General features: G+C 44.6%; 39 protein-coding genes. 21 read left to right on the top strand and 18 right to left on the bottom strand.

What is annotated here, in order from left to right; genetic code table 11:
* The first annotated feature begins 222 nt into the window (after positions 1–222).
* Together GVO62_RS08215 and GVO62_RS08210 are read left to right on the top strand one after the other, a co-directional pair.
* A complete protein-coding gene (locus GVO62_RS08215) occupies positions 223–1,230 on the top strand; it encodes an isocitrate dehydrogenase (RefSeq protein WP_105932297.1) in 1,008 nt (335 codons plus the stop codon).
* A 337-nt stretch (positions 1,231–1,567) separates the two neighbouring features.
* Positions 1,568–1,882 (top strand): ComEA family DNA-binding protein, encoded by a 315-nt coding sequence (locus GVO62_RS08210; protein WP_159118536.1) that lies wholly within the window; start codon positions 1,568–1,570, stop codon positions 1,880–1,882.
* A gap of 128 nt (positions 1,883–2,010) precedes the next feature.
* Here the strand turns inward: GVO62_RS08210 and galU are convergent, their stop codons facing one another.
* The 4 genes from galU to wecA form a co-directional block, all read right to left on the bottom strand.
* Positions 2,011–2,904, bottom strand: a complete 894-nt coding sequence (gene galU, locus GVO62_RS08205; RefSeq protein ID WP_105932299.1) for a UTP--glucose-1-phosphate uridylyltransferase GalU — start codon at positions 2,902–2,904, stop codon at positions 2,011–2,013.
* Positions 2,905–3,245: 341 nt separating this feature from the next.
* Complete coding sequence (locus tag GVO62_RS08200; protein WP_159118535.1) at positions 3,246–4,106, bottom strand: glycosyltransferase family 2 protein; 861 nt, start codon at positions 4,104–4,106, stop codon at positions 3,246–3,248.
* Positions 4,103–4,990 (bottom strand): glycosyltransferase, encoded by an 888-nt coding sequence (locus GVO62_RS08195; protein WP_159118534.1) that lies wholly within the window; start codon positions 4,988–4,990, stop codon positions 4,103–4,105. The genes GVO62_RS08200 and GVO62_RS08195 overlap by 4 nt, the downstream gene beginning before the upstream one ends.
* Before the next feature lie 110 nt (positions 4,991–5,100).
* Complete coding sequence (gene wecA / locus GVO62_RS08190; protein WP_105932302.1) at positions 5,101–6,162, bottom strand: UDP-N-acetylglucosamine--undecaprenyl-phosphate N-acetylglucosaminephosphotransferase; 1,062 nt, start codon at positions 6,160–6,162, stop codon at positions 5,101–5,103.
* 484 nt (positions 6,163–6,646) lie between these two features.
* Between wecA and GVO62_RS08185 the strand changes: the two genes are divergently transcribed.
* The 8 genes from GVO62_RS08185 to galE all read left to right on the top strand — a co-directional run bounded on the left by GVO62_RS08185 (position 6,647) and on the right by galE (position 14,637).
* Positions 6,647–7,045: a hypothetical protein gene (locus GVO62_RS08185; RefSeq protein ID WP_159118533.1), complete on the top strand. Its 399-nt coding sequence runs from the start codon at positions 6,647–6,649 to the stop codon at positions 7,043–7,045.
* A 58-nt stretch (positions 7,046–7,103) separates the two neighbouring features.
* Complete coding sequence (locus GVO62_RS08180) at positions 7,104–8,879, top strand: polysaccharide biosynthesis/export family protein (protein ID WP_373996011.1); 1,776 nt, start codon at positions 7,104–7,106, stop codon at positions 8,877–8,879.
* A 1-nt stretch (position 8,880) separates the two neighbouring features.
* The gene (locus tag GVO62_RS08175; RefSeq protein WP_105932305.1) at positions 8,881–9,660 is read left to right on the top strand and encodes an ABC transporter permease; all 780 of its coding nucleotides are present in this window, start codon (positions 8,881–8,883) and stop codon (positions 9,658–9,660) included.
* On the top strand, positions 9,657–10,331 hold the full coding sequence (locus tag GVO62_RS08170) for an ABC transporter ATP-binding protein (protein ID WP_105932306.1): 675 nt from the start codon (positions 9,657–9,659) through the stop codon (positions 10,329–10,331). Before GVO62_RS08175 ends, GVO62_RS08170 begins: the two co-directional genes overlap by 4 nt.
* Positions 10,332–10,343: 12 nt before the next feature.
* Positions 10,344–11,462: a capsule biosynthesis protein gene (locus GVO62_RS08165; protein ID WP_159118531.1), complete on the top strand. Its 1,119-nt coding sequence runs from the start codon at positions 10,344–10,346 to the stop codon at positions 11,460–11,462.
* Between the two features lie 217 nt (positions 11,463–11,679).
* The gene (locus tag GVO62_RS08160) at positions 11,680–13,200 is read left to right on the top strand and encodes a peptide MFS transporter (RefSeq protein ID WP_120960556.1); all 1,521 of its coding nucleotides are present in this window, start codon (positions 11,680–11,682) and stop codon (positions 13,198–13,200) included.
* Between the two features lie 115 nt (positions 13,201–13,315).
* On the top strand, positions 13,316–13,618 hold the full coding sequence (locus GVO62_RS08155; protein WP_159118530.1) for a DUF6170 family protein: 303 nt from the start codon (positions 13,316–13,318) through the stop codon (positions 13,616–13,618).
* The gene (galE, locus tag GVO62_RS08150) at positions 13,615–14,637 is read left to right on the top strand and encodes a UDP-glucose 4-epimerase GalE (protein WP_159118529.1); all 1,023 of its coding nucleotides are present in this window, start codon (positions 13,615–13,617) and stop codon (positions 14,635–14,637) included. The genes GVO62_RS08155 and galE overlap by 4 nt, the downstream gene beginning before the upstream one ends.
* A 187-nt stretch (positions 14,638–14,824) precedes the next feature.
* Here the strand turns inward: galE and GVO62_RS08145 are convergent, their stop codons facing one another.
* From GVO62_RS08145 to ccmA, 10 genes are all read right to left on the bottom strand, one after another.
* Positions 14,825–15,781, bottom strand: coding sequence for an MlaA family lipoprotein (locus GVO62_RS08145; protein ID WP_159118528.1), 957 nt, complete (start codon positions 15,779–15,781; stop codon positions 14,825–14,827).
* A gap of 2 nt (positions 15,782–15,783) precedes the next feature.
* Positions 15,784–17,067, bottom strand: coding sequence for a c-type cytochrome biogenesis protein CcmI (ccmI, locus tag GVO62_RS08140; RefSeq protein ID WP_159118527.1), 1,284 nt, complete (start codon positions 17,065–17,067; stop codon positions 15,784–15,786).
* The gene (locus GVO62_RS08135) at positions 17,064–17,486 is read right to left on the bottom strand and encodes a cytochrome c-type biogenesis protein (RefSeq protein WP_236547106.1); all 423 of its coding nucleotides are present in this window, start codon (positions 17,484–17,486) and stop codon (positions 17,064–17,066) included. The genes ccmI and GVO62_RS08135 overlap by 4 nt, the downstream gene beginning before the upstream one ends.
* A 131-nt stretch (positions 17,487–17,617) precedes the next feature.
* Positions 17,618–18,274, bottom strand: a complete 657-nt coding sequence (locus GVO62_RS08130; protein WP_159118526.1) for a redoxin family protein — start codon at positions 18,272–18,274, stop codon at positions 17,618–17,620.
* The gene (locus GVO62_RS08125; RefSeq protein ID WP_159118525.1) at positions 18,274–20,331 is read right to left on the bottom strand and encodes a heme lyase CcmF/NrfE family subunit; all 2,058 of its coding nucleotides are present in this window, start codon (positions 20,329–20,331) and stop codon (positions 18,274–18,276) included. The genes GVO62_RS08130 and GVO62_RS08125 overlap by 1 nt, the downstream gene beginning before the upstream one ends.
* 2 nt (positions 20,332–20,333) lie before the next feature.
* Complete coding sequence (ccmE, locus tag GVO62_RS08120) at positions 20,334–20,828, bottom strand: cytochrome c maturation protein CcmE (protein ID WP_159118524.1); 495 nt, start codon at positions 20,826–20,828, stop codon at positions 20,334–20,336.
* A 74-nt stretch (positions 20,829–20,902) separates the two neighbouring features.
* The gene (gene ccmD / locus GVO62_RS08115; protein WP_159118523.1) at positions 20,903–21,112 is read right to left on the bottom strand and encodes a heme exporter protein CcmD; all 210 of its coding nucleotides are present in this window, start codon (positions 21,110–21,112) and stop codon (positions 20,903–20,905) included.
* Position 21,113: 1 nt separating this feature from the next.
* Positions 21,114–21,905 (bottom strand): heme ABC transporter permease, encoded by a 792-nt coding sequence (locus GVO62_RS08110; protein WP_120960568.1) that lies wholly within the window; start codon positions 21,903–21,905, stop codon positions 21,114–21,116.
* Positions 21,905–22,570, bottom strand: a complete 666-nt coding sequence (ccmB, locus tag GVO62_RS08105) for a heme exporter protein CcmB (protein ID WP_105932318.1) — start codon at positions 22,568–22,570, stop codon at positions 21,905–21,907. The genes GVO62_RS08110 and ccmB overlap by 1 nt, the downstream gene beginning before the upstream one ends.
* Positions 22,570–23,193 carry a cytochrome c biogenesis heme-transporting ATPase CcmA gene (gene ccmA, locus GVO62_RS08100; protein WP_159118522.1) on the bottom strand — a complete coding sequence of 208 codons (624 nt, stop codon included), beginning with the start codon at positions 23,191–23,193 and terminating at the stop codon, positions 22,570–22,572. Before ccmA ends, ccmB begins: the two co-directional genes overlap by 1 nt.
* Positions 23,194–23,413: 220 nt before the next feature.
* On the opposite strand from ccmA, the gene GVO62_RS08095 reads away from it, so the two are divergent.
* A complete protein-coding gene (locus GVO62_RS08095; RefSeq protein WP_236547105.1) occupies positions 23,414–26,068 on the top strand; it encodes a flagellar hook-length control protein FliK in 2,655 nt (884 codons plus the stop codon).
* An 11-nt stretch (positions 26,069–26,079) separates the two neighbouring features.
* A complete protein-coding gene (locus GVO62_RS08090; protein WP_159118521.1) occupies positions 26,080–26,397 on the top strand; it encodes an EscU/YscU/HrcU family type III secretion system export apparatus switch protein in 318 nt (105 codons plus the stop codon).
* A gap of 151 nt (positions 26,398–26,548) precedes the next feature.
* Here the strand turns inward: GVO62_RS08090 and GVO62_RS08085 are convergent, their stop codons facing one another.
* The 4 genes from GVO62_RS08085 to GVO62_RS08070 form a co-directional block, all read right to left on the bottom strand.
* Positions 26,549–27,745 (bottom strand): ABC transporter permease, encoded by a 1,197-nt coding sequence (locus GVO62_RS08085; protein WP_159118520.1) that lies wholly within the window; start codon positions 27,743–27,745, stop codon positions 26,549–26,551.
* Positions 27,729–28,550 carry an ABC transporter ATP-binding protein gene (locus GVO62_RS08080; RefSeq protein WP_105932322.1) on the bottom strand — a complete coding sequence of 274 codons (822 nt, stop codon included), beginning with the start codon at positions 28,548–28,550 and terminating at the stop codon, positions 27,729–27,731. The genes GVO62_RS08085 and GVO62_RS08080 overlap by 17 nt, the downstream gene beginning before the upstream one ends.
* Positions 28,551–28,806: 256 nt before the next feature.
* Positions 28,807–29,853 carry a recombinase RecA gene (gene recA, locus GVO62_RS08075; protein WP_159118519.1) on the bottom strand — a complete coding sequence of 349 codons (1,047 nt, stop codon included), beginning with the start codon at positions 29,851–29,853 and terminating at the stop codon, positions 28,807–28,809.
* 117 nt (positions 29,854–29,970) lie between these two features.
* Positions 29,971–30,510: a CinA family protein gene (locus tag GVO62_RS08070; protein WP_159118518.1), complete on the bottom strand. Its 540-nt coding sequence runs from the start codon at positions 30,508–30,510 to the stop codon at positions 29,971–29,973.
* Between the two features lie 143 nt (positions 30,511–30,653).
* Between GVO62_RS08070 and mutS the strand changes: the two genes are divergently transcribed.
* The 9 genes from mutS (at position 30,654) to GVO62_RS08025 (ending at position 43,846) form a co-directional block, all read left to right on the top strand.
* Positions 30,654–33,257, top strand: a complete 2,604-nt coding sequence (gene mutS / locus GVO62_RS08065) for a DNA mismatch repair protein MutS (RefSeq protein WP_159118538.1) — start codon at positions 30,654–30,656, stop codon at positions 33,255–33,257.
* 136 nt (positions 33,258–33,393) lie between these two features.
* A complete protein-coding gene (locus GVO62_RS08060) occupies positions 33,394–35,025 on the top strand; it encodes a CTP synthase (protein ID WP_159118517.1) in 1,632 nt (543 codons plus the stop codon).
* 59 nt (positions 35,026–35,084) lie between these two features.
* Positions 35,085–36,377 carry a phosphopyruvate hydratase gene (gene eno, locus GVO62_RS08055; protein WP_159118516.1) on the top strand — a complete coding sequence of 431 codons (1,293 nt, stop codon included), beginning with the start codon at positions 35,085–35,087 and terminating at the stop codon, positions 36,375–36,377.
* Positions 36,378–36,522: 145 nt separating this feature from the next.
* On the top strand, positions 36,523–37,257 hold the full coding sequence (locus GVO62_RS08050) for a hypothetical protein (protein ID WP_159118537.1): 735 nt from the start codon (positions 36,523–36,525) through the stop codon (positions 37,255–37,257).
* 449 nt (positions 37,258–37,706) lie between these two features.
* Positions 37,707–39,266, top strand: coding sequence for a 2-isopropylmalate synthase (gene leuA, locus GVO62_RS08045; protein WP_159118515.1), 1,560 nt, complete (start codon positions 37,707–37,709; stop codon positions 39,264–39,266).
* Positions 39,267–40,364, top strand: coding sequence for a 3-isopropylmalate dehydrogenase (gene leuB / locus GVO62_RS08040; RefSeq protein ID WP_159118514.1), 1,098 nt, complete (start codon positions 39,267–39,269; stop codon positions 40,362–40,364).
* Positions 40,365–40,373: 9 nt separating this feature from the next.
* A complete protein-coding gene (gene leuC, locus GVO62_RS08035) occupies positions 40,374–41,774 on the top strand; it encodes a 3-isopropylmalate dehydratase large subunit (RefSeq protein WP_159118513.1) in 1,401 nt (466 codons plus the stop codon).
* A 3-nt stretch (positions 41,775–41,777) separates the two neighbouring features.
* Positions 41,778–42,383, top strand: coding sequence for a 3-isopropylmalate dehydratase small subunit (gene leuD, locus GVO62_RS08030; RefSeq protein WP_159118512.1), 606 nt, complete (start codon positions 41,778–41,780; stop codon positions 42,381–42,383).
* Positions 42,384–42,649: 266 nt separating this feature from the next.
* Positions 42,650–43,846, top strand: a complete 1,197-nt coding sequence (locus tag GVO62_RS08025; RefSeq protein WP_159118511.1) for an HD-GYP domain-containing protein — start codon at positions 42,650–42,652, stop codon at positions 43,844–43,846.
* The last annotated feature ends 131 nt before the right edge of the window (positions 43,847–43,977 follow it).

Genomic DNA, 43,977 nt, shown 5'->3' with positions numbered 1-43,977 from the left:
ATCTATGCGAATTGGTATAACGGGAATAAATTTATCTTTACGAATGGCTATAACTTGCGCCGGCTATCGTATAAAATACGGCAACTTTTGCAGTGCTTTACCGTTTTTCCCTACAATTTCCATTATAATAAACAAAGCAGGCAGGATTTGGCCTTTAAAGCGCCAGAAAAACCCAATAAACCTAACGATTTTGACAACAGAATTACCAGAGGATCCCTCCACATGACTCAGCAACGTATTACAGTCATTCGCGGTGACGGCATTGGCCCGGACATTATCGATGCAACCACAAAAATTCTAGATAAGGTTGGCTGTGACTTTGCCTACGACTATGCCGACGCAGGTTTAGTTGCACTGGAAGAACATGGCGAGCTTCTACCTCAAGAAACATTAGATTTAATCGCAAAAAATAAGGTTGCACTTAAAGGCCCACTAACGACGCCAGTGGGTGAAGGTTTCACTTCGATTAACGTAAGCCTACGCAAGCAGTTCAAACTTTATGCAAACTTGCGCCCAGTTATTTCTTTCAAAGGCACCAAAGCACGTTACGAAGATATCGATATCATCACTGTTCGTGAAAACACGCAAGGTATGTATTCAGGTCTTGGTCAGGTTGTGTCAGAAGACGGCAACGAAGCTGAAGCAATGAGTAAGATCACCCGTGACGGCGCTGAAAAGATCGTAACCTTCGCTTATGAACTAGCTCGTCGTGAAGGTCGCAAGAAGGTAACGGCAGTACATAAAGCTAACATCCTTAAGTCAACGTCAGGTCTTTTCCTTAAAGTCGCACGTGAAGTTGGTGAGCGCTACCCAGACATCGAATCGGCTGAAATGATTGTTGATAACTGCTGTATGCAGCTTGTTATGAACCCGCATCAGTTCGACGTTATTGTGACTACCAATCTATTCGGAGACATCTTATCAGACCTGTGCGCGGGTCTTGTGGGTGGTCTTGGTATGGCACCTGGCGCAAATATCGGTGAAGATTGTGCAATTTTTGAGGCGGTTCACGGCTCTGCACCAGATATCGCTGGTAAGAACCTAGCCAACCCAACATCAGTTATTCTAGCTGCAGCGCAAATGCTTGAGTATCTAAACATGGGTGACAAAGCTGAAAAAATCCGCACAGCATTGAAAGACGTTATTGAGTCTGGAGACCGCACTACGCGTGATTTAGGCGGTGAAGCCGGTACTATAGAGTTCACACAAGCACTTTTGGATCGCTTGTAAGCCACTCTGTTTTAACAAAGTAGTACTAAAAAACGGGCTTTATTGCCCGTTTTTTGATTCACCTTCATTTTTTCACCGCACAAACTGTACTAAAACTGGACTACCGCTTTCCTCATTCACACTTATCATTTCAATTGTACCTTTTCAGAGTGCTGAGCTTTGTAATTTACCTGCTTTAACAAGAGTAAAACGCCGCCGTAAGGTTAAACAACGTTCTGCCTTGCACTAGCCTGTAAAACGTAAGTGCACTCTGTGTACACAACTCACATACTAAACAGCGACAACACAATGCCATTTAAGGTGAAAGTGTTTGATGCATTACATACAAGGAAAGATGATGAAAAAGTTAATCTCAGGTTTGTTAGTACTTTCAGCTTTAGCCATTCAAGCTCCTACAGTTCACGCTCAGGCCATGAGTGAAGACGGTAACAACGCTAGCGAAACTGCGCCCCTTCAGCAGCGAATCGACTTAAACTCAGCAACAATAGAGCAACTGGTAACCTTACCAGGCGTAGGACAATCTAAAGCGAAAGCAATCGTAAAATATCGCGAAGAAGTAGGCCCATTTCTTGAAGTAGCTCAGCTTACCCAAGTTAAAGGGATTGGTGAAAAGATGCTCAGTAAAATAGAGAGTTATGTCTTAGTAAAATAGGTCATGTAGTTGTAATTATTAGACCTTCTTGCCAATAAAAAATGCGCCGCGATAGGCGCATTTTGACAAGCTAGTAACAATTGCGAGTGCAGGCTTATTTTGTTTATAAACCTAGTAACTCATAGCCATTATTTTAATACAGAGGTTAAGTACTCTTTAAACTCTGCGCCTAAAGATGGGTGACGTAGTGCATATTCAACGTTAGCTTTCATATAGCCTAACTTACTTCCACAGTCGTGGCTTTTACCTTTCATGTAATAAGCGTCTACTTGCTCAAGCTTCATTAATGCGTCAATAGCATCAGTAAGCTGTACCTCACCGCCTGCCCCTGGAGGTGTAAACTCTAATAGATCCCAAATCTTCTCGGACAGCACATATCTACCTACAACTGCTAGATCAGATGGCGCTTCATCAAGAGGTGGCTTTTCTACCATCTTATGGATCTTAGCTGATTGACCCTGCGTGATTGCAGCGCCGTCGAGATCGGCAATACCGAATTTAGAGATCTCTTCCTCTGGCACTTGCTCAACCATTACTTGGCTTACTCGGCTAGTATTAAACTTCGCAACCATATCGGCAAGGTTATCTTTTTTAGGGTTGCTAGCGGCATCATCAATAATTACGTCTGGTAGAACTACAGCAAACGGTGCATCCCCGATAAGCGGACGAGCGCAAAGTACAGCGTGCCCAAGACCATTAGCAACGCCCTGACGAATATGCATAATCGTAACGTCTTTCGGGCAAATTGACTGGACTTCTTCTAAAAGCTGACGTTTTACACGCTTTTCAAGCGTCGCTTCAAGTTCGAAAGACGTGTCAAAATGGTTTTCAATACTGTTCTTACTTGCATGTGTCACAAGAATAATTTCTTTAAGTCCTGCAGCAACACACTCACTGACTACGTATTGAATTAACGGCTTATCCACCACTGGAAGCATCTCTTTAGGAATTGCTTTTGTTGCTGGAAGCATTCGCGTTCCAAGTCCCGCCACAGGGATTACCGCTTTTTTTACCTGACTCATAGTTAATATTCCTTTTTTGAATTCCTAATTTTACGCTTAAGACGACACTTCATTGTCATTCAGCATCTCAAGCTAAAGCTTTTTTCATTAATTCTTTTCAATAACGCATTTCAATGCAATCGATGTTCCAATTGCCCTTTTAGAGCATTTATGTATTGTTAGTGGGCAAAACCACCCAAATCTTTATCTAATCGCACCATTAGTGGGATTAATGATACCTAATGCACCAACTTAGTGAAAGATTACTTAGGATGATTTTACAACGTAGCAGCGGAATTTACCAAAGTGTTGCTTTTTGCTAACGCCTGTATCAACCGCTACTTTCCTCTATGCCTATCTTCCTACCTCTCGTCCAGAGAACCTGTGCGATGCAATGTCCCGTCTCTAAGTCCAGCACGCATGAAGCAGCCCCGTTCTTTACCTTGCGCAAAAAAATACCGGTTTACAATATACCTAAGTGGTATTGCACAAACATGACGAAGCTTCCAATAAAGAGGAACGTAGGGACGCCGGGCTAGAATCAGTACGTTTCGAAACTGATAGTAAAGTCGAATAGGTGCCCCTTGCTTAAACGTTACACCGCACACCTTTACTCGATCATCCCCTTGCCGATGAGGCATACAGGCACTTAGCGATTGATAAATTGCCATGCCCTTTGCTCTAGCACGCCAACACCATTCATGATCAACACCGTCAATGAAAAGGGCGCTCTCTTTTCCTCCCACCTTTGTAAAAGCGCGGTGAGAAATGAGCATACCTGAAGCTATAATTTGCTTTACCTCTTTAAGCGAATGGGAAATCTGCTTCCCTTTTTGTAGTACGCCCTCTTCAACACGATCTGAGAACTGGCAATGAATAGAAGGACCTATCGCTGCGATTGGGCATGATTTTTCAAGTTCCAAAAACTGTGATAGCAATTCACGAGCGATAACCGGCGAAAAGAAACTATCTTGATCGAGCAAAAATGCATACTCAAGGCCACGGTCAAAAAGCGCCTTTAGACCAATATTTTGGGCCTTCGCTATACCAACATTTTCTGAACAATGAATGTACTTAACGTGAGAGGAGGCGAGGCTTTGAGTGCATACTGGGGAGTTATCCACCAGGATTAAATCCCACTCAGATGAAGAAAAAGCGTCAAGCAGTTTAGCTACGTGCTTAACGTCTGGATTGAACAATACAATGACAACGCCAGTAATCAATGTTTACCGAACCTTTCTAATAAGTGCCTATCTAGCTTGTAGGCAAGCTTGACCACTTTACCCGGCATTAGTCGTAATGAAAGTACGCCACAGGCATATAAAAAGTTGTAAGGAGAAAACTGCCTGAGCTTAGTTATCGCATACAGACGCGCCTTAAATTCGTTAAGTGACTTACTTAACCCCCGGCGTTTATAAAAATTATTTACTCGCCTAAATTTAAGCAGTCTATCTTTTAAATTTCTAAAAATGTACCCTCGAGACGCTAACGTTATCCAGAGAAAATAGTCTTGCGTGTTGAGCAAATCTCCATCATATCTATGGCCATCCGTAAAGACATTAAACCTGATCACCACAGTAGGATGATTTAGCGAACAGCGACGAGGTAATATACGCACTATTTGTCGGTGGGAAGCAGGCATTACACGTGCGCCTACCTTCTCACCTCTTTCATTAATCTCGGTAAGTGCAGAGCCCAATATAGATATATTGCTATGCTTTTTTAAATAGGTGATTTGACGCAGCAATCGATGCTCTTCAGATATATCGTCAGCATCCATTCTCACAAAAAAAGACGGGGAAAACTGCATAGCGAACTCAACAACAGAATTCATACAGCTCGCTAAACCGATATTATGGCTATTTTGCCCTATTATTACTCTATCATCGCTTCTCGCGGCTTCATCTAGCACTTCTATAATTGCTTGCGGGACGGGGCCATCCACCACAATCATGAATAAAAAATTCGTATAGGTCTGTGCTAAAATACTATTTACTGCTTCGCTGATCCACTTTGCATTATCAGCTTGATAAACCGCCATAGCCACAATCGATTCAACCTGCTGTTTTTTATTTTTGTTATGGAGAATAGAGAATTGATTTATCAAGTATTTTTACCAGCGAAATAAGTAACAAAGAAAATAAAAGCGCTAATGGATGCGCTCTTATTTGAGGTATGTTACAGAGATTTTATTCAGACGGCTACGGTTTTACTAATCTAGGCAGTTACGCGCTTAACAAAACGAAGTACGCTCCAGATATGTTGGATAACAAGACTGTAAACAACGAGTAAGCCAATAAAGCACCAAAACATTATCGCTTCCGGCACTTGATAAACTTCGCCAAGAATACCGATAAGGCAGTAGCAAGCCCCTAACATTAGAATGGCGACAAGTGATTTTCTGCTGCTTAACCCAGCTCGCATGAATATGTTATGAAGGTGTTGGCGGTCAGGTTTTAGCATCGATTGACCTTTTCGCGCTCGTCGATACATAATCGCCGCCATATCCATCAAAGGCAATCCCACTAACCATACAGCAGTAATAGGTCTAAACGCTGCCGTTTCTCCTTGGGTATGATCAACAAGCAACCAAACAATGGTTAGTCCAACAAACATACTCCCCGCATCGCCCATGAATATCTTATTTCCCCTGAAACCTTTCCAACTGAGATTAAAGGCGAGGAACGGAACGATTGCAGCTACTATAATAAGAGGTTCCATTATGGACGCGCCATGGCCTGTAAAGACTAGAAAACCGGAAACCGTTAGCAAAATGACTAAACTCATTCCACCGGCTAAACCGTCAATTCCGTCTATCATGTTAAACGCATTAATGACGCCTACGACGCAAATGATAGTGAAGAAATAACCGCTAAGTCCAAGCAGCACTTCACCTGTGCCGAAAATATTACCTAACGACGTAATATAGTTTTGGGCACTCCAAGCCATTATTGCTGCAACACCAAATTGACACATCAAACGACCTTTAGCACTTAAATCAAAGCGGTCGTCTAACATGCCAAGTAAAACAATAAAAGCGCTAGCCGTGAAAAATAGAGGGTTATTTTTCATCCAAACATCAGTAGCAACACTGGCGACTAACACAGCCATAAAGATCGCAACGCCTCCCGTTAAAGGAACGATACCAGCATGGCGTTTGCGCGCAGAAGGTTGATCGACTAGACCAAATTGATGTGCCAATGGCGTCATTACTACTAAAAGGATCAGCGCAACAAAAAATGCAGTGAACAATGGAACGAACTGCAAGTACGTTAGCATAAAAAACACAACCTCTCGTCACCGACCCCAAAAACGTATTCCGCTTCACTACAGATCAGTGCATTCAAAAACAACATTAAAAACTTAAACCGTGCATCCATTTTTTTACAACTTCCATTTCTACCAATGCGACGAGGGCGTTTTGTTATTAAGCGTGGATAGAAAACTCTGTAATGATATAAAACATTTGGTTGACTAACCACCTTAATTATAAAAATACCTCTAGAAACATCGTTTTTAATCTTTAAAATTACCACGCCAAAGGAATTTGCAATAAAAACACATTCGATGATCCAAATTTGAAAACATAATCCTGGTTGTAACATTGCAACTTCAAGAAGAAATAACTATCTCGGTTTCTCGTCAACTTATATTTAAGCGCGATTCAAATGCTTTAAACTACGTAGCAATTGAGACGGCAAACATGCTTTTTTCAAAACTTATGTTATTCTAGCGCGAAATTGCTATATGGATATGAAAGCTAATGTTCAAACAATTCACACGTTTTATGTTGCCGTTCGCAATTGTTGCGTTCGGAGCCGGGTGCACAAACTCCCCCACGGTTACCAAAGCTGACATTCCTTTGGTGCATTCTTCGCTCGCCTACTCGCTCGCACCAGACAAAGAGCTTGCAATAAATATTCCAAAAGCCAATATATATTTCGATTCAAAAGAATCATTTTCAATACGTTTTGACGGCGGTGAGTACACTGCTGTTAAACACTATATCTCGGCGACAGGGAATAAGTGTATTCGCTTTTCTTTACAAGAAGGTGAAATTAGCACTCCTTCAGCACAAAAAAAAGTGACAACTTGCCAGCGCGGTGGTCAATGGCGAGTGATTTCTCCTCTGGTTGCTTCTACTAATGCGCAAGGTGAATAAGTAAATGAAGTTTATGGACATCGGAACAATTATAAAAAGCGTATTATTCGTCACGTATATGGCTTTGATTTGCAATTTATCTATAGGTAACTCGTTTGCCCAAAGCGTAGAGCAGTTGCAACAACTTAGAGAAAGGGCTCAACAGTCTCAAAGTAGTACAACGGCACAATCAGTTTCTCCTCTTAGTATATCAACGCAGCGTACCTTACCTGGTGCAACGAGTTCGGCGAGCGCGATGGGCCAGTTTTCAACACAACCAAGAAATGGCGTCAATCTTCCAGGTGAGCCTACAATTGATACCGTTTTTCCAGCGCAAGCGCCTATGGAAAACCCGCCCTTTGCTGCTAATTTATTTATCGGCGGCTTTGAATCAGAACGCAGTTCTGGTTTAAACGACAATTACTTAATTGCACCTGGAGATAAGATTTCTATTTGGCTTTGGGGCGCAGTAAACTTTTCTGATGTGGTTACGGTTGATAATCAAGGAAACATATTTATTCCGAATATTGGTCCAGTTCGCATAGCAAACACGCCGGCAGGTAGTGTAAATCAAACGGTGACCGCCAAAATCAGACAAGTCTACACAAACGACGTTAATGTATACGTGAACCTGCTGACATCGACACCAGTTTCGTTGTATGTTTCAGGTCCAGTTCTAAGACCAGGTCAGTATGCTGGCCTTGCGTCGGACAGCGTCCTGTATTACTTAAAACGTGCTGGAGGTATAGACTTTCAGCGGGGTAGTTTCAGACAAATAGATATTGTAAGAGACGGAAAAGTCGTCGCTTCAGCAGATTTATATGCATTTTTCAGAAATGGTAAGCTCCCTGAAATTTCATTCAAAGATGGAGATACCATTTTAGTGCATCCAATTGGCAACACTATCGTTGTTGAAACTGGCGCGCGCAATAGCTTTACCTTCGAGTTCTTAAACGAAGAACTAAACGGTGGTGTGGTTAACTACTTTGCACGTCCCGGCGAATTCGCTTCTCATGCCTCTGTTTCAGGTATACGCAGCAATAAGCAATTTGCACGATATTTAAGTGTTGAAGAATTCGCGTCTCTTGAACTTAGAGCTGGCGATACGGTTGAGTATATCGCCGACCACGAACCACAAATCTATCGTATCAATGTAGCAGGTGCCTTTGCAGGCGCTTCACAAATCATGGTTGATAAAGGCGCGCGACTTATCGATGTACTTGACCATATTGAAGCTGACACAACGCTTTCCGACACTCAGAACATTTACCTCCTAAGAGAAAGTGTCGCAATAAAACAGAAAGAGATTATTGAGGAAGGGTTACGACGTCTTGAACGCAGCATGTTCACCGCGCCCATAAGTTCGACAGGTGAAGGGGCTATTCGTGCTCAAGAAGCGCAGCTTGTTGCTGACTTTATCGCTCGTGCTCGCCAAGTTGAGCCTCAAGGACGAGTGGTAGTTTCAGAAAATGGTGAAATTGCAAATATTCTACTAGAGCCTAACGATACAATTGTAATTCCAGAGGTTACAGACTTGGTCCACGTGGGTGGAGAGGTGTTGCTTCCACAATCGGTGGTATTTAATCCCGACGCAACCACAGAGGACTATGTTGCATGGGCTGGCGGTTTTACCGAGCGTGCTGAAGATGAACGCATACTCATTGTTCGTAAAAACGGTAATGTTACCTTTACCAGTATTAACGATTCGTTTCTATCTAGCAATGACAGCAAGCTAGAGCCTGGTGATCAAATTATTGTTCTGCCAACAATAGACACCAAACTACTTCAGGCTGTTAAAGATATAACGCAAATCGTTTACCAGATTGCAATTGCAGCTAACGTAGCCACAAACTAGCATGGTAACGTTCAAAGACCAGCTTTACGCATGGAGAGGCGTGATTTTCGCGCTTTTCCTGCGTGAGCTTCAAAGTAAATTTAACGATAAGTTTGGACTAGGATGGGCATTTCTAGAGCCTTTCGCGTTTATATTTGCGCTATCGTATTTACGTGGGCTAATAAGTGGCGATGACATTCACTCTATTCCCCTCTTTTTGTTTATGATGATCGGAATGGTGGGCCTTCAGTCCCTCACTACGTGTTTACAGTCTGTATCAACCTCTGTCCGTCGGAATAAACCTCTTTACGCATTTAGGCAAGTGCAACCTATATCTGCAATTCTTACGGCCGGCTTTTTAGAATTTTCAGTTAAAGTCGTAGTAGTCGCTTTACTAAGCCTTGCGCTTTATTTGATGGGCGAAACATTTACTGTAAATGACCCTCTATTATTGATATGTCTTTTTCTCCTATTGTGGGTGTTTTCCATATCTATAGGGATGATTTTTGCGATTGCTGCCGCTTTCGTACCGGAAGTAGATAAAATAAAATCGATGTTAACCCGCCCATTGATGTTTATTTCATGCGTATTCTTTAGCTTGCAAGATTTGCCCGAAGAATATTGGCCTTATTTGACGTGGAATCCCTTAGTGCACTTTAACGAACTTGCTAGATATGCTTGTTTTGAGTCTTATGGTACTAAAGGGGTATCGCTTAATTTTGTAGTTGAAATCACTATCGCATTCCTATTCCTCAGCCTCTCGATGTACCACATTACTTGGAAAAAGGTACTATCTCGATGATAAAAATTGAGAATTTAACCAAGAGCTACCCCAGTAAAATGGGACCTCAATACATATTCAAAAACTTGAATTTTGATTTTCCTACCGAAAATAATGTTGCTATTTTAGGTAAGAATGGCGCGGGTAAATCAACACTTTTCAGAATGCTGGCTAAAAGTGAATATCCAGATAGAGGACGCGTTTTAACAAACAAGGCGATGTCTTGGCCCGTTGCGCTACAGACCGGCGTTCATCCTCAAATGACGGGGCGTGAAAACACCCGTTTCGTAGGAAGAATTAATAACGTTAAATCGCTTCCCGAATACGAAGAAAAAGTTCAGGAATTCGCAGAGTTGGGTAAACGCTTCGATCTTCCTGTCCGCACTTATTCTTCAGGCATGCGAGCTAAATTGGTCTTTGCCTGCTGCATGAATATCAATTTTGATATCTATCTTATTGATGAAGCCACATCGGTTGGTGATCCGCTATTTAGAAAAAAGGCACGTTTATCACTTAAAGAAAAAAGTGAGGAAGCGGGCGTAATCATGGTAAGCCATGAGCTTGATCAAATTCGGGAATTTTGTACATCTGCCGTTATCATTGACGACGGCAAACTCACTTATTATCACGATCTCGAAGAAGGCATCGACGTTTATACGCAGGATGCAGACAATAAGAAATCACTTAAATAGGTTCAAAACACAGTGGAAAAATCTCTTACACAGCTCAATGCCCTTCTCAGCAAGCACAAAACACTTATCCTTGTCCTGCCTTGGGTTCTGTATGCCTTTTATCTCGTTGTATGGGCAGCACCTCAATATGAAAGTAAAAGTCAGCTAATCGTAAAATCTAGCGATGGTGGCAGTAGTTTCGATCCGTCATCCCTTCTCATGGCAGCAGGTGTTTCAGGCGGCTCAGGTGGAGCTGAAAGCCAATTAGTCGAGGCCTATATTCAATCTGCAGATATGATTAAATATCTCGATGATGCTATAGGTCTTCGCGAGCACTATATGTCTGATAAAGCGGATATATTTAGCGGCCTTTCGTCTTCCCACAAGCAGGAAGATTTTTATCAATTCTATCTTGACCACATTGAAGTCAGTGTTGACTCAGCATCTGCTGTAATTAGCCTACGCACACGGGCGTTCGATGCTGAATACGCCAAAATAATTAACCAAGCTATCGTGGATAAAGCAGAAGAGTTTATCAACAACATTAATAATGACTTAGCTAAGTCAAAACTCGCTTTCGCTAAAGGTGAACACGAAATTGTTGAACAAAAACTACAGCAAGCCAAGACAGAAATTTTAAGTTTTCAATCCAAGTACAACGTACTCGACCCCTCAGCTGAGGGTGCAGCCTTCCAGCAAATTGCTTTTTCTCTTCAGGCAACCCTTGCACAGAAAAAAGCCGAGCTGAGTACAATGTCGACCATGATGTCTGATGCCGCACCAGAAATCATCAATATAAAGCGAGACATTGCTGCACTTCAAAAGGAAGTCGAAAAGCAGAAAGAGCGTATTAGTACGGCTGAAGGTGAAAGTGAGGCTTTATCTGTTAGCGAGCTCATGGCACGATACAGCAATCTTCAGGTTCAGCTACAGCTCGCGATTCAAGCGTACTCTTCATCGCTTATTACACTGGAGAACGCGCGCGTCGAGGCATACCAAAAGCTCCAACATTTGGTAACTGTAGAATCGCCTACCCTTCCAGATGATAACGCTTATCCAACGGTTATTTACAACCTCGTATTATTCGGTATATCTCTATTGCTTATTTACGGCATCATACGCATTGTCGTTGCCACAATCCGTGAGCTTTAGTGCTCCCACCTTTCTAGCAAACCAATAGTTCAATCGACTAAGTCGTTCAAGACTTAGTCGATTGACACTGCTTTAATGAAGTTTGTCGCCCAAATCTTGTGTCTTTAAGCAAGCTCTAGTATAAGAAGCTATCCGCCTTACGGACTACAATCAAAGAGCCTATTCTATAAGTGCTCTACAATAACAACCATAAGCAATATGGAATTAAAATATAATTATGAAACCATCTAACGATACTAGCTTTTTCGGCCATCCAGGGGGCCTAAGAACGCTATTCTTTACAGAAATGTGGGAGCGCATGAGTTATTACGGTATGCGCGCGCTACTTGTTCTTTTCATGACAGCAAGCCTACAAACCCAAGGCTTGGGTTTTACTGTTGCAACCGCAGGCGCTATCTACGGTCTATACACAGGTGCAGTATATTTTCTAGGTCTACCGGGTGGTTGGTTAGCTGACCGCTTAATTGGTGGTAAAAGCGCCGTGTGGTATGGCGGTATTATTATCTTCGCAGGTCACGTCGTACTCGCTATAGACTTACAAAACCTATTTTTTGTTGGCCTTATCCTTGTTGCTTCAGGTACAGGCTTACTTAAACCCAACATCTCGGCGATGGTTGGTCAGCAGTACGGTGACGACGATGGACGTCGCGACAGTGGATACGCCCTATACTACATGGGTATTAATATAGGTTCACTCATCGCTTATCTTGTCACCGGTTACTTACAAGAGAACTGGGGCTGGCACTATGCGTTTGGTGCTGCTGCTATTGGTATGGCTATTGGCTTAATTCAATATTATTTTAGCAATCGTTCGCTATCGGCTGACTCTGTTGCACCAGCAAACCCTTATCAAGGTGCAGCTAAGCAGCGCGCGTGGATGGGCGTATGGGCAGTTGTCGCAGTTGCGGTTGTTGTTATTGTGCTTGCTCACATGGGCACCATTGTTATCGAGCCAGTTGCGCTTGCTCAACAGGTCGCCGTTGTATTTACCGTGATTTTCTTCGCTTACTTTGGCTTGATATATTTCAAAGGTCAGTTGAGCGAAAATGAGAAGAAGCGCATGTGGGCGCTATTTTTAGTGTGCGTTGCATCAGCCTGTTTCTGGTCTGGTTTCGAGCAAGCTGGTTCATCTTTGAACCTATTCGCACAGAACTATACAGACCGCGTGCTTGAAAGCGGCTCGCTAATCACCTCTCTATTCGGAATGGACGCAATTCCAACGGTGTGGTTCCAACTATCGAACTCGCTATTTATTATCATCTTGTCGCCTTTCTTCGCGGCACTTTGGATTAATCTTGCTAAACGAATGATAGACCCGTCGTACACCATCAAATGTGCTATCGGTATCGTTATTATGGCATCGGGTTTCTTGGTGATGTTTATGGCGTCGCAATATGCTGCACAAGGTCTTAAAGTTGCGCCAATGTGGCTCGTTACTACTTACTTCCTTCATACGGTTGGTGAGCTTTGTTTAAGCCCAGTCGCACTAAGCGCTGTAAGTAAACTGTCGCCCAAGCGTTTTGCAGGTCAAATGATGGGGGTATTCGTACTGACTTACTCTATTGGTAACATTATTGCTGGTCTGTTGTCAGGTAACTTCGACCCTGAAAACGTAGAGCAAATGCCAGATCTGTATCTTCAAATTGCCCTATTTAGCATTGCTATCGCTATCGTGATTGGCTTAATGAGCTTTAAATCTCGTTTCTGGGAAAAAGCAGGTATTGAAGAAAAGGCGTAATTTGTTGCTCGCATGTTTTAAGTGCTGAACAATTACCCTACAATAACCGCCGCAACGTAACGTTCCGGCGGTTTTTTTATTTAAGGTTTTCGTATTAAAGGCTGTGAGTAAACCTATGAAGTTTTATTTTTCTACAAGAAACATTCCTGCCTTACAGGGTCTTCCACTTGCAGAGCGCGTAAAGTTGCTCGATCAGGCGGCAAAACGACTCTCCGTTCCAGAAAAAACGCTGCTCAATGTTCTTAAATTACTCGTTATTGTTCCTGTGTTTGTGCTAATTCTACAAACCGCATCAAATTGGACATCGTTACTTTGGGCTTTTGTGGTATTTTTAGTTTACCCATTGGTTATAAAACCTATTCAATATTCCATATGCGCAAAGTACATCGCGCAACCGTCTAGCAAGGAGAATGCATGAAAACCATCTTAGTTACTGGTGGTGCGGGCTATATAGGTAGCCACACGGTTTTACAGTTACTTGAACAAAACTACGGCGTAGTCGTGCTGGATAACTTAGCTAATTCAAGTGCTGAGTCGCTTCGTCGCGTAGAAACGTTAACAGGCAAGTCAGTTACTTTTGTTCAAGGTGATATTCGCGACACCGCTGTGCTTGATGATATTTTCAGCGAACATAACATCTTTGCCGTCATTCATTTTGCAGGGTTAAAAGCCGTAGGCGAATCTGTGCAAAAGCCTCTTTCCTACTATGAAAACAACGTGTACGGCACGCTGACCCTTTGTAAAGCTATGCAAAAGCACAATGTAAAGAACATTGTTTTTAGCTCGTCTGCTACGGTTTACGGCGACCCAGCATCACTGCCGCTACGTGAAGACATGGCGACAGGGCAGCCAACTAACCCTTACGGTATGTCTAAGCTGATGGTAGAGCATATGCTGAGCGATCTTTATGTATCGGATAGCGACTGGAACATTGTATTGCTTCGCTATTTTAACCCGGTGGGCGCACATGAGTCTGGCCAAATCGGCGAAGATCCTAATGGTATTCCAAACAACTTGATGCCTTATATCTCTCAGGTAGCTACCGGTAAGCTAGAACAACTGAGCGTATTTGGTGATGACTACGATACCGTTGATGGTACAGGTGTACGCGATTATATCCACGTTGTCGATCTAGCCAATGGTCACTTGAAGGCACTAGATCGTCTGAACCTTAACATGGGCTTAGATAAATACAATCTAGGAACAGGTCAGGGCTATTCCGTTATCGAAATGATTAAGGCATTTGAAAAATGCTCGGGTAAAACCGTACCTTATAAGATTGCACCGCGTAGAAATGGCGATGTTGCAGCCTGCTATGCTGACCCGACTAAAGCTGCTACAGAACTCAACTGGCATGCTGAAAAAGGTTTAGAAGACATGTGTGCAGACACGTGGAACTGGCAGTCTCAAAATCCGATGGGCTATCCAAAGGATTAATTAATACCAGTCCGCATATATAATTACCCACTCAGAAGGTGCTACTAGGCATACTTCACATGCTATAAATAAAAATGCCATGCAAATACGCATGGCATTTTTGTATCGGGTGTTGTAGATAATAAACTGACGGAGCCTCAAATAATGGGGGCTGTTACGCACCCCGCTCTATCCATCAGAGGAATGTCTATTTACCGTCTTTCCCTTCTCGGTCCTTTCCCAGACGCTTAGGTTTCTCACGTTCTTCGCCCGACTTGTCTTTTAGTTCATTGGATTCGTCAGTAATGTCGTCCATAGCTTCTTCATTCAACTGTTCTGCTGGTTCTTCATAGCCGTCAAAATCACTGCCTTCCAACATAGCCTCAAAGTCAGCAAAGTCATCTAGCTGCTCATCATCTATCGCTTTATCACCGCTTTTTCCATCGGTAACGCGAAACTCCAAGTTTTCAAAATAAGCATTCTTTACAAAAGCGTAATCATCTACAGACTGCTCTAGCTGCGCTTCTTGGTCTAGTAGCTGCGCTCTCGCTTCAAGAAGAGAAAAACCAATACGAGCTAAGTTAACAGAACCTTCAAGCAGAGACATTGGAAACGCAAAACCGTCCACATAATCACCGGTAAAACTGCGGGGATCACTAGGGCCTAAAAATGGAAGCATTAAGAAAGGCCCTGTATCTAAGCCCCATACTGCTAACGTTTCACCAAACTGCTCACGTTTGCGCTCTATACCAATTTTCGATGCGACATCGAAAGTACCAACTAAGCCCACTGTAGTGTTAATCAGGAAGCGGGCCAGGCTGTCTAAGCCATCATCTACTTTACCTTGAAAAATATTATTCAAAAAGTTAGCTGGCTCTTGTAGGTTATCTGTAATATTCACTAACCCTGTACGTGCAGGCTGAGGCATAACCGTTACATAAGTAACGGTTATAGGGCGTAAAATATACGCATCTAATACATCCCAGTTAAAATCCCAAATTTCACGGTTGACGGGTTCAAACGGGTCACGTGGGTCGGACGTATCTACTACCGCAGCATTCGTAGTCGTCCCTTGAGCTTGCTCTTGGGTATGGTTACTCGCACACCCCCCTAGAAAACTTGCAGCAATAATCAGCCCGATAGCGAGTGACTTGGACAAATCCATACTTATAATTCCTTCTCAATAATAATGCTCAGTGAAGAGAGTTCGTTAATGGTTACACTCGCATTCACACTACCCTGCCATTCTCCTTGCGAAACGGCCACATCACCGTCTTCAGATAGCCTCGCGGTCACTATCACATCAGACAGTGTTGCTAGCGTAAATTGTGGCATCATGGCGTTATCCGTTGTCAATGCTAAAGAAATAGGAAAGCTATTTATAGGCAACTTTACAACTGCTGCAGGCATTTTGTTGCCCGAATTAGCATCTTGAGCGAATACAATTAAGAAGCCTTCTCTAGGGGCATTTTCGCGAGCTTCTTCAGACAAGTTAACGGTAACATTAAAGCCTGTCTCTTCCCCGCTGGTTTTATCTTTGCCACTGCCAGCCGACGGTTGCGCAGTATTGTGTAACCCAACCACGTCGTTGGTGTTACCTTCCAGTTCTTGAATTCGAGCGACTAAGCGCTGTGCCATATCGCTATCTTTAGGTAACTTGCCTTCTACCTGTTTGTAAAAACGCCGGGTATTGTCAAGGTCACCAAGTTGAGCAGACACCACTGCCATCATAAGGGCAAGGTTATCATTCTGTGGGTTTTCGCTAAGCAGGCTCAATAAAATCGACTGCGCTCGCTCCAAATTGTTGACATCTCCGGTAGTCATTAACGCTTGAGCGAGAGTAATACGATTAGCAGAATTAGAAGGCGCTAACTTCACCGCTCTATCGATAGCTTCAATCGCCTGTACTTCTTGGCCCATACTCAGCATTAACCTGCCAAAATACATCCAGCCAGTGTCGTCTGAGGGCTCTTCCCGCAGTCGCTGACGTATCGCAAGTGCAAGGCTTGCAATATCTTGCTGCGTTAAGCTGTTAGCGTTGCCGTTTGCCAACTGCTGGCTCAGCTCTGGTAATGTTTCAATAGCCTTGTTCGCTCTAACCACGCCTTCCATTTGATTGACCTGCGAATAAACAATCACGCCACAGGCGATGGCTAGTACGCCACCTAACGCCAGAGGTAAGATTGCGTTGCCTGTCTTGTGCGATTGAAACGCGCTTTCATCAACCAAAGCCAATTTCAGTTCATCAACTGCTTGGCGCTTATCATGCTCGCTGATAAGCCCTTCGGTTACTTCCCTATCTAGCTCTGCTAAACGCTGCTTAACAATTTGCGTATTGGTTAAACTGTCTTGCTTTGCGTGGTTTTTGTTACGTAACCAAGGAAAAGCAATAATTAAAAGAACAAGCGTGATTAAGCCTGAAACAATAATATAAAACTCAGACCAACTCATTCTTTCTCTCGCTCCAACATTTCATCTGCTTTGGCTAGCTTCGCGGCCATATCTTCTGGTGGCGCTACCGATTTGCGCCTTACGACGACTAGTAAGGCAATAAAAATAAATAATACCGGGCCTGCCCAAAGCCACAGTGTAGCTGCCGTGACTGGCGGTTGGTAATGAACAAAATTACCATAGCGAGATTTCATAAAATCAATGATTTCTTGTTCCGTTTTGCCCTGCTTTAATAGCGCGTAGACTTTTCGACGCATATCATGAGCTATCATGGCATCACTATCGGCAATATTTTGATTTTGACACATGGGGCAGCGCAGCTCAGCAGTAAGCGTTAAGAAGCTCTCGCGCTGTGCTGGTGTGTCGAATAAAAACTTATCTTCAGCCGCGTTAGCTGGAAAGCTGCTTAATATAACCATGAGGACCAAAATGTTAAGCACAACGGTTTTAAAGCGCGCTTTGTTAACAGCACTTTTCTTATTACCCTCAATAGCAGTAATGGAGTTGTGCAGCACATTCCTGCAATGCATCACATCTGTCGCAAGCATTATTACTCGCCCTCCTGCGCATTTATGTTACTGCTCATCACCGCTTCAACATCTACCTTTCGTTCTTTAACGTCATTTCCAGATGCTTCTGCCACAAGTTTTTTATAAAGCGGTCCTACCTTCGAATTCCAAACACGTTCGTTAATATCACCTATGTGATGCATGCGAATGATGCCCTCAGCGTCTATAACAAAATGCTCGGGTGCCCCGGTCACTCCAAGATCAAGCGACGTATCACGGTACACATCGAAAATATTATAGGCGTAAGGGTTACCATAGCGACTGAGCATGTCTGTTACTTCTTGTTGCACCCTGCTTAGTGTTTTTGTACCAAAGTCAGGGTCTAAGTCCTGATCGAAATACAAACCCACTATGTGAACGTTTTGCTCGTTTTTAAGCTGAGTAAGGTAAGGCATTTCAACAGCACATGTGACACACCATACCCCCCAGACGTTTAATATGGTTACCTTTCCTTTTAAATCATCAGGAGTATAAGTTACATCGGGCTGCATTAAATCTGGAAGTGAAAATGCTGGCAGAGTTTTGTCCTGAACCTGGGAGTCTAATTCACGCGGGTCTGAAAAAAGCCCTTTAAACAGAAATATAACTAATAAAGAAAACAGCACTAACGGAATGGCAACAAGTGGCGCTTTTTTCATTATGCGTTTCCTTTTACTGATGTATTTGATGTAGCCGATACTTGACCGTGAGATTGCACTGCGTCGTTTTTATCTTTACTACCAAATACCCGTTTTATTTTTTTCACTTTCGCCATACGGTAGCGCTTGTCGCTTATAGAAAAGATGCCGCCTATGGCCATAACTACTGCGCCAGCCCAAAGCCAAACAACAAAGGGCTTAATATAAATACGGATAGCCCAAGCGCCATTATCTAGAGGTTCACCCATCGCAATAAACAAGTCTCTAGCAAGGTTGGAGTGAATAGCCGCTTCTGTCATTGGCATGCGCTGCACGATATACAAACGCTTTTCAGGCTCTAGGTGCGCTATCAATGCTCCGTTTTTATAAATATCGAAAACGCCTTTGTCCGCTTCAAAGTTCGGACCTTGAACCTTGCGCACATCTCTAAAGCTAAAGTCATAGCCTCCAAGGGTCACGGTATCGCCGATATTCATGCGAATATCTCGTTCCATTTCATAATTCGACACAAGCGTAATACCGATAATGCAAATAGCAAAACCAACATGACCTAGCACCATGCCCCAATGACTTGGAGTAAGCTTACGAAGCTTCGCCATAACCGATGCTTTTTCTGTGCTACCTGGGGGCATCGCCGATAAACGCTGCATCACTTCTTGTACTGTCGTGACCAATATCCAAAACACCAACACCATGCCAAGCATACCCATATAGCTGGGTTCGTCGTAGGCAAAGTTAACAAGTACACCGGCGCTAAGCGCAATACCACCTGCAACCAGAAGTTGTTTTTGCAATTCGCTGGCCTTTTGCTGTTTCCAGCGCGTTAACGGACCCAGTCCCAACATCAATACAAACGGCACTATCAATAACGTAAACATTTGATTGAAAAAAGGTGCACCTACCGAAATACTCCCCAAGCCAAGTTCTTTGTGAACGAGCGGCAATAGCGTACCCAACAAGACAACTAACGTCGCGGCGCACAAGAAGACATTATTGCCCATCAGCAATACTTCTCGCGAGAACGCTTGGTAGCGGCCAGGGCTTTTTAGCGATGACGCGCGCATGGCGTAAAGCAACAGCCCAAAGCCACTAAGCGCAATGAGTATGCCCAAAATGAAAAGACCACGGGTCGGATCGCTTGCGAATGAATGTACCGACACAATTACGCCAGAGCGCACTAGAAAAGTACCCAACAAACTCAAACTAAATGCAGCAATAGCCAGAAGTACCGTCCACGACTTAAACGCTTTTCGCTTTTCAGTTACCGCCAATGAGTGCATTAGGGCCGTGCCAACCAGCCATGGCATAAAGGACGCGTTTTCTACTGGATCCCAAAACCACCAGCCGCCCCAGCCAAGCTCGTAGTACGCCCACCAGCTGCCAAGTGCAATCCCTACGGTTAAAAACGCCCAGGCTGAGATAACCCAAGGCCTTGACCAGCGTGCCCATGTCGAATCTAGTTGCCCTGAAATTAATGCTGATATCGCAAAAGCAAACGCTACTGCAAACCCCACATAGCCCATATAGAGCATAGGCGGATGAATGATCATTCCAAAGTCTTGTAACAACGGATTGAGATCTCGCCCGTCGACTGGGAAAAACGGTAGCATGCTGTCAAAAGGGTTTGAGGTGAGAAGCATGAAAAGGTAGAAACCAATGCCCACCATGCCAAGCACAGACAACACTCTCGCGACCATAGCAAGAGGAATACCCTTGCTGAATATCGCCACTGCTACTGTCCAAATTGAAAGCATCAGTACCCATAGCAGAAAAGAGCCCTCGTGGCCGCCCCATACTGCTGTAATTTTATAATAGATGGGAAGCCGACTATTTGAGTGCTGCGCCACATAAGCCACACTGAAGTCGTCAGTAACGAAGGCATAGGTCAAGCATACATAGGCGATGAGCGTAAACAAAAATAGCCCAATTGCCAATGGCTTTGCTGTTGCCATCAGCGTCTCATGCTGACGATGCGCCCCCCATAGAGGGTACACGGCTAATAAAATAGATAAAACTAACGCAAGGGTTAGCGCAATATTTCCAATTTCAGGGACCATGATTATTTGCCCCCAGCGCTACTTGGCGTCTCGTAGCTTGGCATATTTTCAGGTTTTACGTGTTTAATTCCTTTCATTTTTTCAGCAAGCTCTGGTGGCATATACTCTTCATCATGTTTCGCCAGCACTTCCTGCGCTTTAATCGCGCCTGCGTCTGTAAGTATGCCTGTAGCAACTATGCCCTGACCTTCTCGAAATAAATCAGGAAGAATGCCGTTATAGGTTACCGTTACTTTTGGACCTGTATCGACTAGATCAAAACTCACTGCTAAGCTTTCTTGATCCCGTCTTACACTACCAGGCACCACCATCCCACCTATCCGAAGGCGCTGGCCAACCTGGGGCTTCTGTCCATTTTTGCCTTCAATGATTTCACTAGGCGTATAAAAAAGGTCAATACTGTCGTTTAGGGCGTAAAGCATTAGTCCAATTGCGCTTACTATTAAAAAACCGATAATTCCCACTACGGCTAGTCGCTGCTTTCGTCTCGGGTTCATGCAACTCTCACTTCGAAAAAACTAATAAACAATAAAAACGCAAGTTAAGGCTATGTACACTTATCTTGTTAATACTAAGTACTGGCTTGCTGTTGTTTTCGCGCTCTTTTTATGCGCGCTTTACGCTCTTGCTCCACCACAACCTGCTTTAGGAGGTTTTGGTGTTTAATAAAACTCTGAATAGCAATAATGCCCATGGCCACAAAAGTAACGCCAAACGACAGCCATACGTAAAACGCATAGCCCCCCATATTGATAAAAGCGGCAAACGAGTCAAACTGCATACTAATTGCCCTCCGTCATATTTTGGTTGGCTGCTCTTTTTTGCTGTGTATTGGCTAGCTGCTGTTTAGCAAGCGTTTGTACCCAAGGCCTGTGCATTTCCCGTAATACTATTTCATTGCGAAGGCGCACTGTGGTCACCGCACCAATAAAAAAAGCAAAACCTAAAAGGTTAATTAACAACGGCCACAGCATCTCTGGCGCAATTGACGGGTTGTCGAATTTACTAATGGTGGCTCCTTGATGCAATGTGTTCCACCATTCCACTGAATAATGAATAATAGGGATGTTTACCACACCTACAAGTGCCATCACGCCTGCGGCTTTACCTGCTTGTTGCTTATCTTCAAATGCGCCATAAAGGGCAATAACCCCCATGTACAAAAACAATAAAATAAGCTCCGAGGTAAGACGTGCATCCCACACCCACCAAGCGCCCCACATGGGCTTACCCCAAGCTGCACCGGTAAAGAGCGCTATAAATGTCATTACTGCGCCAATTGGGGCCATGGCAATCATACTCATATAGGCAGTGCGCCACTGCCACACCATACCTACTAGGGCTGCTATCGCCATAGCAACATAGGTCCCCATCGACAAGATAGCGCTAGGCACATGAATATAGATGATTCGAAATGAATCTCCTTGTTGATAATCTTGAGGCGCGAATGCTAGCCCCCAAACGGTGCCTATGCTCAAACAAAGTAATGCACCAGCCCAAAACCAAGGCTGTAATGTTAAACAAAGCTGATATGCTCGCTCTGTTTTAGCGTAAGGGTGTAACCACTTCCACATTAGTTTTGACTCACTTTTAAAGAATACGCTATGGCAAACGGCGCTAATGCTGTGGCCAGTAAAAGCATGGCGGCGATAATAGCAAGTTGCGCGTGATAAGGTAATTGCAGTGCGGCAGAATCCACAGCCGACGTGGCAAATATCAGTAACGGAATAAAGACAGGGATGAGTAGCAACGCCAACAGTACTCCGCCTTTTTGTAATCCTACGGTTAGCCCTACAGCGATGGCGCCAATTAAGGAAAGCAATGGTGTACCCAGCAACAAAGTTAGAACAAGCGCGACATACATATCGACTGTTAAATTTAAAAACATGGCTAGCAGCGGCGACAACAGCAATAGAGGAACAAAACTAACCAGCCAATGAGCAGCGACTTTTACCGCGCTCACGGCAGGTAATGCCATACCCGAGAGTATGTATTGCTCTAGCGAACCATCCTGAAAGTCATCCCGAAATAGCCTTTCCATCGCCATGAGAGAAGACAAAATTGCAGCAATCCAAATCACTCCAGGCCCAATGCGCTGGAGGGTATCAGGAGACGGGCTCACTCCTAAAGGAAACAATGTTACCACCATGAGTAAGAACATCAGTGGCTGCACCAATTCTGCTTTTTGCTTAAACGCAATTTGCATGTCACGTTTAAAGATTCCGTGATAGAGCGACATCAGAACCGGTACTCCAAATCAAATACACGGTGTTTACCCGCGGTTTCAGATAATGGCTGATGAGAAGTAGTAACAATGAGGCCGCCCTTGGCGACATGATCTTTCATACTTGATTCAAGCATGTGGATCCCTTTTACATCTAGGGCAGTAAAAGGCTCATCGAGTATCCAAACCTTGGCAGGCTTTAACCACAATCGTGAAAGCGCTACGCGACGCTGTTGCCCTGCAGAGAGATATCGAACTGGAACATCTTCAAGTCCAACTAGACCTACTTTCTCCAACACGTCGTAAAGCGCATTAACGTCCACAGACACCTTGTGCTGCGCTAACCAAAAAGACAAATTATCTAAAGCTGAAAGGCTTCCGTTAGTGCCGCTTTTATGACCAAGATAAAAAAGCGCTTGGTAGTAGCCTGATTTATCTTTTGATATGTCTATTCCATTATATAAAACGGTACCTAGTTCAGGTTCACTTAGCGCTGTTAGAATACGAAGTAAGCTAGTCTTTCCAGCACCATTAGGGCCACGCAGATACAGTAGTTCGCCAGCATTTATCACTAGCGAAAGCCCTTCAAATAGGGTTCTGTCTCGTTTGCTGCACGTTAAGCCGCACGCCTCTAACACTGCCTAGCTACTCCCGACCAAAAAATAGGTTCTGAAAAATGGCGCTAGTCTACCACATGAACGCTTTTTCGCAGTCGCGAATTCCAATTAAATATGATTTACTTCAACAACAAAGGCGTTTTTCCTGAAGCAATTCCCACTTAAGGACGAATTCTTTCGCTGCGCTCTTTTACGAGCTTTTTTGTTGCGGAACAGCTCTCACGCGCTTTGCTATACTGAAATGAGTAAGGAAAAGCGCGAACGTGCCGATATCTCAACTATGACAACACCACTATCATCACTTTTGGCTGCAGCTTTGAGCCAGTCAAGCGGCCCTTCTGCATCTACCTCCGCGTCCTCACAGTTAAGCGGAAACGCCGGTGCCGCTAATCAAGTAGGAAGCGGAAGTACGCCTCCGGCTGCTGCAAACGCTGCACTGTCACGGGCTGTAGCAATCGATAATGGCGTAAAAGTAGTCGTGGAACGATTACCTGAACGAGTGCTATCGATAAGTACATCGTCGAACAACGCTCCATCAGTAACCGCACAAACACTGAATGTAGTGTTGCCCAAAGAGGTAGGCGCTAAACTTTCCAAGCAAGCGATGAATAACGCACAACTTGCTCTTTTGCCTCAACCTACTGCTTCTCGAGCCCCAAACAGCTCTGAAAGAGCCCCTCAAGGACAGTCGAACGCACCATCAGCTGTGCTGCTCTCTACTAGTTTATCTCAACAAAGTGTGTCGTTATCAGCACAAGATAAAGCTGAATTACTCAAAGCCGTAGCTCAGGCTCTTGCCGCGAACAACGCAGCCGTAACGCTCAAGGGCAAGCTTTTTATTTCAACAAAAAATGAAAGCTTTGGGCAACTCATGCTTGCTACATCGAAAGAACAAGCTGTGCCTCTTACCGATATAAATACGGAAAAAGCTGATAGCAGTGCCAAGGCGGCGCTTCAAAAGTTAATTGGTCAGCAGGTAGTACTGGGGCTCAGTCGAACAAGTAACGGCAGTGTCGTTTTACAAATTTCTCAAACTCATCTTGCTGCAAGCAGCAGTCTAAATACTGATAGTCGCGTTCAAGACTTTTTCACCAACAACACTGGTAGCGCAAATAAAGTCGCTGTGGCCACACATAAAAATGTAAGCACCAACTTACAACATACACTCATTGAAAAGGCACTTAGCCAAGGGGGAGTTGTAGTAGAGCACAGCGCAAAAAACTCGGCCCGTCTCAGTGCGCTACTGCAAAACTCAGGTACTGAAGCAAATGTACTAAAAGCGCTTTCTGCGCTGACGTTGTCGGACGGTAAGCTAACAACACGCACAGCTCAACAAAACGCGCTGGTGCAAATAAGCTTATCAACAAGCAGCATTTCCCCACCCTCTATTCCTGTTTTGACAAATGACCAAGTGAATAGACTGAATCTTTCACAACTTCCCAACGGAATAGGGATAGGGGCGGAAAACGGACTGGGGAGAAGTGACACCATTGTTTCGCCGTCTATCTCAAACCTCCGAAGTGAAGCTCCTACACAGCTTAAGGGTAGTGATGTTCACAATGCCATCACAACACTCTCACGGATATTGCTCAGTCAAACGGGTAACACAAATAAGGCGCTAAGCGAGTTAATCGCTATTGTGGAGAACGGAAGGTTACCGCCAAACAAGGGCGTATCCAATGCTCAACATTTTGATAAAATCCTGCAGCATTTAAAAGGCCTAGACGCACTCAATGCTAAGCCCTCTCAAATTAAGGTATCTATTCAAGATTTTGTTGGCCCCCCCAAACCATCTAATGAGCAACTGTCGTCTACACTTAAAGGCACTACCTCACAAGCGAAGGATACTATTAATGTCGATAAACTCGCCGAGCAGAGCAACTTAGTAAAAGACAACGCAGGTAAATCTTCTCTTGCAGCGCTTGCTCAGGCGTTAAGTGGCCAAGCTAAAGGCTTGTCGAGCAGCTTGCTTTCCAACATTATCCAGCAGTTAACCGCTTCACAAAATAAATCTTTAGGCGCGCCCCCCACTATTTCTGATACAAGCTCGCCTCATGCTAATCCAAACGCAATTGAAGGCCCAGCTAGTGAAACCTTAACGGCTGACGAAGAAATGAAAACGTCGTCAAGAAAAGTAGTAGCCGATATGAATGAACAAAGTTTATCACAACGATTGCAGCAGCTCATATCCACCCAAACACTTGTTACAACCCCTTTAAGTTTAACTTCACCGGTAAACTCATCTAATTTCATTCAGGGGCTTGTTGCTTTAGTTCAACTTGCGTTAGCTGGTCGCGCGATGCAGAGACAGCCAAGTTTAAAAACACAAATAGATGCGCCAGACTCCGTTGTTTCAAAAACATTGGCTAATATGGGGGTAACCTCACAGCCTAGCCGAGTTAGCCAAGACATAAATCAGTTAGACGGCCGGCAGCAGCTACTGGCACAACTTAAAACCTTACTTAGTAGTCACCAGCAAAACAAAATAGCCAACGTTGACAGCCGTATTCAAGGGCAAGACAATTTTTACTACATTTTGCCATCGCTTTCACAACATCACTCTCCGCCAGAGCTTCTAATAAAGCGCGAGCAAGGAGGGCCAAACCATAAAAGCGTACAAGCGGGACAGCGCTCTCTTTGGAATATTACGATGAAGCTAGATATTGGTGACAGCGGCCAAGTTCTGGCGAAGTCTAAAATTGATAAAAACACAATAACGTTAGACCTATATGCATCCAGCGACGAAGTATTAAAGCGAATAAGTGACACTCTGCCCTACTTAAAGCGCCGGCTAACCTCCCTCGGACTTTCAGTTGAAAGCACGAGCTTACAGCGGGGACACATTCCTGAAACACTTAATTCTCGTCCCCACCAAATTTTCGAAACTCGGGTATAAGCGGGTAATTTATGACTGACTCACAAAAAACAAAACGTGCCATTGGTCTTAAATACGCAGGTGGAGACAAAAAAAATGCACCAAAAGTAGTCGCTAAAGGCTATGGGGGTTTAGCCGAAGCAATCATTGCTATGGCTGAGGAAACTGGGATACTAATTCACGAAGATCCCTATTTAAGTGAAGTGCTCGCTACACTCGACGTAGGGCAAGATATTCCTGAATCACTTTATTACGTAATTGCAGAGCTCCTTGCTTATTCTTACGTGTTGCAAGGAAAAATTCCTCCCGGGTGGGAAGGTATTATTAAACGAGTGGATTTTGAAGTGTGACATGTGAAAGCAAAGCCCGATGATTGATGTCGTCTGACCAGACCTTTTTGAAAATGGGATGGCTATTGACTTTATTTGGTGCCATTCCTTTTTTATGTATAAGAGCTCGCTGAAGGCGAGCTCTTATACAAGTTCTTTAATTTTCTTGAAACTATCTAAAGAGCACTTTTTCTTTGTTAAACCAGTGGATGCAGAAGAAAATCAGCCCTGTTGCGATTACTGCGGTTGAGGTAAAAATACCAAACAGCGCAAAATAGTCCATGGTGCCTTTAAACAACTCTTTCATCGCAAGAGCAACGTTAGTAAGCGGCACCCAAACCCAACCGCCTTTAAGCTCCACACCTGGCATCATTGCAATGATAACAGGGAAGATAACCACCATAATGAGCGAACCCATATAGCTTTGCGCTTCTTTAAAAGAGCGGGCATAAATAGATAGCGATAATAATACAGCTGCAAATACAGCCACCACAGGCACCAACATTAAAAAGATCAACAAGAAGTCTATAAGACCAATCATAGACATTATCTTTACCACAAATTCAACGGCCATGCCTTGCGATAGCACCAGCCCCCATATTGCCATAGAGGAGACCGTTATAAGCGCTGTTACAATACCTGCTGCTGCCACCGTAAAGAATTTACCTAGCACTAGTTTGTGGCGATCCATAGGTGAAATAAGCAACGTTTCTAATGTGCCTCTTTCTTTTTCACCTGCTCCTAAGTCTGCTGCAGGGGCCATTGCTCCTTGTAAACACAGTATAAAGATGAAGTAAGGCAGCATGCCTCCAAGTCGTTCACCCCATACCTCGCGATCGTCAGCAACGTTCTGCTTTTCAATTTTAATAGGTTGCAATAGTGCTTCCTGTTGTGTCTCATCAAGATTAAGCTGAGCAAAAGCCGCCTGCTGAAATGCATCGGTATACTCATCAATAATCTCAGAAACACGCCCCATGACTTTATTTAGGCCTGCATCGTTGAGATAAAGGGCAATCTTATGCTGACCTGAATTCAAAACATCACTGTCAAAGGTTTCAGGGATAACCAATACGAAGTCTAGGGTCTCGTTCTTAATGAGCTTGGCATAGTCAGTCTCATTGCCTATTGGAACTGATTCAAACTTATCAGAGGCACTATTAAAGGACTGCACAATTGCAGGTGCATAAGCCTCACCAACGATTGCGTATTTGAGCACTTCGTTTTCCGCTTTATCTGCTGCAGAACTCATAAAGAAAAAGGCCACGCCAAAAATGGCTGGAAACAATAAAAGCGGTAGACCAATCATGAATATGATGGTTTTCTTATCGCGTAATAGCTCTTTGAATTCCTTTTTAAAGATTAACCACATTACCCATCTCCTTAGCATCCATTGAGAGTGTTTTTAGAAAGCTCTTATGCATTTGCCCGCCAGATACTTCGTCACCAGACAACGCGCTAAATGCCGCAAGCGAATCGTTAAACACGGTTTCACCTTGGTTAATAACCGTTACCTTGTCGCAAAGCGCTTGGACCTCGTCGAGATGGTGAGTTGAAAAAATCACCGGCGTACCTTTATTTTTAAGGCGCTGAATGAACTCCATTACTGTACTGGTCGCCATAATATCAAGGCCAGTAGTAGGCTCATCAAGAACCACCAGTTCCGGTTCGTGAATGACCGCACGCGCAATAGACACTTTTTGCTTCATGCCTGAGGAGAAATTTTCGGCACGTCTATCTAGAAAGGTTTGCATATCTAGCAAATCAGCTAACTCCTCGATACGGGCATTAATCACATTTTTAGAAATGCCGTGTAACTCTCCGAAGTAGCTAATATTTTCACGCCCGCTTAAACGACCGTATAGACCTGTGGAGCTGGAAAGAAAACCAATCTTCTTTCTCGCAATATTCGGGTTAGTCAATACATCTTCACCACCAATAAGCACTTTACCACTGTCTGGTTTAAGCGCCGTTGAAAGCATGCGTAATGTGGTGGTTTTACCCGCTCCGTTAGGACCAAGTAGTCCCAGAACCTGCCCTTTGTCGCAAGTAAAAGATACATCCCTTACTGATTGGAAATAACGACCTTTTAAACGTGGGTCCTTCTTCTCTTGTTCGCTAAGCTTTTTTGGGTTTTCCACCGTAAAGCGCTTTGCGAGACCTGATATTTCAATCATTCCCTTTCCTCTTTTTAGATAAACAGTTGGCTGTTCATTATTGTTGTGGGCTTATTTGCACAAAAAGCAAAGTAGGCCTTATTTATTTTTATAGTCTGTACGTGCTTAACTTTATTACAGCATTCCCTCTTTTTTTTCGCAGTACAAGTTTCACGCTTATAATAAATGTTAGTAAATATGTCCCACAAATTAATACAGGCATGAGGCATAAAAAAACCCACCGTAAGGTGGGTTTCTAAAAACTAACGCGCTGTTCTTACTCGGGAAGAGCGTCGTCTTCTTGCGTAGCAACCACTTCTTCGGCTTTCACTGTTTTTGGAAGCAGTAGTTCTTGACGAATTTTCGTTTCAATCTCGTTCGCTATTTCAGGGTGTTCTTTAAGGTACTTCATTACGTTTGCTTTACCTTGACCAATACGATCACCCTTATAGCTGTACCAGGCACCGGCTTTATCAACAAGCTTTTGCTTAACACCCAGGTCGATAAGCTCTGCTTCTTTACTGATACCTTCACCGTAGCGGATCATGAATTCGGCTTGCTTAAACGGAGGCGCAACTTTGTTCTTCACTACCTTCACGCGGGTTTCGTTACCTACTACCTCGTCGCCTTCTTTAACTGCACCAATACGGCGAATGTCTAAGCGCACTGAAGAATAGAACTTAAGCGCGTTACCACCAGTAGTGGTTTCTGGGTTACCAAACATAACACCAATCTTCATACGAATCTGGTTAATGAAGATACACAGTGTATTTGAGCGCTTGATATTACCTGTAAGCTTACGCAATGCTTGTGACATTAGACGTGCCTGCAGACCAACGTGAGAGTCACCCATGTCACCTTCAATTTCCGCTTTAGGCGTAAGCGCTGCTACCGAGTCAACAATAACAACATCTACCGCACCTGAGCGTACTAGCATGTCGCAAATTTCTAGTGCTTGCTCACCAGTGTCAGGCTGAGAAACTAATAGTTCGTCAATGTTTACACCTAGCTTTTCAGCGTATACAGGGTCTAGGGCGTGCTCAGCATCTACGAACGCACAAGTTTTGCCCTTCTTCTGCGCTTCAGCAATAACTTGAAGTGTTAGCGTGGTTTTACCTGATGATTCTGGCCCGTAGATTTCAACAACACGTCCACATGGCAAACCGCCTATACCTAGAGCGATATCAATGGTAAGTGAGCCAGTAGAAATCGCTTCAATATCCATGGCTTGGTTATCGCCTAAGCGCATGATAGCGCCTTTACCAAATTGCTTTTCAATTTGGCCAACTGCGGCGGTTAAAGCTTTTGATTTGTTATCGTCCACGTAAGTATCCTCTAGGATTTGCGGTTAAATTCTGTATTGGTGTTTTCCATATCTTTGAAATTACCAAATAATGATCACATTCTATACTGTACAAGCATACAGTTTCAACCAGTGTTTTTAATTTTCACTCAACATTTTAATTAACTGAGTAATGGCAAAGCTAATAGCGTGTTGGCGAACTTCGTCGCGATCGCCGCTGAAAACCTGTTTGATTTGCACTTCGTGCTCCCCACACAAAAAGCCAAACCAAACAGTGCCCACCGGTTTTGCGTCGCTGCCACCGCCAGGGCCGGCAATGCCGCTAACCGTTACAACGAGTTGCGCTCCGCTGTTACGGCGCACGCCTTCAGCCATTTCTTTCACCGTTTGCTTCGACACCGCGCCGTACTCTTTTAACGTGTGTTCTGTTACGCCCAGAACGCTTTGCTTTGCGTCATTAGAGTACGTCACCCAGGATTGGTTAAACCAATCAGAACTGCCAGCCACACTGGTAAAAGCAAAAGCGACTCCTCCGCCCGTACACGACTCGGCGCTCGATACGGTCCAACCTTTGCTCCTGAGTGCGTCACCCAACACATGGACTTGCGCAGATAATGCGCTATCAAGTGTTAAAGGGGTGGCGTTTGCTGTCGAATCAGTTGAAAATGTTGTGCTCATTTAGATATACCTAATTACACCTGTTGTGCTTTATCAGATCTTCGCTTGATCTTAGTGGGCGTGAGTTTATCATTTATTCCCCTCAACAGGCATTAAACCCAGCAACAAATTCGCAGAGGCATTTTTTGGAATCACATACTCCTATGATGCGCCAATACCTGACTATTAAGGCGCAGCATCCTAATATTTTACTGTTTTATCGCATGGGCGACTTTTATGAGTTGTTTTACGACGATGCCAAAAAAGCTGCTGAATTACTGGATATTTCATTAACAGCCAGAGGAAAATCTGGTGGTGAACCCATTCCCATGGCAGGTGTGCCTTATCACGCCGTAGAAAGCTACCTGTCACGCTTAGTGAAAATGGGTGAATCGGTTGCTATCTGCGAACAGGTAGGCGACCCAGCCACTAGTAAAGGCCCTGTTGAGCGTGCAGTACAGCGTATCGTTACGCCTGGTACAGTTACCGACGAAGCTCTTTTGGAAGAGCGCCGTGATAATATTCTTGCCGCTGTGTGCGGTCACAGCATGCATTATGGCTTGGCAACGTTAGATGTTACTAGCGGTCGCTTTGTTATTTTCGAGAGCGATAGTGATGAAGGCCTATTAGCTGAAATACAGCGAGTAAACCCTGCGGAACTGCTTTATCCAGAAGGATTTGAAAGTTTATCACTTATAGAAAACCGCAAAGGGCTTAGACGCCGCCCGGAATGGGAATTCGACATTGAGACTGCCACAGAGCAGTTAAACGCTCAGTTCGAAACTAAAACATTAGAAGGCTTTGGTATAAAAGGCGTCACTAAAGGCTTAGGCGCCGCGGGCTGTGTTTTACAATATGTAAAGGATACCCAGCGCACCGCCCTGCCGCATATACGCCGCATTCAGACCGAACAGCAAGACAGCCGCGTGCAGTTAGATGCGGCCACTCGCCGAAATTTAGAACTTACCCATAATTTGTCGGGTGGCCAGGAAAATACCCTGTTTAGCGTGATGGACACCACCACTACAGCTATGGGTAGCCGCATGTTACAGCGCGTTATTCATTCGCCTTTGACTGATCAACATGAACTTCACAGCCGCTTAGATGCTGTTGAAACTTTCATTAATGATGACCCTGAAGATATTCGCACCGCGTTAAAGCACATTGGTGATATCGAGCGCATTATGGCGCGATTAGCGCTTCGCTCAGCCAGACCTCGCGACTTTGCGCGGTTAAAAAATGCGTTTAATGCCCTGCCAGATTTACAAGATGCACTTGGTCGATTCGATACAGGGCAAGTTAAAAGCATTAGCGAAACTATTGGCACTTACCCTGAGCTTCAAGCCCTGCTGAACGAAGCTATTATCGACAATCCTCCTGTAGTTATAAGGGACGGTGGCGTGATTGCCGAGGGCTACAACGCAGAGCTTGACGAACTGCGTAAGCTATCGCAAGGCGCAACTGACTATCTAGACGCCATGGAGCAGCGAGAGCGAGAACGCACGGGAATTTCTACATTAAAAGTAGGTTATAACCGAGTACACGGGTTCTTCATTGAAATTAGCCGAGCTAACAGTGCTCTAGCACCTGCAGAATATATCCGCAGACAAACCCTTAAAAACACGGAACGTTACATAACGCCTGAACTTAAAGAACACGAAGATAAAGTGCTCAGCAGTCAAGGCGCTGCGCTTACGCTAGAAAAGCAGCTTTATGAAGCCTTGTTCGACAACTTTGCACCTTACCTTAACAATTTAATAGAAACCGCCGCAGCACTAGCCAAGCTCGACGTGCTGTGCTGTTTTGCAGAACGTGCTGTATCCCTTGACTGGCATCGCCCACATTTAAGTCAAGAATGCGCACTTACCTATGACGCCGGTCGCCATCCTGTGGTTGAAAATGTGATGAAAAACCCTTTCATTGCGAACCCGCTTCAGCTTGACTCCGAGCGCCGCATGCTGATCATAACCGGACCGAACATGGGCGGTAAATCAACCTATATGCGCCAAACCGCGCTGATTGCCTTGTTGGCATGCATTGGCAGTTTTGTGCCTGCAGAAAATGCTCACATCGGAAAGCTTGATAGAATTTTCACCCGTATTGGTGCTTCAGACGATCTAGCCTCTGGCCGCTCTACCTTTATGGTTGAGATGACGGAAACGGCAAATATTCTTAATAATGCTACCGAAAACTCGCTGGTATTAATGGATGAAATAGGTCGTGGTACAAGTACCTATGATGGTTTGTCGCTAGCATGGGCCTGCGCGAGTTATTTGGCGAAGCAGCTTAACGCTTATACGCTTTTTGCGACGCATTACTTCGAACTTACTGAACTTCCAGAAACGCAAAGCGGCGTCGTAAACGTGCACTTAGATGCGATGGAGTTTGAAGATACCATACGCTTTATGCATACCGTCTCTGAGGGCGCTGCTAGCAAGAGTTTTGGTTTACAAGTCGCTCAGCTTGCTGGCGTGCCAAAAGCAGTGATAAAAGCGGCCCAACAAAAGCTGTCCGTATTAGAATCATCACACCTTATGATAAATGGCGAAAGTGTGTCAGAAGACGTGCAAGACAAGCCGACGGCACCAATGAGCAAGGCGAAAACCTCCGCCAGCAACGGGTCTAAAGCTAAAGGCCAAGCGGAGATGCTTTTTCCTGACAAACCGCACCCCGTGGTAGAAGCCCTTGAAAACTTATCACCCGATGAGTTGTCACCGCGCCAAGCACTTGACCTCATATACACACTCAAGCGCTTAAGCCAATCGTAAAATTGTGCATCATGTGGGCAAATTGATTGTCTGCCCACATGATTTTGCGTATACTATCGCCCCGTCCAAAGTGTAGCTGGTTTTGTTCTAAACTCAGCCTATATTTATCATACAACCCAAACGTTCTAGGTTTCGCATGACAAATTATATTTTCGTCACCGGTGGTGTAGTTTCATCGCTAGGTAAAGGTATTGCTGCAGCATCGTTAGCCGCAATTCTTGAAGCTCGCGGTCTCACCGTTACCATGTTAAAGCTCGACCCCTATATCAACGTCGACCCAGGCACAATGAGCCCTATTCAGCATGGTGAAGTATTTGTTACCGATGACGGCGCAGAGACCGACCTCGATCTTGGTCATTATGAGCGTTTTATTCGCACCCGTATGACTAAGCGCAACAACTTCACAACCGGCCGGGTATATGAAGAAGTACTGAAGCGCGAGCGTCGCGGTGATTACTTAGGCGCAACCATTCAGGTTATCCCTCATATTACCAATGAAATTAAGCGCCGCGTGATTGAAGGTGCTGAAGGTCATGATGTGGCTATTGTGGAAGTGGGCGGAACCGTAGGTGACATCGAGTCACAACCATTCTTGGAAGCTATTCGTCAGCTTGGTACCGAAGTCGGCCGTGAGCGCGCTATGTTCATGCACTTAACGTTAGTACCTTACATGCCAGCATCAGGTGAAGTAAAAACTAAGCCTACGCAACATTCAGTAAAAGAACTGCGTTCTATTGGTATTCAGCCAGATATTCTTGTTTGTCGCTCAGTGGGAGCACTGCCGGCGAGCGAGCGCTCTAAAATTGCGCTTTTCACTAATGTTGCTGACAAAGCTGTTATCTCTTTGAAAGACGTAGACAGCATTTATCGCATTCCAGCTGCACTTAAAGCACAAGGCATGGATCAGCTTGTGGTTGACCGCTTTGGCCTTGAGTGTGAAGAAGCCGACTTATCTGAGTGGGAACAAGTGCTTTACGCTGAGTCAAACCCTACCGCTGAAGTAAACATTGGTATGGTAGGCAAGTATGTAGAGCTACCTGACGCCTACAAGTCTGTTAATGAAGCGCTCAAACACGCAGGGCTCAAAAACCGCCTAACTGTGAACATCCACCATATTGATTCACAAGATGTAGAAAGCAAAGGCACCCAAATTCTAGAGCAGTTAGATGCTATCTTGGTACCTGGAGGTTTTGGTGAACGTGGCATTGAAGGTAAAATTGCCGCAGCCCGCTATGCCCGTGAAAACAAAGTTCCTTACCTTGGCATTTGTTTAGGTATGCAAGTAGCTCTCATCGAATACGCACGCAATGTTGCTGGAATGGAAAACGCGAACAGCACAGAGTTTGACCCTGAAACACCTTTCCCTGTTGTCGGTCTCATCACTGAGTGGTTAGATGCTGCGGGCACGACCGAAGTGCGAACTGAAACATCAGATTTAGGCGGTACCATGCGCTTGGGCAGCCAGCTTTGTCACCTTATTGAAGGCACAAAAGTTCATGAGATGTATGGCAACGCTGAAATTTATGAGCGCCACCGTCACCGTTACGAAGTGAACAACAACCTGCGCGACCAAATCGAAGCGGCGGGATTAAAGGTAAGTGGTTTGTCCACTGACAAGCGACTTGTAGAAGTGGTGGAAATCCCTGATCATCCTTGGTTCATTGCGGGCCAATTCCACCCTGAGTTCACGTCAACTCCTCGGGATGGACACCCATTATTCACTGGTTTCGTTGCTGCGGCAGGAAAATACCAGAAAGAAAATCACTAATTTCTAATAAAAGGGGTGCTCTCTCCCGTTGCACCCCATTCAATTGTTGAGGAAAAAACATGGCGAAAATTAGTCGCATTATCGGACGCGAAATCTTAGATTCACGCGGAAACCCTACTGTAGAAGCAGATGTATACTTAGAATCAGGCGTAATGGGCCGAGCTGCAGCACCATCTGGTGCGTCTACTGGTAGCCGCGAAGCACTAGAATTACGCGACGGCGACAAGTCTCGTTACCTAGGTAAAGGTGTAACAAAGGCAGTTGCAGCAGTTAACGATACCATCGCGCCAGCACTTATCGGTAAAGACGCACTAGCGCAAGCTGATATCGACGGCATCATGATTGACCTTGATGGCACAGAAAACAAAGAGACCCTTGGCGCAAACGCAATCCTTGCCGTTTCTCTTGCTGTAGCGAAAGCAGCTGCAGCTGAGAAAGGCGTAGCGCTTTACGAGCACATTGCAGACCTAAACGGTACATCTGGCCAATACTCTATGCCAGTACCTATGATGAACATCATCAATGGTGGCGAGCACGCTGACAACAACGTAGATATTCAAGAGTTCATGGTTCAGCCTGTTGGCGCGAAGAGCTTTAAAGAAGCACTTCGTATGGGTGCAGAAATCTTCCACGCACTTAAGAAAGTACTTTCTGCTAAAGGTTTAAACACAGCGGTTGGTGACGAAGGTGGTTTTGCGCCTAACCTTAGCTCAAACGCTGAAGCACTAGCCGTTATCGTTGAAGCTGTTGAAAATGCTGGCTACAAAATGAATGAAGACATCACGCTAGCGCTTGACTGTGCGGCGTCTGAATTCTACAAAGAAGGCAAATACGTACTTTCAGGCGAAGACAAGAGCTTCGATTCAGAAGCGTTTGGCGACTACCTTGCTGACCTTTCTTCACAGTACCCAATTGTTTCTATTGAAGACGGCCTAGACGAGAGCGACTGGGACGGCTGGGCAAGCCTTACTAAGAAGATTGGTGACAAAGTACAGCTTGTTGGTGACGACTTGTTTGTAACTAACACTAAAATTCTTAAGCGCGGTATTGATAACGGCATTGGTAACTCAATCCTTATCAAGTTCAACCAAATCGGTTCACTAACTGAGACCCTTAACGCTATTAAAATGGCGAAAGATGCGGGCTTTACAGCGGTTATCTCTCACCGTTCTGGTGAAACTGAAGATGCAACCATTGCTGACCTTGCAGTAGGTACAGCGGCGGGCCAAATCAAAACGGGTTCACTATGCCGTTCTGACCGCGTTGCTAAGTACAACCAACTTCTTCGCATTGAAGAAGCGCTAGGTGACGCTGCAACTTACAAAGGCCTTAGCGAAATCAAAGGTCAATAATTAACGTCTTCAAAAATGATAAAAAGCCGCTTTAGATAGCGGCTTTTTTGTGTCTATTTTTCGCTCTGCTTGATGAAACCATGTAGCATCAAGCGCCGAATCTTGCTAGGGTTAGAGAACTTTAGAAAGGCATTTGAAAACCCCGATGGCTCAAGGCGACGAACTTTCCCACTCCACTCCCAATGCTCAAGTTGGCTTTTTCAGCGACGCTGGTGAGCTCGGCGGAAGCCACCCTCAATTCAATGAAATATGTACTGCTCTGTATGAAAGAGAAATCATCTCTCTCGCTCATAGTGAGATAAAAAACTTGTCATTACTTAGACGCCGAATGGGCGGGCTTCCATACCACGTAAAAGCCATTGCTCGATATATGGTAAATAACGGCAACACAATTAATCCATCTCCCCTAAAAACAGATACTCATAATGGAAGTTGGTATGCCAAGCAATCTGCGAAGTGTCCCGGCATTAATCATCTAGACGATGTAGAAAAACGTGAAGATTGGTATACAAAAAACGCTAAGTACGGCCTTGTTGTACCGGTTTTAGTTTTAAATATGGAAGGGTCTCACATTGAGCTTGATTCCATTGATATGGTAAACCAAGACAACACACAACTTCATCTGAACAAAAATGGGTGGTTCGCTAACACGGGGGAGTGTATTCACTCAACTACACAACGCGATGATTTTTCAGAGGCTACAGCGCTTTCAGTTGAAAACAAGAAACTACTGCGGCCTTCAAAGGCGATTATGACTGCAGCATCATGTGGCCATGCATGGAGTTTTAAATCAAAGCGGTCCCCACGTGCGTTATCCCTTCGCGAAATGCGTTTATCTACTCAAATCAATTGGAAGAACTTTACTCTGCTTGATAGGTGACACGGCCATATAAGCATATAAAATCAATTAAAATGCATAAAAAACCAAAAAGACCAACCACCCACAGCACTCCAATTTAGTACAAACGTCCTAATTAATAACGATCACAAGGCTAGCATCTGCATCAATAGCGAAAAACACTCTGTCCCTCCCTTCCAAAACCATCAAACTTAGGATAACCATCCTAAATAATTAAAAAACGGCTTTTATACAGGAAAAATATAGTCATTATCGTAATCAATGGTTGACCTCTTCGTGCCACATGGGTACATTGTCGCTATCAACTTGGTTAGCAAAGAAACAACAGCAAATGCGTACTCGTTTCATTCTTCTATCTCTACTCCTTATGGCAGCCAGACTGCACGGGTAGATTGCGACCAGCGATTTAAATTTACAAAGACCCGTGCAAAGCACGGGTTTTTTTTTAACTATTCAACTGAGAGAGCGTCATGACAAATCAAGTGAAAATCTTTGATACCACATTGCGAGACGGTGAGCAGGCCTTACCTGCAAGCCTAAGTGCCAAAGAGAAATTACAGATTGCGCTGGCGCTCGAGCGTTTAGGTGTAGATATCATAGAAGCAGGTTTTCCTGTTTCGTCACCGGGCGATTTTCGTTCGGTACAAATGATTGCCAAAGAAGTTAAAAACTCTATCGTTTGCGGCTTATCTCGTGCGTTACCGGGTGATATTGATGCCTGTGGCCAGGCGTTAAGTGTGGCAGAGCAATTCCGAATTCACACCTTTATCGCCACCTCAGAAATTCACGTTGGTGCCAAGCTCAGAAAGTCCCAAGACGAAATCGTAGAGATGGCGGTAAAAGCGGTAAAGCACGCCAGACAATATACTGACGATGTGGAGTTTTCCTGTGAAGATGCCGGTCGTACTCATATCGATTACTTATGCCGTATGGTTGAAGCCGCAATTAATGCAGGCGCTACAACCGTCAACATTCCAGATACCGTTGGTTACACTACACCAACTGAGTTCGGCGGTATTATCCAACAGCTGTTCAATCGCGTTCCGAACATCGACAAAGCAACAATTTCTGTACACTGCCACAACGACTTAGGCTTAGCTGTTGCGAACTCATTAGCAGCCGTCGAGCAAGGTGCCAGACAAGTTGAGTGCACTATTAACGGTATTGGTGAGCGCGCGGGTAACGCATCACTTGAAGAGATAGCCATGATCTTACAAACCCGTAAGAACATGTTGGGCTTCGACACTAATATCAACTCTACCGAAATCTCACGTACCTCAAAGTTAGTGAGCCAGCTTTGTAATATGCCGGTTCAGGCCAACAAAGCCATTGTGGGCGCAAACGCGTTTAGCCACTCATCAGGTATTCACCAAGACGGTGTCTTAAAAGCGCAAAATACCTATGAAATCATGACACCAGAAAGTGTGGGCATTAATAAGAACAATCTTAACCTAACGTCACGTTCTGGACGCCATGTTATCAAACACCGATTAACAGAGCTTGGCTACAAAGCAGAAGACTATGATTTAGAGGCGGTATACAACGCATTTTTGAAGTTAGCAGATAAAAAAGGCCAAGTGTACGACTACGACCTTGAAGCCTTGTTGTTCTTCGATAAACAGAAACACGATCAAGCATATTTCCAGCTGCTTTATCTTCAAGCTAACTCTGGCCGTGAAATCATTCCAAGCGCCACTGTTAAAATGAAAGTGGGCAGTGAAGAAATTACTCAATCAAGCATTGGTAATGGCCCTGTAGATGCTGCGTATAAAGCCATAATGTCTATACTGGGTCACGAAGATTTAGAAGTGGTGGACTTCAAATTAGATTCAAAAGGTGAAGGTGCCGACGCCCTAGCGCAGGTGAGCGTAATCGCTACCTATAAAGGCCGCCGTTTCCACGGAATAGGTCTTGCTACAGATATTGTAGAGGCTGGCGTGAAAGCCCTTATCTTCGTATTAAACAACACTTATTTAGCCGATCAAATTGATCAGCAAAAAAATCAACAAGAACGCGTTGCAGGAGTATAAATGAGCCAGTATTCAATTGCCGTATTAGCCGGAGACGGTATCGGCCCAGAAGTTATGCAGGAAGCCAATAAGGTTTTAGATGCTGTTGAAAAGAAATTTAACGTAACCCTAAACCGCACTGCATATCCTGTGGGTGGCTACGCCATTGATACTGAAGGTGAAGCCCTGCCCTCAAAAACGCTGTTGGGTTGTGAGCAAGCCGATGCGATTTTGTTTGGCAGTATCGGCGGCCCTAAGTGGGACACTCTGCCACTAGAACAACGTCCAGAACGCGCGGCATTACTAACCCTACGCAGCCATTTCGACTTGTTCAGTAACTTACGACCTGCGCGTATTTATCCTGGCCTTGAGAATTTGTCTCCCCTTCGCGAAGATATCGCAAAATCAGGCGTAGACGTTTTAGTTGTGCGCGAACTAACCAGCGGCATCTACTTTGGTCAACCAAAGGGCCGTGAAGGTGAAGGCGAAGAAGAGTTCGCGTATGACACCATGCGCTATAGCAAACGTGAAATTCGCCGTATTGCTATTGCTGCGTTTGAAGCAGCACAAAAACGTCGCGGCAAAGTGACGTCAGTAGACAAAGCCAATGTACTGGTAACCAGCCGTTTATGGCGTGAAATTGCAGAAGAAGTGTCAAAAGACTATCCAGATGTAGAGCTGGACCATATATACATCGACAACGCCACCATGCAAATCATGAAGAATCCAGCACAGTTCGATGTAATGCTATGTTCAAACTTATTCGGAGATATCGTTTCTGATGAATGCGCCATGATGACAGGCTCTATGGGCTTGTTGCCATCTGCAAGCATGAACGAAGAAGGCTTTGGCCTTTATGAGCCAGCAGGCGGTTCGGCCCCTGACATTGCTGGTCAGGGCATTGCTAACCCTATCGCACAAATTTTATCAGCCGCCATGATGCTGCGTTTTAGCATGAACTTAGGTGATGCCGCAGACGCCATCGAAAAAGCGGTCGTAGCAACACTAGAAGAAGGTGTACTTACAGGCGAGTTACTTCCTTCTGACAAACGCAGCCAAGCGGCAAGCACGTCGCAAGTCGGCGATGAAATCGTTAAACAATTAATGGCGCAGGAGTAAAAACACCTCATGGCCAAGACCTTATATGACAAAGTGTGGCAAGCCCACATTATCGACCAAATTGGTGAAGACAGCTTAATTTATATCGATCGCCATTTAATTCATGAGGTAACGTCACCTCAGGCATTTGCTGGCCTTAATGAAAAAGGCCGTAAAGTACGTCGCCCAGATCGCACTGTTGGTACAATGGATCACAGCATATCAACCCGCTCACTGGCAATCGACGCGTGTGGACCAGCTAACGCGCTTCAACTACAAACCTTAGCGACCAACTGTGAAGAACACGGTATTCAGCTATTTCCAGTGGGTCACCAGAAGCAAGGTATCGTGCACGTAATGGGCCCTGAACTGGGCTTGATTCAGCCGGGTATGACGGTGGTATGTGGTGATTCTCACACAGCTACTCACGGTGCATTTGGAGCGCTAGCCTTTGGTATAGGTACCTCACAGGTAGAGCACGTACTGGCGACACAAACGTTGAAACAAAGCCGCGCGAAAAGCATGCTTATCAACGTAAATGGCAAGCTTCCTGTCGGTATTACCGCAAAAGACATTATTCTTGCCATTATCGGCAAAATTGGCCACGCTGGCGCTACTGGCCATGTTATCGAATACGCAGGTGAAGCTATCCGCGGTTTGAGCATGGAAGAGCGCATGACGGTGTGTAACATGAGTATTGAAGCTGGCGCGAAAGCAGGCCTTGTTGCACCAGACGAGAAAACCTTTGCTTACCTTGAAGGCCGTGAATACGCACCGAAAGGCCAAGACTGGGAAGACGCCGTCGCTTACTGGAAAACCCTTTACACCGAAGAAGGCGCAACCTTTGACACTGTGGTCGAGCTTGAAGCGGCAGATATTGCTCCTCAGGTTACGTGGGGCACAAACCCTGGTCAGGTTATTGGCGTAAACACACCGGTACCTGCACCTGAAGACTTCAGCGACCCGATTGAAAAAGAAAGCGCAGTAAAAGCGCTTGAGTATATGGGTTTAAAACCCGGTGAAAAGCTAGCCGACGTTGCAGTAAACCACGTATTTATCGGCTCATGTACCAACGGACGAATTGAAGATATGCGCGCAGCGGCACAAATCGCCAAGCGAGGTAAAGTAGCCGACTCAGTGACTGCCATTGTGGTGCCAGGCTCAGGTAATGTTAAACGCCAGGCTGAAGCAGAAGGCTTAGATAAAATCTTTACTGATGCTGGCTTTGAGTGGCGCTTGCCGGGCTGCTCAATGTGCCTTGGTATGAATGACGATAAGCTAGTAGCAGGCGATAGATGTGCCTCTACCAGTAACCGTAACTTTGAAGGTCGTCAAGGCCGCGGTGCACGCACTCACTTAGTAAGCCCTGCAATGGCTGCCGCTGCTGCAATTACCGGTCGCTTTGCTGACGTTAGAGATTATCAGGAGTAAGTTATGTCTGAACAAGGTTTTACACAACACACAGGCATTGCTGCGCCACTTGATCAGGCCAATGTCGATACCGACCAAATCATTCCAAAGCAGTTTCTAACTGGCGTAACTCGTGCTGGCTACGGCAAACATTTGTTTCACGACTGGCGCTATTTGGATTTAGAAGAGAAAGAGCCAAACCCAGCGTTCGCGCTGAATAAGCCAGAACACAAAGGCGCCAGTATTTTGCTAGCTCGCGAGAACTTCGGCTGTGGCTCAAGCCGAGAACACGCCCCGTGGGCACTTGCCGACTTTGGTTTCAAAACAGTTATTGCCACCAGCTTCGCTGATATATTCTACGGTAACTGCATTAATAATCAGCTAGTGCCAGTTGCGCTATCCAGCGAGCAAATGGACGCATTGTTTGCTGCACTAAAAGCTAATCCAGCGGTTGAAATAACCGTGGACTTACCTTCACAAACCGTAAGCTTTGATGAAACTAGCTTTAGTTTTGATATAGCGGAACATCATAAAAACAACCTAATTAAAGGGTTGGACGCTATTGGGCAAACACTCGAACTAACCGAAGCAATTGAAGCTTTTGAAGATAAGCAACCAGCGTGGTTGTAAAACAGAGCTTAAACGTTTTTTAAGACGCAACGTCTAAAAAGAGCGCTATAAATGCGCTCTTTTTATATCTGCCGAACTTGCACTAGCAAGTGCTTAATGTCTTTTTTCAAAAATTACCCGTCTATTCAGCATTGAACTTACACTTACATTCATTATTATTTATGCGAAAGATGTGTAAACACCTCACTTTTTCTATTGGAATATCGTACTATTCGTTTCTATTGTAGTTGATGGTTTTGGCAGTAACATGCCCCACAGGAGAGATAATGCTAGAGCAAGTGCCTATTGATGAATTGCAGCCGGGAATGTACGTCAATCAAGTACTTGAACAGACGGGCTCACTTAAAATGCGTTCTAAAGGTATTGTTAAAACTCAAGCCATTATAGATAACCTTAAATTAAAAGGTATATTAAGCGTTGAAGTAGATTTTACGAAATCAAAGCTTCCTAAAACGCAAAAGGCGCCAGAGCCAGCAGAAGAAACACAACCAGAGGTGGCGAAGCCCTCGGTTAAGCCAGTCGGTCGCGATTCAATTAGTGAAGCTAGCGACCTTTACGATAGCGCACTCTCTATACAAAGCAGTTTTTTGAAGTCGCTCAAAAATGGGGCGGTAAAAGACTTATCTCCCATGGAGTCGCTTTCTCATAGTCTAATCGAAAGTGTTTTTGACAATAAAGATGCGCTTAGCTGTCTTACCATGATCAAAGACACAGACCAATATCTTCTTGAACACAGCATCAACTGTAGCGTGCTAAGCGGTATATTTTGCGAATTTCTTGGTTACGACAGAGATATTATCGAACAAGTAAGCTTAGGTACTTTACTGATGGACATCGGTATGTCATCGCTACCAGATGAAATCCGTAACAGTAAAGGCGCGTTCTCACAAGGCGACTGGGAAGTGATGAAAACTCACGTTCAAATTGGCGTTGAGCTAGTTGAACAATGTGGAGAAATATCAGACCTATCGCTACGGATTATCGAAGAACATCACGAACGCATAGATGGCAGTGGCTACCCCAAGGGCTTAGTTGGCGACGAAATTTCTGAGTATGCGCGTATTGCCGCGATTGTTGATGCCTATGATGCTATGACGTCTAACCGCTCACATAAAGAAAGTATTACTCCAACTCAAGCCCTTAAGCGCCTGACAGCAACAGAGAATTTAGATCAAGACTTGGTCAAGCAATTCATTCAATGTATTGGTGTTCATCCCGTTGGTTCACTGGTTAGACTTAAAAGCGGCAAGCTTGGCATCGTGAGTAAGATAAACCCTAAAGATCCGGTAAGCCCCCACGTGATGACGTTTTACAGCGTTACCTCTCAACACTTCAATGAAGTTAAGCGCATTGATTTAAGCTTGTATGAGGATGAGATCGTTTCAGGTGTGCGCCCAGAAGAGTTTAGCTTGAATTTGCCTAAGTTTTTCAGAGATGTTTTCGTAAACCAAATACCGATATAAAATATCAGTATAAGGCCTAATTCAAAGCCCTGATAACGTCTCTCCTTGAGCCTAAATTCATTATTGAGCGACGAAAAAAAGCCTGATTTGAAAACTACGTCGAATCAGGCCTTATACCAATCCGCATAGAT

This window comes from Alteromonas sp. KUL150, assembly GCF_009811475.1.
GTDB classification, from domain to species: domain Bacteria; phylum Pseudomonadota; class Gammaproteobacteria; order Enterobacterales; family Alteromonadaceae; genus Alteromonas; species Alteromonas gracilis.
This window is presented reverse-complemented; position numbering and strand designations above follow the sequence as displayed.

Excerpts from the sequence above, each read along its gene's own strand:
- GVO62_RS08215 (WP_105932297.1), top strand. The coding sequence starts at position 223 with ATGACTCAGCAACGTATTACAGTCATTCGCGGTGACGGCATTGGCCCG.
- GVO62_RS08210 (WP_159118536.1), top strand. The coding sequence starts at position 1,568 with ATGAAAAAGTTAATCTCAGGTTTGTTAGTACTTTCAGCTTTAGCCATT.
- galU (WP_105932299.1), bottom strand. The coding sequence starts at position 2,904 with ATGAGTCAGGTAAAAAAAGCGGTAATCCCTGTGGCGGGACTTGGAACG.
- wecA (WP_105932302.1), bottom strand. The coding sequence starts at position 6,162 with ATGCTAACGTACTTGCAGTTCGTTCCATTGTTCACTGCATTTTTTGTT.
- GVO62_RS08185 (WP_159118533.1), top strand. The coding sequence starts at position 6,647 with ATGTTCAAACAATTCACACGTTTTATGTTGCCGTTCGCAATTGTTGCG.
- GVO62_RS08180 (WP_373996011.1), top strand. The coding sequence starts at position 7,104 with ATGGCTTTGATTTGCAATTTATCTATAGGTAACTCGTTTGCCCAAAGC.
- GVO62_RS08175 (WP_105932305.1), top strand. The coding sequence starts at position 8,881 with ATGGTAACGTTCAAAGACCAGCTTTACGCATGGAGAGGCGTGATTTTC.
- GVO62_RS08170 (WP_105932306.1), top strand. The coding sequence starts at position 9,657 with ATGATAAAAATTGAGAATTTAACCAAGAGCTACCCCAGTAAAATGGGA.
- GVO62_RS08160 (WP_120960556.1), top strand. The coding sequence starts at position 11,680 with ATGAAACCATCTAACGATACTAGCTTTTTCGGCCATCCAGGGGGCCTA.
- GVO62_RS08155 (WP_159118530.1), top strand. The coding sequence starts at position 13,316 with ATGAAGTTTTATTTTTCTACAAGAAACATTCCTGCCTTACAGGGTCTT.
- galE (WP_159118529.1), top strand. The coding sequence starts at position 13,615 with ATGAAAACCATCTTAGTTACTGGTGGTGCGGGCTATATAGGTAGCCAC.
- GVO62_RS08145 (WP_159118528.1), bottom strand. The coding sequence starts at position 15,781 with ATGGATTTGTCCAAGTCACTCGCTATCGGGCTGATTATTGCTGCAAGT.
- ccmI (WP_159118527.1), bottom strand. The coding sequence starts at position 17,067 with ATGAGTTGGTCTGAGTTTTATATTATTGTTTCAGGCTTAATCACGCTT.
- GVO62_RS08135 (WP_236547106.1), bottom strand. The coding sequence starts at position 17,486 with ATGGTTATATTAAGCAGCTTTCCAGCTAACGCGGCTGAAGATAAGTTT.
- GVO62_RS08130 (WP_159118526.1), bottom strand. The coding sequence starts at position 18,274 with ATGAAAAAAGCGCCACTTGTTGCCATTCCGTTAGTGCTGTTTTCTTTA.
- GVO62_RS08125 (WP_159118525.1), bottom strand. The coding sequence starts at position 20,331 with ATGGTCCCTGAAATTGGAAATATTGCGCTAACCCTTGCGTTAGTTTTA.
- ccmE (WP_159118524.1), bottom strand. The coding sequence starts at position 20,828 with ATGAACCCGAGACGAAAGCAGCGACTAGCCGTAGTGGGAATTATCGGT.
- ccmD (WP_159118523.1), bottom strand. The coding sequence starts at position 21,112 with ATGCAGTTTGACTCGTTTGCCGCTTTTATCAATATGGGGGGCTATGCG.
- GVO62_RS08110 (WP_120960568.1), bottom strand. The coding sequence starts at position 21,905 with ATGTGGAAGTGGTTACACCCTTACGCTAAAACAGAGCGAGCATATCAG.
- ccmB (WP_105932318.1), bottom strand. The coding sequence starts at position 22,570 with ATGTCGCTCTATCACGGAATCTTTAAACGTGACATGCAAATTGCGTTT.
- GVO62_RS08095 (WP_236547105.1), top strand. The coding sequence starts at position 23,414 with ATGAGTAAGGAAAAGCGCGAACGTGCCGATATCTCAACTATGACAACA.
- GVO62_RS08090 (WP_159118521.1), top strand. The coding sequence starts at position 26,080 with ATGACTGACTCACAAAAAACAAAACGTGCCATTGGTCTTAAATACGCA.
- GVO62_RS08085 (WP_159118520.1), bottom strand. The coding sequence starts at position 27,745 with ATGTGGTTAATCTTTAAAAAGGAATTCAAAGAGCTATTACGCGATAAG.
- GVO62_RS08080 (WP_105932322.1), bottom strand. The coding sequence starts at position 28,550 with ATGATTGAAATATCAGGTCTCGCAAAGCGCTTTACGGTGGAAAACCCA.
- GVO62_RS08070 (WP_159118518.1), bottom strand. The coding sequence starts at position 30,510 with ATGAGCACAACATTTTCAACTGATTCGACAGCAAACGCCACCCCTTTA.
- mutS (WP_159118538.1), top strand. The coding sequence starts at position 30,654 with ATGATGCGCCAATACCTGACTATTAAGGCGCAGCATCCTAATATTTTA.
- GVO62_RS08060 (WP_159118517.1), top strand. The coding sequence starts at position 33,394 with ATGACAAATTATATTTTCGTCACCGGTGGTGTAGTTTCATCGCTAGGT.
- eno (WP_159118516.1), top strand. The coding sequence starts at position 35,085 with ATGGCGAAAATTAGTCGCATTATCGGACGCGAAATCTTAGATTCACGC.
- GVO62_RS08050 (WP_159118537.1), top strand. The coding sequence starts at position 36,523 with ATGGCTCAAGGCGACGAACTTTCCCACTCCACTCCCAATGCTCAAGTT.
- leuA (WP_159118515.1), top strand. The coding sequence starts at position 37,707 with ATGACAAATCAAGTGAAAATCTTTGATACCACATTGCGAGACGGTGAG.
- leuB (WP_159118514.1), top strand. The coding sequence starts at position 39,267 with ATGAGCCAGTATTCAATTGCCGTATTAGCCGGAGACGGTATCGGCCCA.
- leuC (WP_159118513.1), top strand. The coding sequence starts at position 40,374 with ATGGCCAAGACCTTATATGACAAAGTGTGGCAAGCCCACATTATCGAC.
- leuD (WP_159118512.1), top strand. The coding sequence starts at position 41,778 with ATGTCTGAACAAGGTTTTACACAACACACAGGCATTGCTGCGCCACTT.
- GVO62_RS08025 (WP_159118511.1), top strand. The coding sequence starts at position 42,650 with ATGCTAGAGCAAGTGCCTATTGATGAATTGCAGCCGGGAATGTACGTC.